The 57,671-nt window shown below is 41.0% G+C and carries 48 protein-coding genes and 1 tRNA gene (1 of these 49 cut by a window edge); 29 read left to right on the top strand and 20 right to left on the bottom strand.

The features are described from left to right. The 4 genes in view from U3A58_RS05265 to U3A58_RS05250 are tightly spaced (at most 6 nt apart) and all read left to right on the top strand, a layout consistent with a single transcriptional unit that may run on beyond the window. Nucleotides 1-242: the 3' portion of an NAD(P)/FAD-dependent oxidoreductase gene (locus U3A58_RS05265; protein ID WP_323822348.1), read on the top strand. Its footprint begins 1,111 nt before the window's first position; 242 of the gene's 1,353 nt are visible here — the last part of the coding sequence; the start codon falls outside the window, past its left edge; the stop codon is at nt 240-242. After that, entirely contained in the window at nt 239-1,783 is a 1,545-nt protein-coding gene (locus U3A58_RS05260) for a 4Fe-4S binding protein (protein ID WP_323822347.1), read from the top strand. The genes U3A58_RS05265 and U3A58_RS05260 overlap by 4 nt, the downstream gene beginning before the upstream one ends. Continuing rightward, nucleotides 1,784-3,250 (top strand): cellulose synthase family protein, encoded by a 1,467-nt coding sequence (locus tag U3A58_RS05255; RefSeq protein WP_323822346.1) that lies wholly within the window; start codon nt 1,784-1,786, stop codon nt 3,248-3,250. A 6-nt stretch (nt 3,251-3,256) separates the two neighbouring features. Beyond that, a complete protein-coding gene (locus tag U3A58_RS05250; RefSeq protein WP_323822345.1) occupies nt 3,257-3,949 on the top strand; it encodes a glycosyltransferase family 2 protein in 693 nt (230 codons plus the stop codon). 29 nt (nt 3,950-3,978) lie between these two features. Here the strand turns inward: U3A58_RS05250 and U3A58_RS05245 are convergent, their stop codons facing one another. Next, nucleotides 3,979-5,019, bottom strand: coding sequence for a Fic family protein (locus U3A58_RS05245; RefSeq protein WP_323822344.1), 1,041 nt, complete (start codon nt 5,017-5,019; stop codon nt 3,979-3,981). Nucleotides 5,020-5,418: 399 nt separating this feature from the next. On the opposite strand from U3A58_RS05245, the gene U3A58_RS05240 reads away from it, so the two are divergent. From U3A58_RS05240 to U3A58_RS05215, 6 genes are read left to right on the top strand one after another with little or no spacing between them, the layout of a single operon-like run. Further along, entirely contained in the window at nt 5,419-5,562 is a 144-nt protein-coding gene (locus U3A58_RS05240) for a hypothetical protein (protein ID WP_323822343.1), read from the top strand. Nucleotides 5,563-5,566: 4 nt separating this feature from the next. Beyond that, on the top strand, nt 5,567-6,445 hold the full coding sequence (locus U3A58_RS05235) for a hypothetical protein (protein ID WP_323822342.1): 879 nt from the start codon (nt 5,567-5,569) through the stop codon (nt 6,443-6,445). Further along, entirely contained in the window at nt 6,442-7,776 is a 1,335-nt protein-coding gene (locus U3A58_RS05230; RefSeq protein ID WP_323822341.1) for an MptA/MptB family glycosyltransferase, read from the top strand. The genes U3A58_RS05235 and U3A58_RS05230 overlap by 4 nt, the downstream gene beginning before the upstream one ends. Continuing rightward, entirely contained in the window at nt 7,773-8,501 is a 729-nt protein-coding gene (locus tag U3A58_RS05225; RefSeq protein WP_323822340.1) for a hypothetical protein, read from the top strand. The genes U3A58_RS05230 and U3A58_RS05225 overlap by 4 nt, the downstream gene beginning before the upstream one ends. A 49-nt stretch (nt 8,502-8,550) precedes the next feature. Further along, nucleotides 8,551-9,300 carry a DUF6503 family protein gene (locus tag U3A58_RS05220; RefSeq protein WP_323822339.1) on the top strand — a complete coding sequence of 250 codons (750 nt, stop codon included), beginning with the start codon at nt 8,551-8,553 and terminating at the stop codon, nt 9,298-9,300. 6 nt (nt 9,301-9,306) lie between these two features. After that, nucleotides 9,307-10,524: a bifunctional alpha/beta hydrolase/OsmC family protein gene (locus U3A58_RS05215; RefSeq protein WP_323822338.1), complete on the top strand. Its 1,218-nt coding sequence runs from the start codon at nt 9,307-9,309 to the stop codon at nt 10,522-10,524. Between the two features lie 38 nt (nt 10,525-10,562). Here U3A58_RS05215 and U3A58_RS05210 read toward each other — a convergent pair whose 3' ends face one another. Next, on the bottom strand, nt 10,563-10,820 hold the full coding sequence (locus tag U3A58_RS05210) for a hypothetical protein (RefSeq protein ID WP_323822337.1): 258 nt from the start codon (nt 10,818-10,820) through the stop codon (nt 10,563-10,565). Between the two features lie 11 nt (nt 10,821-10,831). Here U3A58_RS05210 and U3A58_RS05205 point away from each other — a divergent pair, with 11 nt between their 5' ends. The 4 genes from U3A58_RS05205 (at nt 10,832) to U3A58_RS05190 (ending at nt 14,496) form a co-directional block, all read left to right on the top strand. Further along, a complete protein-coding gene (locus tag U3A58_RS05205) occupies nt 10,832-11,872 on the top strand; it encodes a glycoside hydrolase family 113 (RefSeq protein ID WP_323822336.1) in 1,041 nt (346 codons plus the stop codon). Nucleotides 11,873-12,172: 300 nt separating this feature from the next. After that, nucleotides 12,173-12,316, top strand: coding sequence for a hypothetical protein (locus U3A58_RS05200; protein ID WP_323822335.1), 144 nt, complete (start codon nt 12,173-12,175; stop codon nt 12,314-12,316). A gap of 4 nt (nt 12,317-12,320) precedes the next feature. Then, a complete protein-coding gene (locus U3A58_RS05195) occupies nt 12,321-13,733 on the top strand; it encodes a Gfo/Idh/MocA family protein (RefSeq protein WP_323822334.1) in 1,413 nt (470 codons plus the stop codon). Between the two features lie 127 nt (nt 13,734-13,860). After that, a complete protein-coding gene (locus U3A58_RS05190) occupies nt 13,861-14,496 on the top strand; it encodes a GNAT family N-acetyltransferase (RefSeq protein WP_323822333.1) in 636 nt (211 codons plus the stop codon). Nucleotides 14,497-14,840: 344 nt separating this feature from the next. On the opposite strand, the gene U3A58_RS05185 is transcribed toward U3A58_RS05190, so the two are convergent. Next, nucleotides 14,841-15,014, bottom strand: a complete 174-nt coding sequence (locus U3A58_RS05185) for a hypothetical protein (protein ID WP_323822332.1) — start codon at nt 15,012-15,014, stop codon at nt 14,841-14,843. A 670-nt stretch (nt 15,015-15,684) separates the two neighbouring features. Here U3A58_RS05185 and U3A58_RS05180 point away from each other — a divergent pair. Continuing rightward, nucleotides 15,685-16,482, top strand: coding sequence for a hypothetical protein (locus tag U3A58_RS05180; RefSeq protein WP_323822331.1), 798 nt, complete (start codon nt 15,685-15,687; stop codon nt 16,480-16,482). 200 nt (nt 16,483-16,682) lie between these two features. On the opposite strand, the gene U3A58_RS05175 is transcribed toward U3A58_RS05180, so the two are convergent. The 4 genes from U3A58_RS05175 to U3A58_RS05160 all read right to left on the bottom strand — a co-directional run bounded on the left by U3A58_RS05175 (nt 16,683) and on the right by U3A58_RS05160 (nt 22,197). Then, nucleotides 16,683-17,687 carry a DHH family phosphoesterase gene (locus U3A58_RS05175; protein WP_323822330.1) on the bottom strand — a complete coding sequence of 335 codons (1,005 nt, stop codon included), beginning with the start codon at nt 17,685-17,687 and terminating at the stop codon, nt 16,683-16,685. A gap of 179 nt (nt 17,688-17,866) precedes the next feature. Next, on the bottom strand, nt 17,867-19,393 hold the full coding sequence (locus tag U3A58_RS05170; protein WP_323822329.1) for a glycosyltransferase family 39 protein: 1,527 nt from the start codon (nt 19,391-19,393) through the stop codon (nt 17,867-17,869). An 88-nt stretch (nt 19,394-19,481) separates the two neighbouring features. Next, on the bottom strand, nt 19,482-20,825 hold the full coding sequence (locus tag U3A58_RS05165; protein WP_323822328.1) for a sensor histidine kinase: 1,344 nt from the start codon (nt 20,823-20,825) through the stop codon (nt 19,482-19,484). Further along, a complete protein-coding gene (locus tag U3A58_RS05160) occupies nt 20,815-22,197 on the bottom strand; it encodes a sigma-54-dependent transcriptional regulator (RefSeq protein ID WP_323822327.1) in 1,383 nt (460 codons plus the stop codon). Before U3A58_RS05160 ends, U3A58_RS05165 begins: the two co-directional genes overlap by 11 nt. A gap of 182 nt (nt 22,198-22,379) precedes the next feature. Here U3A58_RS05160 and U3A58_RS05155 point away from each other — a divergent pair, with 182 nt between their 5' ends. Beyond that, a complete protein-coding gene (locus tag U3A58_RS05155) occupies nt 22,380-22,805 on the top strand; it encodes an FKBP-type peptidyl-prolyl cis-trans isomerase (RefSeq protein WP_323822326.1) in 426 nt (141 codons plus the stop codon). A gap of 123 nt (nt 22,806-22,928) precedes the next feature. Here the strand turns inward: U3A58_RS05155 and U3A58_RS05150 are convergent, their stop codons facing one another. The 4 genes from U3A58_RS05150 to rsfS all read right to left on the bottom strand — a co-directional run bounded on the left by U3A58_RS05150 (nt 22,929) and on the right by rsfS (nt 27,074). Further along, nucleotides 22,929-23,759, bottom strand: a complete 831-nt coding sequence (locus U3A58_RS05150) for a hypothetical protein (protein WP_323822325.1) — start codon at nt 23,757-23,759, stop codon at nt 22,929-22,931. Then, nucleotides 23,756-24,532, bottom strand: a complete 777-nt coding sequence (locus U3A58_RS05145; RefSeq protein WP_323822324.1) for a UDP-2,3-diacylglucosamine diphosphatase — start codon at nt 24,530-24,532, stop codon at nt 23,756-23,758. The genes U3A58_RS05150 and U3A58_RS05145 overlap by 4 nt, the downstream gene beginning before the upstream one ends. Before the next feature lie 60 nt (nt 24,533-24,592). Continuing rightward, entirely contained in the window at nt 24,593-26,662 is a 2,070-nt protein-coding gene (gene ftsH / locus U3A58_RS05140) for an ATP-dependent zinc metalloprotease FtsH (RefSeq protein WP_323822323.1), read from the bottom strand. Nucleotides 26,663-26,726: 64 nt separating this feature from the next. Further along, on the bottom strand, nt 26,727-27,074 hold the full coding sequence (gene rsfS / locus U3A58_RS05135; protein ID WP_323822357.1) for a ribosome silencing factor: 348 nt from the start codon (nt 27,072-27,074) through the stop codon (nt 26,727-26,729). A gap of 63 nt (nt 27,075-27,137) precedes the next feature. On the opposite strand from rsfS, the gene U3A58_RS05130 reads away from it, so the two are divergent. Both U3A58_RS05130 and ahcY read left to right on the top strand, forming a co-directional pair. Continuing rightward, entirely contained in the window at nt 27,138-27,896 is a 759-nt protein-coding gene (locus U3A58_RS05130) for a biotin--[acetyl-CoA-carboxylase] ligase (protein ID WP_323822322.1), read from the top strand. Between the two features lie 83 nt (nt 27,897-27,979). Then, nucleotides 27,980-29,299 (top strand): adenosylhomocysteinase, encoded by a 1,320-nt coding sequence (ahcY, locus tag U3A58_RS05125; RefSeq protein WP_323822321.1) that lies wholly within the window; start codon nt 27,980-27,982, stop codon nt 29,297-29,299. A gap of 52 nt (nt 29,300-29,351) precedes the next feature. Here the strand turns inward: ahcY and U3A58_RS05120 are convergent, their stop codons facing one another. Further along, nucleotides 29,352-30,167, bottom strand: coding sequence for a hypothetical protein (locus tag U3A58_RS05120; protein ID WP_323822320.1), 816 nt, complete (start codon nt 30,165-30,167; stop codon nt 29,352-29,354). Between the two features lie 98 nt (nt 30,168-30,265). On the opposite strand from U3A58_RS05120, the gene U3A58_RS05115 reads away from it, so the two are divergent. Beyond that, on the top strand, nt 30,266-31,138 hold the full coding sequence (locus U3A58_RS05115; protein WP_323822319.1) for an SDR family oxidoreductase: 873 nt from the start codon (nt 30,266-30,268) through the stop codon (nt 31,136-31,138). A 75-nt stretch (nt 31,139-31,213) separates the two neighbouring features. On the opposite strand, the gene U3A58_RS05110 is transcribed toward U3A58_RS05115, so the two are convergent. The 3 genes from U3A58_RS05110 to U3A58_RS05100 form a co-directional block, all read right to left on the bottom strand. After that, entirely contained in the window at nt 31,214-32,281 is a 1,068-nt protein-coding gene (locus U3A58_RS05110) for a PAS domain-containing protein (RefSeq protein ID WP_323822318.1), read from the bottom strand. A 564-nt stretch (nt 32,282-32,845) separates the two neighbouring features. Continuing rightward, nucleotides 32,846-33,937 (bottom strand): glycoside hydrolase family 18 protein, encoded by a 1,092-nt coding sequence (locus tag U3A58_RS05105; protein WP_323822317.1) that lies wholly within the window; start codon nt 33,935-33,937, stop codon nt 32,846-32,848. A 278-nt stretch (nt 33,938-34,215) separates the two neighbouring features. Beyond that, complete coding sequence (locus tag U3A58_RS05100; RefSeq protein WP_323822316.1) at nt 34,216-34,446, bottom strand: hypothetical protein; 231 nt, start codon at nt 34,444-34,446, stop codon at nt 34,216-34,218. 692 nt (nt 34,447-35,138) lie between these two features. Here U3A58_RS05100 and U3A58_RS05095 point away from each other — a divergent pair. Together U3A58_RS05095 and U3A58_RS05090 are read left to right on the top strand one after the other, a co-directional pair. Further along, complete coding sequence (locus tag U3A58_RS05095; protein ID WP_323822315.1) at nt 35,139-36,044, top strand: pepsin/retropepsin-like aspartic protease family protein; 906 nt, start codon at nt 35,139-35,141, stop codon at nt 36,042-36,044. A gap of 580 nt (nt 36,045-36,624) precedes the next feature. Then, a complete protein-coding gene (locus tag U3A58_RS05090) occupies nt 36,625-40,614 on the top strand; it encodes a two-component regulator propeller domain-containing protein (RefSeq protein WP_323822314.1) in 3,990 nt (1,329 codons plus the stop codon). 56 nt (nt 40,615-40,670) lie between these two features. Here the strand turns inward: U3A58_RS05090 and U3A58_RS05085 are convergent, their stop codons facing one another. Then, nucleotides 40,671-42,608, bottom strand: a complete 1,938-nt coding sequence (locus U3A58_RS05085) for a tetratricopeptide repeat-containing sensor histidine kinase (RefSeq protein WP_323822313.1) — start codon at nt 42,606-42,608, stop codon at nt 40,671-40,673. An 857-nt stretch (nt 42,609-43,465) separates the two neighbouring features. Between U3A58_RS05085 and U3A58_RS05080 the strand changes: the two genes are divergently transcribed. The 3 genes from U3A58_RS05080 (at nt 43,466) to U3A58_RS05070 (ending at nt 47,649) form a co-directional block, all read left to right on the top strand. Then, the gene (locus U3A58_RS05080) at nt 43,466-44,155 is read left to right on the top strand and encodes a head GIN domain-containing protein (RefSeq protein WP_323822312.1); all 690 of its coding nucleotides are present in this window, start codon (nt 43,466-43,468) and stop codon (nt 44,153-44,155) included. Nucleotides 44,156-44,274: 119 nt separating this feature from the next. Beyond that, complete coding sequence (locus U3A58_RS05075) at nt 44,275-46,701, top strand: ABC transporter permease (RefSeq protein ID WP_323822311.1); 2,427 nt, start codon at nt 44,275-44,277, stop codon at nt 46,699-46,701. A gap of 252 nt (nt 46,702-46,953) precedes the next feature. Further along, a complete protein-coding gene (locus tag U3A58_RS05070; protein WP_323822310.1) occupies nt 46,954-47,649 on the top strand; it encodes a head GIN domain-containing protein in 696 nt (231 codons plus the stop codon). 168 nt (nt 47,650-47,817) lie between these two features. Here the strand turns inward: U3A58_RS05070 and U3A58_RS05065 are convergent, their stop codons facing one another. Continuing rightward, nucleotides 47,818-48,804 carry a bestrophin family protein gene (locus U3A58_RS05065; RefSeq protein WP_323822309.1) on the bottom strand — a complete coding sequence of 329 codons (987 nt, stop codon included), beginning with the start codon at nt 48,802-48,804 and terminating at the stop codon, nt 47,818-47,820. 387 nt (nt 48,805-49,191) lie between these two features. Here U3A58_RS05065 and U3A58_RS05060 point away from each other — a divergent pair, with 387 nt between their 5' ends. The 3 genes from U3A58_RS05060 (at nt 49,192) to U3A58_RS05050 (ending at nt 52,871) form a co-directional block, all read left to right on the top strand. After that, nucleotides 49,192-50,121, top strand: coding sequence for a DUF4097 family beta strand repeat-containing protein (locus U3A58_RS05060; protein WP_323822308.1), 930 nt, complete (start codon nt 49,192-49,194; stop codon nt 50,119-50,121). 308 nt (nt 50,122-50,429) lie between these two features. Further along, complete coding sequence (locus U3A58_RS05055; RefSeq protein ID WP_323822307.1) at nt 50,430-51,137, top strand: ABC transporter permease; 708 nt, start codon at nt 50,430-50,432, stop codon at nt 51,135-51,137. A 129-nt stretch (nt 51,138-51,266) separates the two neighbouring features. Then, entirely contained in the window at nt 51,267-52,871 is a 1,605-nt protein-coding gene (locus U3A58_RS05050; RefSeq protein ID WP_323822306.1) for an FtsX-like permease family protein, read from the top strand. 503 nt (nt 52,872-53,374) lie between these two features. Here the strand turns inward: U3A58_RS05050 and U3A58_RS05045 are convergent. After that, nucleotides 53,375-53,463 (bottom strand) — tRNA-Ser (locus tag U3A58_RS05045). Between the two features lie 305 nt (nt 53,464-53,768). On the opposite strand from U3A58_RS05045, the gene U3A58_RS05040 reads away from it, so the two are divergent. Then, complete coding sequence (locus tag U3A58_RS05040) at nt 53,769-54,023, top strand: hypothetical protein (protein WP_323822305.1); 255 nt, start codon at nt 53,769-53,771, stop codon at nt 54,021-54,023. A 54-nt stretch (nt 54,024-54,077) separates the two neighbouring features. Here U3A58_RS05040 and U3A58_RS05035 read toward each other — a convergent pair whose 3' ends face one another. After that, a complete protein-coding gene (locus tag U3A58_RS05035; protein ID WP_323822304.1) occupies nt 54,078-55,289 on the bottom strand; it encodes an S-adenosylmethionine:tRNA ribosyltransferase-isomerase in 1,212 nt (403 codons plus the stop codon). 71 nt (nt 55,290-55,360) lie between these two features. Here U3A58_RS05035 and U3A58_RS05030 point away from each other — a divergent pair, with 71 nt between their 5' ends. After that, nucleotides 55,361-56,443 carry an o-succinylbenzoate synthase gene (locus tag U3A58_RS05030; protein WP_323822303.1) on the top strand — a complete coding sequence of 361 codons (1,083 nt, stop codon included), beginning with the start codon at nt 55,361-55,363 and terminating at the stop codon, nt 56,441-56,443. Here U3A58_RS05030 and U3A58_RS05025 read toward each other — a convergent pair. Next, complete coding sequence (locus U3A58_RS05025) at nt 56,440-57,579, bottom strand: lactonase family protein (protein ID WP_323822302.1); 1,140 nt, start codon at nt 57,577-57,579, stop codon at nt 56,440-56,442. The two genes, U3A58_RS05030 and U3A58_RS05025, sit on opposite strands and share 4 nt — an antisense overlap. Nucleotides 57,580-57,671: the final 92 nt, after the last annotated feature.

The following is a 57,671-nucleotide window of genomic DNA, read 5'->3' as shown; positions in this document are numbered from 1 at the left end:
GTAAGATTTTGGGAGTGAATAATTTGGGTTTTCGCCTGAGACATGAGTTTTTTGATCAGGCAATTGGTGGGAAATGGGATGGCTCCAAAGTCATTTCAAACCTGAACAAAGCCAATTTTGATCCTGAGTTTTTTGCTCCTTATTACATTGCTATTCAAGAGGCATTTAAAAGTCAATTTGGAGGAGATTTCAAGGTTTCCAAGAAGACATTTATCCAAAAACTATTCGGAGCAAACGTATGAAGGTGATTCAAAGATTAGGTGTTCTGTTGTTTTTGGTAGGCTTGGCAGTCTTTACTGTCATGCCTTTTTTAGGCAATTATACGCTGAATGAAGAATTGGTTTTAGACAATACAAAGGAGATCCATCAGAAGAAGATGGTAGAGATTTTCGCGCCAATGTATGGTGAAACCTACTCTTCCAATTTCTCATTCATTTCCGCTTTCAACGATAATTTCAACGCCTACAATGATGTGCTGAAAGAGGAGACAAAGTGGGATGAGGTGATCTGGGATGATTATAGTTTTCCGATGGCGCAAAGTTCACTCAGCAGCCCCGTTCGCGATACTCCTTGGCTTTTCTTGGGTTTGTCTATAGGTCTGGCGGCATTGGGAGGATTGATGTACAATCTTCCAAAGCATAAGGAAGAACCGGCAGGGATCAAAAACAACGGGATATTCCATTCATCCATGAAGAATCGTGGGTGGATGGGAATGGTCACGGGAGCGTATTTGATACTTTTCTACATCATTTTGTATTGGTTCCCTGCTTACATCGTGAATCAAGTCTGGATGGTGACTCCTCTCAGCATGATTCTCAGTGGCAATCCTGCCAGTCAGTGGTTTCTTTACGGCACGATTTATACGCTTGCAATCATTGTAATGGGTGTGCGGATGTTTCGTAAATACCGAGGCAATAAGTATCAGCAGCTGCGCACGGCTTCGGTGATGTTTTTTCAGACGGCATTTGCATTTTTGATTCCTGAAATTCTGGTTTTGCTGAATAAGCCATATTTTGATTTCAAAAATATCTGGCCGCTGGATTATGATTTCTTCTACGATTATCAAATTGATACCTTCTTAAGTGGTGGTGGAGTAGGTATGTTCATGCTGATTTGGGGTATTTTACTGATCATTATTGGTGTCCCGATTTTCACTTATTTCTTTGGGAAAAGATGGTACTGCTCTTGGGTTTGCGGCTGTGGAGGTTTGGCGGAGACGTTGGGAGATCCGTATCGCCAACTTTCTGACAAGTCTTTGAAAGCATGGAAATATGAGCGTGTAATCGTACACAGCGTGTTAGTGCTGGCAGTAGTGATGACTGCGGTGACCATTGCCAATTACTTTTCCGGCTTTGCGCTTTTGGGGAATGTCACGAACCAATTACATTCGTTTTATGGTTTTGCGATTGGGTCGGTATTCGCAGGAGTGGTCGGTACTGGCTTTTATCCATTTATGGGCAACCGAGTTTGGTGCAGATTCGGCTGTCCGTTGGCTGCATATCTTGGCATTGTGCAGCGTTTCAAATCAAGATTTAGAATCACTACAAACGGCGGCCAGTGCATTTCCTGTGGCAATTGCTCCACGTATTGCGAAATGGGAATCGACGTCCGATGGTATGCTCAGCGGGGACAGGAAATCGTCAGAGCTAGCTGTGTGGGTTGTGGAGTCTGCTCAGCAGTTTGTCCGCGAGGAGTGCTGAAATTGGAAAATGGTCCTGACAAAAACCGAATCAATGAAATGCCAATAATTATTGGAAATGACTCCATCAAGATAAATGCGTAAATGATTTTCTTATATCTTTTGATTGGGATTTATACCCTCGGAATGCTGTTTATTTTCATATACAGTCTTGCTCAAGGGCATTTGCTATTGAATTTTCTTGGTGCGAAAAAAGCCTTGGGACAAGTACCTCATGTTTCACCTGAAGTTTGGCCAAAAGTAACTGTGCAGCTACCAATCTATAACGAACTTTACGTCGTGGATCGCTTAATAGAAGCCGTTTCCCAGATGAATTATCCTTCAGAATTACTCGAAATTCAGGTGTTGGATGACAGTACGGATCAGACAGCCGAGTTGATCCAAAAGAAAATTCAGGAGTTTCCGGATATAAATTTCAAATACATTCATCGTGCTGACAGGTCAGGCTTTAAAGCAGGAGCCTTGAAAGAAGGCTTGGCAAAAGCCAGCGGAGAGTTCATCGCGATTTTCGATGCGGACTTTGTACCTGATCCTGATTTTCTGTTGAAAACGATTCCTTATTTCTCTTCAGCAAAAGTCGGAATGGTCCAAACCCGCTGGACACATTTGAACAAAAACTACTCGCTGTTGACTCGCTTGCAGGCATTTGCGCTGGATGCGCATTTTTTGATCGAGCAGATTGGGAGAAATAGCCAACACGCATTTATCAATTTCAATGGGACTGGCGGTATTTGGCGAAAGTCATGTATAGTCGATGCGGGAGATTGGCAAGATGATACGCTGACAGAGGATCTGGATTTGAGCTATCGTGCCCAGCGCAAAGGCTGGGAGTTTATCTATAGACCGGAAATCGAATCTCCTGCGGAGCTTCCTCCCATAATGTCGGCGGTGAAGTCACAGCAATTTCGCTGGACAAAAGGAGGTGCAGAATGTGCGGTAAAGCATGCCAAAGCGGTCTTGGGAGAGAATCTACCTATTTCTACTAAATTTCACGCGATGGCCCATCTGTTCAATAGCAGTATTTTTATAGCCATTTTGTTGGTTAGTTTGAGTAGCATAGGAGTTTGGTGGGCAGGGACGCAAGGCATGATTTCATCCAATCTATTCCAAGTTGCAGGACTGTTTATGATCGGTTTTGTGATCATAGCATGCGTCTATTTAGTCGCGTATTTTTATGAAAAACGAAGTTTCTGGAAAAGCTTGATCCAAGCAGTTTACATGCTGCCTATATTTCTTTCTGTTTCCATGGGCTTGGCATTACACAATGCCCAAGCCGTATGGGAAGGGTTTTCAGGAAAAAAATCACCCTTCATCCGCACACCAAAATTCAATCTGGAAAGTGGTTCTGGTCTAGCAACAAATCGTTACATCAAATTCAGAATTCCAGCTACCACATGGATGGAAGGGATATTGATGCTGGTTTTTTCGGGCATGGTTGGACTTCAGGTTTATTGGGAAACATTCGAGATGTTGCCTTTTCACCTCATGCTTGCGATTGGGTATGGGTTAGTTTTCTTTTCTTCATTCAAAGCCTACAGTTTAAGTAAATAGTTTCTGATGCATAAGCCGCCAATTATTGATGTAATCATTCCTGCCTACAATGAGGAGAAGTCCATTCCAAAGGTAATTGGAGACATTCCATCTCTTGTCAGAAACGTGGTAGTTGCAAATAACAACTCCTCTGATAGCACTGGAAAAGTAGCAAAAGCAGCTGGCGCAAAAGTGGTTTTCGAACCTCAGAAAGGCTATGGAAAAGCATGCTTGACGGCGATGGACTGGATCAAAAAGCAAGAAACCCAACCCGATATTGTGGTCTTTCTGGATGGAGATTACAGTGATTACCCGGAAGAATTGTTGGACTTGATTCAGCCTATTTTGGATGATAAAGCTGAACTCGTGATAGGGTCAAGAGCACTTGGAAAGCGGGAATCAGGCTCGATGACGTTTCCGCAGGTATTTGGGAATTGGCTGGCAACTACGATGATGAAATACATGCAAGGTGCCAAATTCTCGGATTTGGGACCTTTTCGTGCGATTTTTTGGTCGAAGTTGCTTGACTTAAATATGATCGATCAGAACTTCGGTTGGACGATAGAGATGCAGATCAAAGCGCATAAGGCCGGATTCCGTTATACGGAAGTACCTGTAAATTACCGTAAACGAATAGGTGTATCGAAAGTCAGCGGAACCGTGAAAGGAGTTTTCGGAGCTGGGTATAAGATTATCTATACGATTTTTAGATATTGGTGAGATTGGATTTTAGGAGACAGTACCGCTAGTTATTCTGACGTATAACTTGTTCCTCTTCCACTTCCTTGCTTTTCAATCAGCCTCTTGTTAACTAAGTCTGCCAAAATCCGCTTAACGGTAGGAGATGGAATGGATAACCGTTCAGCTATTTCACCAGATTGAATACCAGGACGATGTTGAATAATGGCGACTATTGAGTTTTCTCTTGCCGAAAGTTGTGATGCTAAGCCACTGTTCATCAATTTAGTCATCAACTGAGTCTGGATTCTGGTTATGGCATTCAGAAAGAATTGTATCCAAACCGTAATATTTTCATTTGGTCGCAGTGCTTGACAACTCCTAAGCACTTGATAATATTCTGCTTTGTGGCTTTCTATTTCGTGCTCAAAGCTCACATATTGTATCCATTTATATCCATTTTTCAGCATTAATAGCGTTGAAATGAGTCTGCTCAATCTGCCATTGCCGTCTTGAAACGGATGAACACTCAAAAAATCGTAAACAAAAGAAGCAATTATAATTAAAGAATGGACTTCTTTTTCTGAATTGTACCAATCCACCAATCGGCGCATGGCATCTTCTGTAACAAATCCCGCTTCAGTTGTCTGAAATATAATTTGCCTTGTTCCGTCTGAAAAATTGGCTTCAACTGCATTGCTATGTGCTTTGTAGTTTCCTTTGTGCCACTCATCTTTGGTGCTATATTTCATCAATGTGTTGTGTATACTTTTGATGTTATTTTCTGTAATAGCAATACTTGAAAAAGACTCCGATATTAAATCCAATGCATCAAAATACCCTACAACTTCCTGCGAATCTCTGTCCGTCAGTTTTGTTATACCAGTCTTTTTCAGGAGAATATCAATTTCTTCATTAGTCATCTTATTTCCTTCAATTCGGTTAGAAGCCCCTACACTTCTCACAGTCGCAATGCTCTTTAATTCTTTAAGGGTTTGGCCCTCTTTTCGCTCAATGGAAGTCCATTGAGAATCAAACCTGTCTATTTCGCTGATGAGATTAATCAGTTTCCAATCAATGTCCAGGGTAAAATCATATACTTTATTATCCATTGCTTCACTGTATTTGATACGATTTGATACGTAAATATACGATTATGATTTGAAAAAATATTATAAAAATGATACGATTAGATGCGATGGTGATACTTTAAATTGTTTTAACCCGCATTATGCATTAGCAAATCTACTACGGCTTCAAACCGCTTCAAAATCAGTCGCTATGCTTCACTTTTCGCTCTCACCGTAGCGGTGCTACGACTCGATCTCCAAAGTGACTGATTTTCTTGCAGTTTGAACCCTCGTTACGAATCCTAATGCATAGTCCGGGTTTAACTATAATTTGGCCTTGTAAGAAGTAAACGAAACGTATTTTTAATAAATCATTATTCCCCGTCTAATCAAGAAGGGGCGATGGGAGTGCTTAGATTAGATTTTAGTAATTTTAGACCTATGAAATCGAGCATGTCGCTGGCGTCACACAGAGGGATGATTATCTACCATGCGAAATTCTCCCGATCCGCCGCGGCGGACGGGACAGGCTATCTCGTTACCTTCGTCGCGGGACAGGTTATGACCGTTAAAAGACAATTATAATCATATGAAAAATTTATTCATTCTTGGATTGGTTTTGCTCTTCATCTCTTCCTGCAATTCCACAGGCAGAAAAGCCATCAACGAGAAGCAATTCGCCTCGCATTGGTATCAGGACAGAGCTGAGATCAATATCTTTGACCTAAAGCAAATGCGCTACGGCGAAGAGCGGGAAGGTGAGGCAGTGATGATTTTTGTGACGGAGGATCTTTCGAAGAGAAAGCAAGTCAAACTCGATGAACCTGCTGCTGCCGGAAAAGACGCAATGAAGGTGTTGAAACTGAATATGACTCGTGATTTTGTGACGGGGGTATATCCTTACCACACCATGCTGTCGGTGTTTACGCCAGTTTATTCTGATCTGAATTCCCCTAAAATCACAGCATCTGTCACCGAATGGTGCGGCCAGTCTTTTACCCAGCTGAATTCAAAAAACAACAAGTATCTAGTCAAATTATTTTCGTATTTCGAGTCGGAAGGCGATCAGGAATTGTCTATCAGCGCCATGGCTGAGGATGAGATTTTCAACCTGATCAGACTAAACCCTGACTTGGTACCAACAGGCCATAAGAAATTGATCCCAAGTTTGATTTTTAATCGCTTCTCCCACATTCCTCTTGATGCTGAAAGCGCCGTGATTTCCAAGCGAAAAACTGGTGCGAATCAGGCTGAAGTTGAGGTGATCTATGAGGAAATAGGAAGAAAATTACTCATCAACTATGTAGATGCTTTTCCATATGAAATCATGTCTTGGCAAGAAACGCAAACCAAGGAAGACGGCACCGAAGAGGTGACTTCAGCAGTTCGTAAAAGTGTGCAAATGCTGGACTATTGGAGGAAAAACGGACTTCATAATGAGTCGATTCGCAAAAGCTTAGGGCTTTGAGCAAGCAGTTCAAGCGGCTCCTAAAGCCGCTAATCTGGCTGCTGCTGGCAGTTGGTTTTTTTTATTTGGCTTACTTTATTCCAAGAGAAGATTTCTGGCTGACCTTCACCCTTTACGCTTCACTTTTCGGAGGGATGCTGGGTGTTTATTTTTTGAGCAATCAGCCATCATGGATTTGGCTGTTCATTGGAGGGTTGCTGATTCGAATTTCTCTTTTAGTAGCTGTTCCCAAATGGTCGGATGATTATCCCCGTTTTCTGTGGGATGGAGAGCTGGTGAAAATGAGTGAAAATCCCTATTTGGGAACACCTGAAGATTGGCTTCAGAATCATCCCGAAAGTTCGAATTTCTATCTGGAAAAACTTTTGGAAGGAATGAATTCCCCTCAATATTTTTCAGTATATCCGCCCTTGAACCAGGCGATATTCTTCCTTGCTGCTTGGGGCGCAAACCTTCATCCTCAAACAGGAATTCTGATATTGCGAATAATCTTGATTTTGGGTGAAATTGGCGTTTTCTGCCTTTTGCTCAAGCTTTTTGATTATTGTCAGCTTTCTTCCAAAAGGCTGATATTCTATTGGTTGAATCCTTTGGTGATAATGGAAATCACTGGAAATCTTCATTTTGAGGGTTTAGTGTTACTTCTTTTGCTGGCTTCCTTATATACGCTAAGTAGGAGCAAAAACGCACTTTCAGGAGCGTTCTGGGGACTTTCGATCGGTATGAAACTGCTGCCCTTGATGCTGATTCCTACCTTCTTTTCATTTGCCAAAACCAGAATATCCAGCCCATTCTGGATAGGATCCGGCATTGCTGTTTTAGCTAGCTTTGGCTGGCTTTTGATTGATGATTCCTGGTTTCATTTCTTCCAAAGTCTGAAGCTCTATCAGGGAAAATTTGAATTCAATGCCTCGGTTTATTACCTGCTTCGGGAAGTTGGTTTTTGGGTGAAAGGTTACAATATCATCGGGGAGCTAACTCCGATTTTAAATGGGCTCACCCTGGTTGGGATTCTATATTTTTCATGGAAAAGAAAGCCTCAAAATCTCTTGCAACTTGTAGATCTATGGGTATTGGTTTATTTGATTTATCTCGTTTTGCAGCCTGTAGTTCATCCTTGGTATTTGATTCCGGCCTTTGGATTAAGCTTATTCACCGACAAAAAAGCCTTTCTTGTTTGGACTGCTGCAGTGATATTTTCGTACCAAGCCTATAGCGACCCTAATTATCAAGAAAGTCCAATTTTCCTTTTTATAGAATATTCAATGCTCATCCTAGTTATTTACGGGGACTATTTCAGAACAGACACAAAATCGCCTTTACCCACATGAATTATAGAACTCTGCTAACTTTTGCTTTTTCTCTTTTCATTTTCGCATGTACTCCCAGTCCAGAAAAGCAGGCGCAGGAACTCGTCGAAAAGTCAATCAAAGCCCATGAACTATCCAAGAAATGGGGTAATGTTACAGGTATCAAATTCAGGAAATGTACACGCTTGCTTGATGAAAATGGAGCGATAGAAAATGAATTTGAGCAGTGGGTGGAGTTCCGCCTAAAACCTTATTTCGAAGCTAAATTGACCTGGACAAAGGATAGTGTGCTGCATGTGTCCAATTTCAACGGAAGCAGGATGAGCTATCAAATGGGGGAGAATTCTATTGAGAATGAAGGGTTTTTGAAGGCTAAACGAGCTGAAATCAATGCTGCTTTCTTAGCTTTTGCTCAGCCATGGAAGCTGACCGATGAGCATGCACGCTTAGCTTATGAAGGTCAGAAGACGCTTGATGATGGGAAGTCCGTTGAGTCTTCTAGAGTGGATTTTGGGGCAGATTCAGTTGTATCGTGGGTTTACTTTGATCCAATTTCCTCAAAAATCGTTTCCAATGAGCAGCACGCCAAGGATCATAAAAGTCTGATTGAAACTACTTCGTATGATGAGTCAACTGGTTTGGTACTGGCAAAAGAACGTAAGAGTTTTAGAATTAATGAGGCAGGAAAGAAAGGGTTTTTGCAGGCGGAATATTTGTATTCTGATTATGAATTAACTTTTGAATAACTAGAGACTTATTTCCATTAATATTTGAATAATTAAAAAACTTAGAATTATGAGATTACAATACCTCTTAGTATTCCTATTTGGTTTCACAGTATTCACTTCTTGCAACTCGCGCACAGAAGCTGAGAAAATAATTGACAAAGCTATTGAAGCGCATGGAGGAGATAATTATAGGACTTCGAAAGTTGAATTTGACTTTAGAGACATTCACTACACCATTTTCAAGACACCCGACAGATTTGAATACATCCGAGAGTTTTCAAATCCCACTGGAAATGTGCTGGATGTGCTGAACAATGCCGGCTTTGTGCGCACTGTGAATGGGGTGAAAATCGATACGCTTTCGGAAGAATGGATAGGTAAATATTCCCGCTCGGTCAATTCTGTAGCCTATTTTGCTTTTCTTCCTTATGGGCTTAATGATCCCTCTGTATTCAAAACGTACATGGGCGAAACAGAAATTAACGGGGAAAGATACAACTTAATCAAAGTGACTTTTGCTGAGGAGGGTGGCGGAGAGGATTTTGACGATGAGTTTTTGTACTGGATAGGTATCGAGGATTCATTTGTGGATTACATGGCGTACAGCTACCATACGGATGGTGGCGGAGTGAGAATGCGGGAAGTCAGCGGGGTTCAGGAAGTCGGCGGAATTCGATTTCAAAACTACCTAAACCTCAAGCCAGAAGATGAGTCGGTGCCGGTAGATAAAATGCAGGAGCTTTACGAATCCGGTGATTTAGAGTTACTTTCAGAGATAAATTTGAAGAATATTGCCGTTGAATCGTTGAAGAAATAACCCAACATGAACCCAAAACGACTGACATTCACTAATAGAAATGACCTGGAACTGGCTGCGCACTTGTACTTGCCAGTTGATCAGGAACCGCATTTTTTTGCGATTTTTGCACATTGTTTCACCTGCTCTAAAAACTTCTCGGCAGTCACCCGAATTTGTACAGCGCTTTCACAAAATGGAATTGCAGCTTTAAGCTTTGATTTCACGGGGCTTGGGATGAGTGAAGGCGAATTTACAGAGTCAACTTTTACCAGTAATGTGAGTGATTTGCTGGATGCCGCCGATTTTCTAGCCCAAGAATATCAAGCTCCCAAAATGCTCATCGGTCATTCGCTGGGCGGTGCTGCGGTGTTATATGCAGCAGCTGAGATGAGTGAAGTAGAAGCTATAGTTACGATTGCTGCGCCCGCATTTCCGGGACATGTCCGTAATTTATTTATGAACAGCCTCGAAGAAATAGAGGAAAGCGGCAGTGCGACAGTGAAAATTGGCGGTCGTCCGTTTCATATCAGCAAGAGTTTTGTCGATGATTTGGTACAAAAACCCCTGCATACTTTTTTGAAAAAGTTAAGGAAATCTCTCCTTATCATGCATTCTCCTCAGGATGAAATCGTGGACATCAGCAATGCTGCCGAGATTTACAACGCTGCTTTTCACCCAAAAAGCTTCATCTCACTGGATGGAGCGAATCATTTGGTTTCAAATCCCAAGGATAGTGAATACATCGCAGAGTTGATAGGAAGCTGGAGCAAGCGGTATGTGTTGGTGCAGGAGGAAAATCAAGTTAATGATACACGTGGAAATCAGGTTTTCGTACGGCTGTCTGGACAGAAGTACACCACCGAGGTGATGACTCCGAATCATCAGTTGATCGCTGATGAGCCGGCTGAAGTAGGAGGAGATGACATGGGGCCCAATCCGTATGACTTGCTGATGGCTTCTTTGGGAAGCTGCACTGCTATGACGCTAAAAATGTATGCAGAGCGAAAAAAATGGCCTTTGGAACAAGTCTCAGTTTTTCTCAATCATGAAAGTGTTCACATGGCTGATAGTACTCATCCAGAAGAAAAGTCTGCAAAAGTCAGTCAGTTTACCCGAATCATAGAAATCGAAGGCGAACTGGACTCAGAGCAAAGAAAGAAACTATTAGAAATTTCCAATAAATGCCCGGTGCATCGTACGCTTCAGGAGGAGATCATTATTCATACCATGTTGGCGAAATAATACCGAACATATCGCAAGCGTCACACACAGGGGGATGATTATATCCCAGCATACACCGCAACAGCAGATATGCTTGTTCTTAGGGCGCGTAAGGCTGTCGCAGCAGCGATCCATGCGGCTGGCCTGCGGGGTGAAGCTTTGCTGGCGTCTTGACTTTTTGGTTCTTTTGCGTCTAGGCAAAAGAACAGAGAAATCAAGCATGACCCAAAGCGACACACACTGGGATGATTATCTACCATGCGAGATTCCATCCCGTTTCCTTCGTCACGGGACAGGTTATGACCTTTGAAAATCAAAATATAAACAGATGAAAAAAAACTGGTCGAGAAATTATTTATTGAGTTCTGTTCTGGTACTTCTAGGGCTATGTTTATGGGCTATTTTTCCTTTGCAAGAAGACTTAATTACCGTTGCCAAAAAATGGAAAGGTGTATGCTGGGTAGGAAGTCGTTCTCCGCTTTTGGGACCAGAATTAGAGGCATTGAAATCAACAGGAGCGGATGCGCTTTCTCAAACTCCATTTGGCTGGCAAAGTGAAAAGAATACTCCTGAGATCCGCTGGGACACCCATAATGAAAACAAATGGTGGGGAGAATCATCCGCTGGAATCAAAGCAACATTTGATTCATCTGCACGGCATGGTATCATGAATATGCTCAAGCCACACCTTTGGGTTCGTGGGAGCTGGCCGGGAGAAATAGAGATGAAGAGCGAGGAGGATTGGAAGAGTTGGTTTGAGAATTACGAGGGATTTATCCTCGATTATGCTAAAATGGCTGAAGAACACCAAATCCCGATGCTATGCGTGGGTACTGAGTTGGAATTGACCTCGAAACGAGAAGAGGATTGGCGGAAAGTGATTGCATCAGTTCGGAAAGTCTATTCAGGTAAGCTGATTTATGCCGCCAATTTCACTGAATTTGAGCATGTCAAGTTTTGGGACGTACTGGACTACATTGGTATTCAGGCGTATTTCCCACTTTCTACCAAAACCAATCCTGATCTAGCTGAGCTCAAATCTGGCTGGAAAAAGAGTTTGCCAAAAATCGAAAAGGTGGTTCGAGCCTATCAAAAGCCTGTAATGTTCACGGAGATTGGCTATTGCAACACAGTGGACGCAGCTAAAGAACCTTGGGTTTGGCCAAGTGAACGTAAGGAAGCTGAACTATCTGAAGAAATGCAGGCGCTTTGTTATGAGGCTTTTTTTGAAACAGCTTGGCAAAAGAACTGGATGGCTGGCGTGTTTTTCTGGAAATGGTATCCAGACGGGAAGCATCGTGAACCAGATTTTACCCCGCAGGGAAAAATGGCACAGCAGGTGATGCAGAACTATTTTTTGGCTGACTGATGATCAGTAGATTATTTGATCTATGTCATATTTTGGGAAAGGCATAAGCCATACCTTCGCACCGAAGAATCCAAACAGTCCTTCCTTTAAAGTTTGCTGAATAGTGCAAATCACCCTAAGTTTTATGCCTACTATCTAATGGAAGAATCGTAATCCTTGCTTATCACATTAGAATTAGGTAGTCCCAAATACTACTTGGAGTTGACCGAAAGTTGAAAAGCTTTCGGTTTTTTTATTTGTAAGGTGTCTGCACTTCCTTTATTTTTTTTTTAATTAGCTAAGTCAATAGAGCAAAGCAGTATGAAATCGAGCATGACTCAAGCGTCACAGAGTGAGATGATTATTATTCAAGCGAGATACTCCCGATCCGCCGCGGCGGACGGGACAGGCTATCCCGTTTCCTTCGTCACTGCACAGGTTATGACCTTTAAAAATCAATTATAATCATATGAAAAATAACCAAAGAAGAGAGTTTCTGAAATCTACCAGTTTGCTAGGTTTGGGACTTTTCGGAGCGGGCAGTACCCTCGCCAATGAATTCGAGTCACTTCCTCTACAAGCTAAAAGAGGCATTAATCGAATCCAATCTTTTAATATGAGTGGTTTTGCTGCTCCCAAAATTGATACTGTCCGGGTTGGGATAGTAGGACTTGGTATGAGAGGTCCTGGGGCTGTTGACCGATTGAGTAAAATAGAAAATGTGGAGATTAAGGCGCTTTGTGATTTGCTTCCAGAAAGAGTGGAAAAAGCGAAAGCCCAACTAAAGGACACACCACATAAACCAGATGGTTATTCTGGAAATGCCTATGCTTTCAAAGAGATGATGGATCGGGATGATTTGGACTTGATCTATATCGCTACACCTTGGGAATGGCATACTCCAATGGCAGTTTATGCGATGGAAGCAGGAAAGCATGCCGCCTGTGAGGTGCCTATTGCCCGCACAGTGGACGAGTGTTGGCAATTGGTGGAGACTTCGGAGCGTACCAAAAAGCATTGTATGCAGTTGGAAAATTGCTGCTACGATTTCTTCGAGTTGATGACCTTGAAAATGGCCCGCGAAGGTTATTTCGGTGAGGTGCTACATGTAGAAGGTGCATATATCCATGATTTGCTTGCTTTAAATTTCAAGAAAGATGGTGGTTACCAAGATATGTGGAGGCTAAAAGAAAATTATCGTGATGGTAATTTGTATGCTACACACGGACTTGGGCCTATTTGTCAGATTTTGAATATTAATAGAGGTGACCAGATGGATTTCCTGACATCTACCTCTACCAATGATTTTGCTATGCATGCTGAAGCTAAGAAATTGGCTGAGCAGGATAACTTCTTTGCTTCCTATGCCCAGAAAAATTTCCGTGGAAATATGAATACATCCTTAGTCAAAACCAAGCTTGGCAAGACTATCATGATTCAACATGACGTGTCTTCACCCAGGCCTTATTCCAGACTGCATGTAGTCAGTGGAACTGAAGGATATGCACAGAAATATCCTGAACCTAGAGTATCCAAAGGTCATGGCTGGTTGAAAGACGAGGAATTCAAGGATCTAGAAACGAAGTACACCCCAGAGATAATTCAGAAAGTGGGAGAGCTTGCCAAGAAAGTGGGAGGCCATGGTGGCATGGACTTTATGATGGATTGGAGATTGATCGATTGCTTGAGAAATGGACTCCCACTCGATCAGGATGTGTATGATGCGGCACTTTGGAGCTGTGTATCTCCACTTAGTGAATGGTCTGTAGCCAATAGATCCAATTCTATTGACGTACCTGATTTTACGGGCGGAAACTGGAAAACCAATGCTCCGGTAAATATCACGCTCTCGGGTGGAGGAACAACTGGTGTGAGAGTTTGATTTGCTTTTAGAAGCAGGTAGCTTTGCCAAATAAACCAATAACCCACACCCTACAATTCTGAAACCTCAAATCAAGCCTCTTTCCTTCGACTCAAACCTCTTCCACTATCCCGTTGGTAAAATCCATGTGGATGGGGATTGGGACGAAAATGCCTTTTTGGAGCAATCAAAAGAATATCAATTAGTTTACATTTTCTCGGAAAACCCCTTGACGGTGACTGATGGGGCAATTCAGCTGGTAGATACTAAAATCACCTATCAGAAATTGGTTTCAGTATCTGATGAAATGCCTTCAGGTATAGTCCCTTACAGAGCTGAGATGTGTGAAGGCCTACTGAAACTGGCATTGGATAGCGGGGAGTATTCCAGATTTAAAATAGACACCCGATTGGGACAGTCTGAGTTTGAAAAACTTTATAAACTTTGGATTAAGAAGGCATTGGATGCTAACTCTATATTGGAAGCGCAACCACTCCAAGGAATGGTTACTTATTGCTTGGAGGGGAATAGTGCCAGCATTGGCCTAATTGCCGTTGCCCAAGGAAGCCGCGGCCTAGGCTGGGGCAAAAAGCTGATGAAAGCAGCAGAAGTAAAAGCATTCTTATTTGGGGCAAAAACCATTACCGTAAGCACCCAAGAAGCCAATTCACCTGCCTGCAAATTGTACGATTCACTTGAATACAAACTCTTTGAAAAAATGTATGTATATCATTGGTGGAAATCGAGCATGACTCAAAGCGACACACTGCCGGATGATTTATAATCCATGCGAGATTCTCCCGATCCGCCGCGGCGGACGGGACAGGCTATCCCGTTTCCTTCGTCACGGGACAGGTTATGACCTTTGAAAAACAATTATAAACAGATGAAATACCCATGACGAGTGGACGACACACAGGGGGATGATTATATCCCAGCATACACCGCAACAGCAGATATGCTTGTTCTTAGGGCGCGCTGGGAGGACGAAGCACGAGGGTGCGGTTGGTATGCGGGCGGAGGACAAGCCGTTAAAAATTCTTTCGGTGAAAGAATTTAGACTTGGGCCAGTTTGCAGGGGAGGCGTCTTGACCCCTCCCACGATCCGGGCTCTTCGCTGAAATAATCCTAAAAAAAATGCATAATAAAGGGTTTGCCCGTTAGATTGGCACAATCCGTCCGATTCACCGTCGTAGCATGTACACGCAATAAAAGCTCATTATCCTTGGGGACTGGACGTTCGGTGTTCTCAACTTTAATTACTTCAGGACTTCCGTAAGATCTTCGGATTGCAGCTTTCATATGCGATGAGTTTTTTTGCAAGTCGATTAACCGCCGTGTAGGTTAGCCAAGCTCACCAACCGAGGGGAAATAGGACATAGTTTAGTGATATTTTAAGTAAATTTATTCTATTCCGTGTTTTCCTGCATCTGTAGAAGCGGGATAAGGGGACTGGCAACCTTGCTGTACATTGTATTTTTCAAAAGTGTGTCTTTAACTGTCCACTCTAAGATCGTAATTCATACGCAAATTTTTGATGCTATTTTCTAATTGTCAAAAATTGAAAGTACCAATGATGCCGTGCAAGTTTAAAATAATTTATGCGGCGATTATTTATTTAGATGAACGTAAACGCAATTGCATCTTTTGGTTCGGGGGATGGATTTCCTCATTTCAGGGCAATAAGACACACATTAATCAATATATACAATCACATTTTAGCTCAGCAAGGCCTTGAGTTGCAGATAAATCTATAGGAACTAAAATTAGCTGCATGATCAGAAACGCTTAAAATTAGTTCTTAATAAGGCTCTGGGGCTTTTTAGAGGTAAGTTATCAGGAAATCAAAAGCAGTATTGTTTAAATTGCACTCTTAGATGAATAACTTTGAGTTCGAAATTCATTCTGGGTAGCGATGGAATGGCGTTTGAGGCCTTTATAGTGTAAATCACATACAACAAAACTGAGAATTATGAATGTAAGAATATTAAGTACAGCTGCTGTGGCATTATTGATAGCGGTAAGCTGCCAACCGAAAAAAACAGAAAATGAAGAGGTAGTGGACATGGAGTCAACTTCTCCTGAATCTATTACTATTGAAAAATTTGAGGATTCTCCAGCTTATTCTAGTTCCACTCTGACATTAAGCAAGCCAAGCAATACAAGCATAGCGAAAGCTGGCGAAATAGATTTTGCATTTGAAGTGGAGAATTATGAATTAGGAGGACAAACTGAAAAAAATGGTGTGGCATCTACGCTTGCCAATTCAGGCAATGGTCAGCATATCCACTTTATTTTGGATAATGACCCCTATTCAGCGCACTATGAGCCTACTTTCAAAAAGGAAGTAACGGAAGGAACACATTATTTAATTGCTTTTCTAAGTAGATCATACCATGAATCAGTGAAAAACAACCAATCGTTTATTGCTAAGAAAATTGTGGTAGGTAATGCCGGAGATGATATGAATGTGGATTTGGATCAGCCTACTATGATCTATAGCCGACCAAAGGGTGAATATAGTGGAGCGGATACTGAGAACTTAATGCTTGATTTCTTCTTATTGAATACTACCCTTACTGAAACAGGAAATAAAGTAAGAGCAACTATAAACGGTCAGGAGTTTATGATCACCGAGTGGGCTCCATACATCATCAAAGGTCTCCCAAAGGGCGAAGCCACTATTAAATTAGAATTGTTGGATGCGAGTGGAAATTTGATCCCGGGTGGATTCAATGAGGTAAGCAGAACAGTAACTCTGAAAGACTAAAAAGAGAGCAAAAAACCATCTAATCTAAAACTCCGTGTGATTCAAGTCGCACGGAGTTTTTTGTGATTTTTTTACCACTGTGGCCACGGAGGAGGCGGTATAACCTACGAGGTCTTTCTTTTACCTTGAAGGTTTTATGGATGAATTATATTCTGTGTAGTTTGATTTCAAAGACCAGGAATACCAAAGCTTTAATAAAATCACTGAACAGGAAAGAACTCTGGAACAAGAGCTTTGAGTTTATCCATGGTTTCCGGCATGAAGAGTGCACTCATTCCCCCGGATGCATTTGCATGTCCACCTCCATCGAAATGCTTTGCCGCCAAGCCATTTACCGGGTGATCTTTTCCCTTTGAGCGAAAAGAAATCTTAATAATGCTATCCCGCTCCGAAAGCACAATAGCCACTTTCATTCCTTTGATGGATAAAGCAAGATTGGCTAGACTATCTGTATCACCTTTCTGGTATTGATACTTTGCCAACTCCTCCTTAGTCAGTGAAATAATAGCGACAGCGTTTTCAGCCAAAATCTCCATTTTCTCACTCATCGCAAATCCTTGCAGGCGAAGACGACTCACTGTGTTCGTGTCATTCAGCAATTCATGGATCAGGTGATGTTTAACACCTGCAGCAAGCAATTTGGCGAGTACCTCGTGGGTTTTGGGTTTTACAGAATTGAACCGAAAGCTTCCCGTATCAGTGAGGATACCTAGGTATAAGGGAGTTCCTATCTTTTCATCCAATAAAGCACCGTTTCCAGATTGCTCTATCAATTCCACAATCAACTCAGCTGTGGAAGATGCTGAGATTTCGGAGACCGTAATGGATGTGAAATTCTGCGGGTCAAGATGATGGTCGATCATGATTTTGGGGCAGGTGGCCGACTCCAGCAAGTACTGCATTTCTTTGCCTACCCGATCAGTAGAATTATAATCCAGACAAAAGATCAAATCTGCTTCAATAAATGCTTCGGTTACTTTCTCAGACTCCTTATCCATCACGGAGATGGGCGACAGATCCAGGAATTCCAAAAAATCAGGTGCTTTATCAGGATGGCAAATGAGCGCTTTTTTCCCAAGTTTTTCTATAAAATGCAATAGACCCAGAGAAGAGCCTATAGAGTCGCCATCGGCAGATTTATGAGCGGTAATTAGAATATTTGATGCTGCTTGAATTGCAGCTTCTATTTGTTTGTAGGTATTCATGAAGGGGTTTTATTGGAAAATGGAGCTTGAGCCAAAAAAGGACTTAGCGGGTGATAGGTTCTTCTGCTCGCAAAGGAACAAAAGAGAAAAGGTAAAAACGGTGATATTGGATTTTATTTCCTGGTCTCTGGTCTGGGAGACATAGACCAGGGTTCAGCAAGCTTTTATTAGGTAAACCTTCACTCCCTCAGCTCCGCTCTTTTCTCTTCAATCTCACTTTCTAAAATGGCATTAATATCGGTTTTGGAGCCGAGTAGTAAATGGATGATTGTTCCATACTCCCTTGCATTGGGGTCAGTGATGATTCCTATTTCTTCAGACTTTTCGAAAAATGAAATTTCCCGATCACTGATCCCATCTGACGCTTCACGCACCAGAATCACATTTTTGATTTCCCGACTTAGGTCTATCCAATTGACATAGTCTGCATTCAAAGTGACAGCCTGCAATCCTTTAGTTTGGGTGTAAAAGTTGATCGCTCCGGCTTGACCGTAGTTGTCACAGATGATGATGGTGTATTCATCGGCAGGAGCTTTGGAATACGCGAGATCCACTTTCTCCGACAGCTCTTTCCAGCCCAGCATATCCGCAAAATCCTGTGGCAAATCGTGTATCACCCCGTCTTCCCAGCGGTTTTCCATGAAGTCTGGATGACGACTTTGGACTTCCTTGAGGTATTCCGGATCTCCAACCGGAAATGTCATCGGGGCAGCGAGGATAAATAAACCTACCGGAATAATCATCGCAGCTGATTTGACATACTTGCCCCAACTTTTGGAAAGTAAATGTGAAAGATATATTGCTCCAAATACAAAGTGAATAGGGTAGAGGCCTATTGCATAGTAGTCCTTTGCCCGGAAATAGGTAAAGAATGTCAACGTGAAAATTATGGACCAAAAGAAAACTTGAAACTTGTGGAATTGAGGATATTTGAAGTATGAAATCAATGCCATAAGCAGTACGAAAATGGATCCGAGAAAGAAGAAGAATTGAGCGGTGAGGAAATCGAAGCGATTTACATGTACCAACTGATGTTGACTTAGCATTCGCATGTGCCAGAGCACAGGAAAGTCGTTTTGTATTTGCCAGATCAGATTTGGTAAGGTTATCAAAAAGGCCAGCCCAAAAGCGGCGTACAAATGTGGATTTTTGAAAATATTCCGCTCTGAAGTCAGCAGCAGAGCAGGCAATAATCCTAAGACTTGGAATGCGATGTTGTATTTATTCATAAAGCCAATACCTACTCCAACACCTAACCAATACAGCCATTTGTTTTTGCCGGAATGGATATGGCAGAGCAAAGAGTAGTACGCAAATGTCCAAGCCAATATATCAAATGAATTTGGTTGAAAAAGGATATTCAGCCGAGCTAAGGCCGAAAATGTCAGGCAAATTGCAGCCAAGGATTGTGCGTATAAATTTCCGCCAAGTTTTTCTATCGATTTCCAAACCAGAGTAATTGTAAGTGCCCCAAATAGTGCAGGAAAGAACTTGACCCAAAATTCAGAATTGCCAAGCTGGTAAATCAAATAGGAGAACCAGGAAGTAACAGGTGGCACTGAGATATAACCCCAAGCCAGATGATGTGCCTGTTCGAGGTGGAGGTATTCATCTCTATGCAGGTCGTAGCCAGAGTCAACAAGCAAGTATTGCAGGACGAATTTGATGAGTATGAATCCGAGTAAATATAGGTTCCGTCGACTCATTGGGATTTTTAAAGCTGGGGTATGGTTTTGAAGTGTGTTATTAATAAGTAGTAAGTGGTCTGTGTCACGGACCACTTACCAAATAAGGTTACCCATTAAATATCAACTTAAACGTGGTTCCTTCGCCCTGTGTGGAGCGAACCTGTATATTCCCTTTGTGCCGACGCATGATCTGTTTGGAAAGACTCAAGCCAATTCCCGAGCCTTTGGATTTGGTAGTGAAGAATGGGATGAAAATCTTTGAAAGTGCCTCCTCGTCGATTCCTTTTCCAGTGTCCGACACTTCTAGAATGATCTTGCCTGCCTCGTCAATAAATGCCCTAAGAATGATTCGCTTTACATCTGAGTCTTCTACTGCCTGAATTGCATTTTGGGTAAGGTTAATCAGCACCTGCTCAATCTGAGTTTGATCTCCGAAAAGAATCAGTTCTTTTGGATTGATTTCTTTGATCAGTTCAATCTGATTGGCTTCAAGTTGGTTTTGAAGTAATATTTCCAATTGGTGGAATAGTTTTGCGATAGCAATACTGCTGAATTTTGGTGCAGGAATATGAGCTAAACTTCTAAAGTCAGAAACGAAGCTGATTAGTCCTTGACTACGCTTTTCAATGGTACTGATTCCTAAAAGATAATCTTCCATTTCTGAAGGAGTTATTTGCTCCACATTATCTATTTTGCTTTCCATCTCTCCCTGGATTGTTCCTGCCAAAGAGGAAATCGGTGCAATAGAATTCATGATCTCATGAGTCAAGATTTTGACTAGGTTTTGCCAAGCTTCCATTTCTTTTTCCTCCAGTTCGGACTGTATATTCTGAAGAGACACCAATTTGAACTTCTCACCTCGCATCAGCAATTCAATCACATAAACCGAAATCTGCATAATTCCGTCTGGATGCGCTATTTTAATCAATTCACTTCCACCAGTCCTCAGGTTATTGATGGCTAGGTGTAACTCCTTGTTTATACCTTCTATTTCTCCGATGTTTTTCAATTCTTCCACATCGAGAATTCTCTTGGCCGCAGTGTTCACAATCTGAATTCCGCCATTTTCCCCAAATGTGATCAGGCCTATGCTCAGGTGCTTAAAAACGGATCTGAAATACTGATAATTGGCTTCTTTCTCAGCTTGATCTTCTTTTAGCTTTGCGAGAATCGCATTGAATTCTATGTGAAGGTCATCAGTCTCTGTCCCGTCAAATTTGACCGGATAGAGTTGTGAGTATTTATCCTGCTTGATGTTATCCAGGAAGACGCGCACTTTTTTGAAGGAACCTTCGGAATATCGGAGCAAATAAATGATCTGAATAACTACCAAAACGAGAAAAAGGGAGATCATAAAGACTCCCCAACTATCGATGATAGCATAGGCAAGAAGAAAGAGAGAAGCACCCAAAAAGGCGATTCTCCCGAGTAAACCGACTTTATAGTCCATATTTTTCCAGCCTTCTGTATAGGGATGCTCTGGTCAGGCCAAGCTCCTTAGCTGCTTTTGAGATGTTACCTCCGTTTTTGTCAATAGCTCTCTGAATGGTGGTGCGCTCCATATCATCGAGATTGAGTGTCACGGAAGCTGGGGCTTTGTCCGAAGCAGGCTTAGCAGAGAGAAAGAAGAAATCCCTAGAATCTAACACTTCACCTTCTGCCATGATGATGGCTCGCTCGATGGCATGCTGAAGTTCACGGATATTACCCGGCCATCCATAATGCTGTAAAAGGTCCATTCCAGCGGGGGTAAATCCAGTGAAGTTTTTACGGTATTTCTGACTATAGCTTTTGAGAAAATGGTTTGCCAAAACGGGGATGTCATCTTGTCTTTCACGAAGTGGAGGAAGGAAAATTTCTACAGTATTGATTCGGTATAATAAATCCTGGCGGAAAGTATTTTCTGAAGTGCTTTCGTGTATAGGCATGTTCGTAGCACAAATCAGGCGGATGTCAACAGGAATCGCCTTGTTGGTGCCTATACGGGTAACTTCCCTTCGTTGTAGCACTGTCAGTAGTTTTGATTGAAGTGGAAGGGATAGGTTGCCTATTTCATCCAAAAACAAAGAGCCTTTATCAGCTATTTCAAATCTACCTGAGCGATCATCTTTAGCATCTGTAAATGCACCTTTCTTATGACCAAAAAGCTCCGATTCGAATAATGTTTCGGTGATTGCACCCATATCCACACCGACGAAAATTTCATCTTTTCGAAGTGAGCGATCGTGAATAGCACGCGCGATAAGTTCTTTTCCTGTTCCATTTTCTCCTAAAATCAACACGTTTGCATCCGTCTGAGCCACTTTGTCTATGATAGAGAAGATGTTTTTCATGGAAGCACTTTGACCGATGATGTCGGTATAGGGCTTTTTCATGTCGATCTGCATCTGCTTTTGCTTTTTCTGCAGCTTATCGACTTCATTGTAACTCTCCTTTAGCCTGATCGCAGCAGAAAGCGTCGCGATCAATTTCTCATTTTGCCAAGGCTTGAGAATGAAATCTGTCGCGCCTTCTTTTAGTGCCTGAACGGCCATTTCTACGTCACCAAATGCAGTGATCAGGATTACGACAGCTTTTGGGTCTATCTCTTTGATTTGCTTCAGCCAGTGAAAACCCTCCTTACCTGAGGTGGTGTCTTCGCGGAAATTCATATCCAAAAGGATGACATCGTAGTTATTGTTATTGACCAAAAAAGGAATTCTACGTGGATCTTTTTCGATCATAACTTCTTTAGCATGCTTTTTCAGAAGCATTTTGGCGGCAAAGAGTAAGTCTTCATTATCATCGATGATAAGAATCTTGCCTAAATCTTGAGTTTCCATGGTTAATTGTTTGGTATTCTAAAGGGGAAAATGATGCCAATCCGAATATAAGCTCATATTCTGGGTTTTAGAGAGAAAAGTGTTCATAAGTGTACGGTATTATATTGAAATCGGACATAATGAATAAGATTTTCTACCCTAAGAGATTTTTGTACCTTTGTACTTTACTAAAACAAAAGACTATGCAAGCTAAAAAAGGAGATGAAGTCCAAGTTCATTATACCGGTAAATTAGAAGATGGAAGCGTATTTGACTCTTCAGCAAATCGCGAGCCGCTAGGATTTACTTTAGGCGATGGAAATATGATTAAAGGCTTTGATACGGCTGTTGACGGTATGAAGTTAGGCGACAAGGTGACGGTGACTATCCCTGCCACCGAAGCCTACGGCGAGCGCAGAGATGATATGGTGATAGAGGTACCTATCGCACAAGTTCCTGCTGATATCAAGCCTGAGGTTGGACTTCCTTTGACTCTTCAGGGAGGAAACGGACAGCCTATGCCAGTAACTGTAGTAGGTGTCGATGCCGAAAAAATTACCTTGGATGCTAACCATCAGTTGGCAGGTAAAGACCTGATCTTTGATATCGAGTTGGTGAAAGTCAACTAAACTAATTCATTTGAATTTATAAAATCCGAAAAGGCTGTTTCAGTGATGAAATAGCCTTTTTTTTGCGTAAATCGACCTGGCGACTTTAATACTGGACAGGCTAGCGAAAAACAGTAGGGAAAGTTACTTCCAGGACGTTAGCCAAGATGGGGTGGCGTAGAGGCTTACTTTGTCTTTGGATACAATGGCAAATCTTTCTCGGCCGATTTGAAGATAAGTCGCTTCTGCATCGGCCAACGGAACAAGAGAGCTTACTTGGTTGGTGGATAAGGATAGCGCCTTTAGATAGCCTTCTTCTAGCCATAGCAGATGCTCCTTGTAATAACACATTCTGGTAATGCCTGCTTGAGCTACTTTTCGCATCAGATTACCCTGATTGTCAAATATGAATACGCCTGTTTCAGGCACATTCATAAAAAGGCGATTTTTGAATTCTCTGATTTCTGCAACTTCCAACTTATCAGTGTTAAGGATTAAATTCAGCGGTTGGGATTGAATGACCAGATTTCTTTGGTAGTCTATTGATTTGAGGCTTAAGTCAGATTCGTCCCATACCCATAGCACATTGTTATTGCCCAAAGTGGCTGCTTTGGCAAGATTGACATCGGAAAATATGAAGCTGTCTTCTGCCAACGTTTTCAGGAATCGATCGAGAATTCTATACTGCTGTAGATCTGCCGAAAAGCTAAAAACATTCACTGTCCATGCGGCTTCCAACTGTGTTAATCTTCCTTGGCGGGCAGGAGAAAATAAGTTGAGTTGCTTACCGTCAGCACTGAAAAGATAAATGTCACCAGAAGTATTACTAGCAAATAATTGATCCTTGGTGTCGAACGAAATCAGATCTAGATTTTCAATTGTTATTTCAGCAAGAGGAACGCCTAATTTTTCCAAACTCTGTGCAGCTGCAGATAGAGGAAGAAGTACAATGATGAGTAGTCCTAGTGATCTCATCCTGTGAAAGTAACGAGCTTAGCTTCCAAACCGTCAAATCTAAGGAAAGTGTTTTGAGTGACCCATTCGCCAAGATTGAAATAGGTAGCATTTGAACCTACTTCCAACTCTAGGGGTACGTGTCTATGCCCGAAAATATACAAATCGTGATGCTGCTTTTTTTCCAGTTCCTTGCAATAAAGCCAAAGCCACTCGTCGTCTCCCAGAAAGTGATTTTCATCTTTATGGCTATTGGTTATTCGGCTATGGCCTGACCAGGCTTTGGCAAGTTTCATCCCCAGATCTGGGTGAACCCAGCGAAATAGCCATTGTGCTGCGGGATTGGTGAAGACTTTTTTGAGAAACTTATAAGAATTGTCACCGGGTCCAAGTCCATCGCCATGGCCTACCAAAATAGATTTCCCTTCCACTTTTAGCTCTATAGGATGTGTGTAAACGGGTATTCCCAGCTCTAAGGTGAAATAATCCTTCATCCAGAGATCATGATTTCCTGTGAAAAAAATAATAGGAATTCCACGTTCTCTAAGTTGGTGGATCTTTGATATAAATGGAATAAAACCTTTAGGAATTACTTGCCTATACTCAAACCAAAAATCGAAGATGTCTCCTACCAGAAAGATGGCTGCCGCATCACCAGAGATGGAATCCAGCCAACGAATGATTCTTTTTTCCCTGACTTTACTTTCTGCTTCATTTGGTGCTCCCAGATGAAAGTCAGAGGCGAAGTAGATCCTTTTTCCTTTCAGCGGAAAATCCAACGGAGTTGATTGCATAACTAAAGATAAACGTGCGGATACAAAATCAAAAAAGCCCCGATAATTTCGGGGCTTATATTATATGATTCGATTATCAGAATTTGGCTCCGGTATTGGATCTGCAAGAGGGTCTGAAGATTCAGGTTTACTCTCTTCCTCCTTGGATATCAAATCCGGTTCTTTCAGCGCATCTTTTTTATTTGTAAATGCCTGATAAGTAGTTTCCTTATCGAAAGGTCTTTTGCCTATCAATCGCTCCAAATCTGCTTGGAATAGAATTTCTTTTTCCAAAAGCTCTTTAGCTAAGATTTCCAATTCTTTGATTCGGTGTGTAAGTAGTTCTTTCGTTCTGTCATAGGCTGACTGAATCAGTTTTCTAACTTCCTCATCGATGACTTCTGCGGTAGTTTCAGAATAAGGCTTGGTCATTTTGTACCCATCCCCTTTGGAATCGTAAAAGGAGACATTCCCAATTTTATCATTCATGCCGTACACGGACACGATGGAATAAGCCAGTTTAGTTACACGCTCCAAATCGCTCAATGCACCTGTTGAGATTTTCTTAAAGATAATTTCTTCAGCAGCACGACCTCCTAATGTCATACACATTTCATCCATCAACTGCTCCGTTTGGTACAGGAACTGTTCTTTTGGAAGGTACTGAGCATAGCCTAGCGCAGCCACACCACGAGGAACGATACTTACTTTGACCAATGGGTCGGCGTGCTCTAAGAACCAACCTGCTACTGCGTGACCTGCTTCGTGGAAGGCAACGATTTTTTTCTCTTCAGGGGAAATGATCTTATTTTTCTTTTCCAAGCCACCAATTACTCGATCTACAGCATCTTGGAAATCCTGCATATCTACAGCATTTTTATTTCTTCTAGCTGCTATCAATGCCGCCTCATTACATACGTTTGCGATTTCAGCACCGGCAAAGCCTGGAGTTTGGGCAGCGCATTTTTTAGGATCCACGTCATCAGCCGTTTTGATTGGCTTTAGGTGTACTTTGAAAATAGCTTCTCTTCCTACGATATCTGGTTTGTCTATGGAAATCTGTCTGTCGAATCTTCCAGGTCTTAGCAAAGCGCTATCCAATACATCAGGCCTGTTAGTGGCAGCGACTACGATTACTCCGGTGTCAGTACCAAAACCATCCATTTCTACCAGTAAGGAATTGAGCGTATTTTCTCTTTCGTCATTAGAACCCGGCATTTGGCCTTTGCCCCTGGATCTACCGATCGCATCGATCTCATCGATAAAGATGATACAAGGTGCTTTCTCTTTGGCTTGCTTAAAAAGATCACGAACTCTGGCAGCACCTACACCTACAAACATCTCTACGAAATCAGAACCTGATAGGGTAAAGAATGGGACGCCAGCCTCACCTGCTACAGCCTTTGCAAGCAAAGTTTTACCAGTACCTGGAGGGCCTACTAGCAAGGCACCCTTAGGTATTTTACCACCTAGCTTGGTGAATTTGCCGGGGTTTTGAAGGAATTCTACAATTTCCTGAACTTCCTCCTTTGCTTCGTCGAGTCCTGCCACATTGTCAAAAGTGATTTTGACTTTGTTTTCAGCATCAAAGAGCTGAGCTTTTGATTTACCCACATTGAATATTTGTCCACCTGGTCCTGAAGGTCCTGACATTCGGCGCATCATAAACCAGAAAAGCACAAACAACAAAATCAAGAAACCAAAACTCCCAAAGTAGCTACTCCAGTTTTCTTCTGTTGCCACAGATAATTCTATCCGATCAGCTTGCGGTACTTGTTCTTTTAGGGCGTCAAAATCATTCGCGAATTTTTCTATAGACGCTACCTGAAATGAATAGTGTGGTCCTTGAGGGTCGAAAAAAGTAGAATTGGCCTCCAATTCTGTTTTGTATTTGTCTGTGGATAATGCTGTAGATTTCAGGGTAATGTCCACACGCTCCATGTTTTTGACCATGGTCACTTTAGACAGATCTCCAGCCAAATACATGTCCTCAAATCTCTTCTGAGTAATATCAACTACGGCGTTTCTGTTTTGAATCCAGGTAAGTCCAAGCAGGACTGCTACTGCAGCTATAATCAGCCAAAGCTGGAAATTGGGCTTTTGAGGTGCCTTTGGGGTGAATTTTTTGTTTTTATTCTTAGTGTCGCTCATTTCTTATAACGGTAATTTCATAAACTTAAGGTAAACGGAGAGTCAAGCTGAAAGTTCTTGGTATTTACCCTATTCGGGTGACTTTAGCATCTCCCCAAAGGTCTTCTAATCCATAAAACGCTCTCTTATCTTTAAGGAAAATATGTGCCACAACGTTCACATAATCTACTAATATCCATTGGTGGCTACTTTTACCTTCACTTTTCCATGGATTTTCCTGGCCGATTTTTATCACTTCCTCTTCAATAGAATCTGCGATAGCGTCTAGCTGTGAATCAGAATTGCCTGAGCAAATAACAAAAAAATCTGTCACAGTGTTTTTTATGTTTCTTAGATCCATCAATACAATGTCTGAAGCTTTTTTTTCCTCCATTCCTTTGATGATTACTTTGCTCAGCTCTTCTGCTGTCATATTATTCATTTAATTTTGCAATGTCGCGGATATAAATATCCTTTTTAGACGAATTCAAAATTTATGTATAAAATTCTTGCCAATACGATTTTTTTAGGGAAAGATGTGCATTTCCTGCCAGAGTGTCATTCCACGAATGACATTGCCCTGAATTTGGTCAGACACAATCAGGCAGCGGAAGGAAGCATCATTATTTGCCAGCATCAGACCCACGGAAAGGGGCAGCGTGGTAATGTATGGCAGTCTGATGCTGGTCAAAACCTCACGTTTTCGCTGGTGTTGAAGCCTGATTTTATGGATATTTCCGAGCAGTTTTATTTGAATATGGCCGTTTCGAATAGCATAAGACGATTGCTCCAAGAATATGTCCCTCATTTGGAAGTGAAGTGGCCCAACGATTTGATAGTTCCCGAATTTGGCAAAATCGGAGGTATTTTGATCGAAAATACGTTTTCTGGCAAGGAATGGGAGTATGCTATTGTGGGGATAGGACTGAATATTAATCAACGTGGATTTGATTCTCCAAATGCTGCCTCCATTCGTTCAATTGCCGGCAGTCAATTCAATTTGGAAGAAATGTTTCGCCTTTTAATCACCCAACTAGAGCAGGGGTACATTCAATTGAAAAAAGGCAAATGGAAAGAAATCAAGGGGGAATACTTGATGCACTTATATAGAATGGAAAGTTGGGCAAATTATTTATCAAATGGAGAACAATTCTCAGGAAAAATAGTTGGAATAACTGCAGATGGAAAATTGGAAGTGGAATCAGAGAATGGAGAAATTTCCATTTTTGGACTTAAAGAGATTTCCTTTATCTAGGTGGGGGCAATTTTAGATTCCAGGTTTTATAGGGTACCTTTGCGCAAGTTTTTAGTGAAATTATTACGTTAACTATAAATATTATGTCAGAAATTAAATCTGAGAAGTTCGTTCAATACAAGGTAAAAGACATTTCCTTGGCAGACTGGGGTAGAAAAGAAATCAAATTGGCAGAAGCTGAAATGCCGGGTTTGATGGCTCTAAGAGAGGAGTACGGTGCTTCACAGCCTTTGAAGGGTGCGCGAATCGCAGGATGTCTTCACATGACTATTCAGACGGCAGTTTTGATTGAGACTTTAGTTGCTCTTGGAGCAGAAGTTACTTGGTCATCTTGTAATATTTTTTCTACTCAGGATCATGCTGCCGCAGCTATTGCTGCTACTGGGGTTTCTGTTTACGCTTGGAAAGGATTGAACGAGAAGGATTTTGATTGGTGCATCGAGCAGACTTTGTTTTTCGGAGAAGATCGTCAGCCATTAAATATGATATTGGATGATGGCGGTGACTTGACTAACATGGTTTTGGATCAGTACCCAGAGCTAGTTGCCGGTATCAAAGGACTTTCGGAAGAGACTACCACGGGTGTCCATAGATTGTATGAAAGGATGAAGAATGGTACACTTCCTATGCCTGCCATCAACGTGAATGACTCGGTGACCAAGTCCAAGTTTGACAACAAATACGGTTGCAAAGAGTCATTAGTAGATGCAATCAGAAGAGCCACTGACGTGATGATGGCTGGCAAAGTAGCCGTAGTAGGTGGATATGGTGACGTAGGAAAAGGTTCAGCTGCTTCTCTCAGAGGTGCAGGTGCAAGGGTAATTGTCACTGAAATCGATCCAATCTGTGCGCTGCAAGCGGCAATGGATGGCTTTGCGGTGAAGAAAATGGTGGATGCTGTGAAGGAAGCTGATATCGTAGTGACCGCGACGGGTAATAAAAATATCATCACTGAGGTGCATTTCAGATCAATGAGAGATAAAACTATCGTTTGCAACATCGGTCACTTCGATAATGAAATTGATATGGCTTGGATTAACGGAACTTATGGTAATACTAAAATTGAGATCAAACCTCAGGTCGATCTATATAATGTAGATGGAAATGAGATCATCGTCCTAGCTGAAGGACGTTTGGTAAACCTTGGCTGTGCGACTGGTCATCCATCTTTCGTGATGTCCAATTCTTTCACAAACCAAGTATTGGCACAACTAGAACTTTGGAAAAATACTGACGAATACAAGCCAGGTGTATATGTGTTGCCTAAGCATTTGGACGAAAAAGTAGCAGCTTTGCACCTTGCGAAATTGAGTGTTGACCTAGAAGTTCTCTCTCAGGATCAAGCTGAATACATTGGAGTAACTGTAGAAGGCCCATTTAAGCCTGACTATTACAGATATTAATAGACTGAAAAAGCAAAATGTAGCCCTGGTGAGAATCGGGGCTTTTTTGTGCCTAGTCACTAGGGTTTAATAATAATTTTCTCCCATCAGGTAAAATCGAGTTGACGGCCACTTTACAATCCGCTAGCAGCGGTTCATAAGTCGTCGTATAGTTAACTTCAGAATTTCCACCGCGTGATACAAACCAGTTTTCCTTCCCCGTGTTTGGGAGAATTTCGTTTTGCTGATAGCAAGAAATAATATGCTTGACAGGACTGTCAATCGTAATTTCAAAATCTCTTCCTACCGCATTTACGCCTTTGATCCTTCCTAAGGAAGTGAAGCTAGTCAAAGTATTATTGATGTAGGCTTTGGTATGAATGAATTTCCCGGAGAATTTGGTGCGTAATTCATTTTCTGTTTTCTCTATTATTTTAGTAAAATCTTCAGAAACTTGGTTGGGACTATTACTGGCGAAAGTCCTGATTCCTGTTATTGCATTAGATTCGAAACTATAGTCTTCGTATTCCATCGTCCATTTCTTAGTTGGACTCTGGACTATAGTGTCAAATTTTATAATCAATTTCCCCCTTCTAGCATACGCACCTGACTGGACGCAGGCAGATGCTCCCCGGAAATGTAAAGTGACCTGCTTGGAATCTTGGTCAAGGATGATTTCTGGACAACTTGGTAAACCAACTGTGTCTATTAGGTGATATTCTTCCCAGGAGATCATTGCAAAATACAGGCTTTCACCCCAATCTTTTGAAATACTGAACAACGAAACCGCTTCTGTCGGCGAGTCTGTATGAATTACTTTGTCTTCATCTTCCACACAACTCATCAAAATTGGTAATAGCATGATGAGTATGAAAATTAATTTTCTCATGAAGTAGCGATTGAAAATTTTAGTGTTGGTTTGGTATTCGTCCTTCAATTACCAAGCCGAAATAACTATCTTCGGAATAGACGATAAACCACAAGTTTATGATTTTAGCAGAAGGCATGCTTAAACCTGGAGCATTGAAAGGGAAAAACATTCTAGTAACCGGCGGAGGCACAGGGCTTGGACGATCAATGGGAACCTATTTTTTGGAATTGGGAGCCAATTTGGTGATCACCTCTCGCAAGCTCGATGTATTGGAGGAAACAGCGAAAGCAATGATGACTGCTAAAGGTGGGAAGGTAATTCCGCTGGCCTGTGATGTACGTGAGATTGATCAGGTGGAAGCCATGTGGAAAGATGCTACAGATCAGTTGGGACAAATTCATGTGGTATTAAATAATGCTGCAGGGAATTTTATTAGCCCTACAGAGCGACTTTCTACCAATGCATTTAATACTGTTTTGGATATTGTGCTGAAAGGCACCTCACAGGTGACTCTCACAGCCGGAAAAGATTGGATTGCAAAAAAGCAACCTGGTACTTTTCTCAATATTGTGACTACTTATGCCTGGACAGGATCAGGGTATGTGGTTCCTTCTGCTGCAGCAAAAGCAGGGGTTTTGGCTATGACGCGTTCATTGGCTGTGGAATGGGCAAAATATGGAATTCGATCCAATGCAATTGCACCGGGGCCGTTTCCTACCGAAGGAGCCTGGAGCCGATTGTTGCCGGGCGATCTAAGGAAGAAATTTGATCCAGCTAAAAAAGTACCTGTGGGCAGAGTAGGAGAGCATCAGGAGCTAGCTAATCTGGCTGCTTACCTTGTCTCGGATTATTCCTCCTATGTCAATGGAGAAGTGATGACTATTGATGGGGGGGAGTGGCTCAAAGGTGCTGGGGAGTTTAATAACCTGGACCAGATACCGGAGGAGATGTGGGACATGATGGAAGCTTCAAGAGGAAAAAAAGCATGAGCCCCAAAGTAATTTGGGGCTATTTGAAAGCTAAATGGAAGATCAGGAATCTTTGAGATCCAGAAGTTTTAAGTTTTATAAACTTTCCGTATTAGGGGCACTAGACATATCATCTTCGATAGATTTGTTTTTTTGCACGGATTCCTTGATGCTTTTCTTCAAGGATTGATCCAGTTGCTTGGTTTCCTTTTTGATCAGCTGCACTAGTCGTTTGGACTCGTTATTTTGAGGTTCACTATCAAGGATCTCTAAAATCCCCAGGATATTAGCCACTCTTGCCCTAAGTGTATGGGACTGCTCAAAGGAGAGTTCTTTTAGAAAGTAATGATGTTCTTTTAGCCAAATTTCTTGTTTTTTTCTATCGGAGATATCCAAAATACATCCTAAGATTTTGGTAGGATGACCAGAATTAGACCATTCGATAGTTTTACCAAATCCCAAAGCCCAAATGGTTTGATTGGTTTTTTGATTTATTCTAAATTCCTTTTTAAAAGGGATATTCCCGGTTGTTTTAAAATGACTGCCCAAGTCACTTAATAAATTCGGAAAATCTTCTGGATGAATATGTTTCTGCCAAGAAATTGGAGTTGTACCGGCTAATTCATCCTGTGTGTAGCCCAGCATTTGCCCTAATCCTTGACTAATTTTATCACCTCTATTGGTTAGATCAAATTCCCAAAAACCGATTAATTTATCCTCAAGAATACTGTCGATAATTTCTTTCCCTTCATTGGTAGAGCTGTCAAACAAATCTCCTAATCCTAAATTATAAGGCATTTTTTGGCTGATAGGATGGCCTATTCCCAAGCAGGTGCCAAAATCCTCCGAAATGAAAAAGAATTCCCATTTTGTGTCCTCCACGTCGCCTTCAGGGTGCACTATCTTTTGAAGGTTAACAGTGAAGGATTGATGAGAATTTCTCCAGGCTTTTATACGCTGGTTTTCATATTTACTCCAATTGGATGCGACAAAGCAGTCTGCAAAATAGATTGGCTTCTCTTTATTATCAAAAAAAGTCGGAATGGGTCCTATGCCAGAGTCAGAGGTGATGACTCGTCCAGTGTTGTCAAGGGTGACCTGAAGAAAATAATCGGAAACTACCCCTAGGTGACTCAGAGCCTGAATAGCATCGTAATTGTTCATGAACCAAATCTAGGAGTTATTAAGCTAAAACTATTCAAAACACATAAAATTTTATTTAAAATACATAATTTTATATTTAAAAATATTAAACCTCTGTCAATTGTATTGTGGGCGACGGCAAAATGAAAGATGAAATCGAGCATATCACAAGTGACATACAAGAAGATAATTATCCGCTATGTGAGACAGGCTATCTGAACCATTAAAATTCAATTATAAACACATGAAAAATACTCTTTTTCTAAAAACAGGGTGAGATCTCGGGGTTTCAAGATCAAATCAGAGGAGAAATTATGCTAATTGAATTTTTAGCTTTAAGGAAGCATGATACTAAACAAGCCAGATGAACTTAGTTTTAACTCAACAGAAGATATTTCAGTCAAAATCTCTTCGCAAGTCTTGTCATCGCTATAATTTATTCCTTAGTGGCAGGATTGTTTAAGATTTTAATATCCACGAAATATGAAACTTTAAAGGCTATTAAATCAGCTATAGTCCGGCTCTGTATTTGGAACTATAATTCATAGGCTTTGCTATCACATGAGGTCAACAAGGGCTATGACCTTAGTTGTTTACCTCCTTGTAAATTGCGTCTAGCAAACTGCCTTTCTCCTTGGTATCATTTCCTAATTCCCAGAACATAATACCGCCTAACCCTTTTTCCATGGTGTATCTGGTTTTTAGTGCCACCGAAACCGTATCGTCGTAGGATACAAACAAGCTGTCTGAGGCATGATACAGAAAAGGTGCTTGGGCTTTCTCATCCCAAAAGCGTCTTAAACTACTGTCAGGCTCATATTTTTCCCGAATCTGGTGATAGGCCATCCAGCCAATATGAAGACCACTGCTCAATTGGTACAGCCCATTATTTGCCGGTGGTACGCCTTTCCAAACTCTACCATAGAATGCGCTTCCGATTACGATCTGCTTAGGATTCACACCCTCTTGGATCAGGAAGTCCACAATTTTTTCAGCCGATCGCGGATCTGGATCAAGATTGTCACCGCTCTGATACAAACTATCCAGATGTGCCTGAAAGGGAGTGCCTTTGATATCGCTACTCTTCACATCCCCTAATGGCGTATGATGTCCTGTATAGATGGATACCCCGGACACTTGGTCATAGGTCATCACATTGGTATAATCGGCATATTTCATCACCTCATTTAGTTCGATGTGATCGTAGTAGCGCTTCCAGCCAGCAGAGGCGAAGGTCAAGATTTTTGGAGAGTCAAAGCTATCCAGCATCTCTCGTAAACCTTTCATCAGGGCAGTGAAATTCTTTGTGTCCTCTTCGCGAGCCATGGTGCCGGCACCTGAAATCCCTGGATATTCCCAGTCCATATCCATGCCATCAAGTTCGTATTTTGAGATGAAATCAGATGCACTTTGGATGAATTTTGTCCGGCTTTCTTCAGTTAGTGCCATATCTGAAAATCCATTTGCACCCCAACCACCGCAGGCGATCATGACTTTCAGATCGGGATTACGCTCTTTTTGCTTAACCAGGGACTTCAGCTTGGAGCCAGCAGTTTCCTCATTTCTGAATTTCATTTCCCCATCGATCACATTAGTGAAGGAGTAGATGATATGAGTCAGCTTTTCTACGGGGATTTTTTCAGGCTGATAATCACGCTCCGCCACGTAATAGGCCATAATCACTGGTTCAGCAGTGGATATAGTTACATGGGGTTCTTCGGAATGATTACTTGCGGGGGTACAACTCAGTATAAAAATCAGTAGGGATAGAAAGTAGAGAGAGGTGGATTTTAAGGTCAAAGCGGTTTCATTTTAGACTTATTAAATACTTCTTTAAGAAGTAGCAATTAATTAAATTAAAATATTTTTTAATAGGAAGGTGGTTAATTTTTTAAATTCTTGTAAACCTGGGTATTGATAATACAAGGCAGTCATTGGTCTGTATTATGCAGAGTTTACACCGCTATTTTTTTGACTTCACCTTGGATCGAGCAGGCGGACTTCACAGTATTTACGATCGTCCCAAAATTTTCGATATTCTTTTGAAGCAACTGAACATTCAGAGTGTAAATCAGCAACTCATAATTTATTCCATCCATCCTTGGCGGTTTTTCGAGACGGGTTGCCGTGACTATTACTTCTGCGCGTGTGTATTCAAAATTCATCAAAGATGAGAAGCGTTCCACATTTTTTAGTATACAAGCCGAAATTGAACCTAAAAATAATTCGGCCGGATTGGGTAGGAGTTCCGCTGAATCAGGAGTTATCCAGATTCAATTTGGGATTCTTTGATTGATATGGAGGCTTTGTCTTTTGAAGAGGAGCTCGCTTTGCTTGAGTAGATCATAAGTTTATTGGTTTCATTGGTGGGCTGATAGCTAACTTATTTCAATTCCCCACTCTGTGAAGCTATCCTTTCTTTTTAATTTGAAGGTAGCATTTTTCAGAGTTTTATCTCAAATACCCATCTAAGGTTTAGACTTGAATTATTCCAAGTGTTGTTTAAAATTCCAGATCAAAATTGGAAGGTTTGGTAAGATTTGATGAGGGACTCTCTTGCTATTGCATGAGAGAATAAATTCTATGCATAGGCCTTCGGTATATCCTTGTGTAAGTTGACTAACCATAGCCAGAGTTGATAAAGTCATGAAATCGAGCATGACTCATGCGTCACACAGTAGGATGATTATTAATCATGCGAGAGTCCATGTGGCCTTTAAAAAACAATTATAAACACATGAAACAATAGCTAAAGAATCGAATATTCATTATCACTAAAACATCCAAGACAATAGCTAATTCCAGTTAGTACTAGTTCCTACATATTTATCATGACTTCAGGAGGACGGATTTTTTCAATTCTTAAATGCTTTACATTATGACAATTTTTAGATTATGCTTTTTCTTGCTCTTGATCGGAATCAAAACCTCTATTGCTTCAAATTCCAAAATTCCTTTTGAAATTGCCGGTAAAATGATTCTGTTAAAAGCTACTGTAGGCGGTGAAACGGGAAATTTCATTCTTGATACGGGGGTTTCCGACCTGCTTCTAAATTCAAAGTATTTTAAGGGTAAACCTGGGTCTAAGGTTTTCTATGGAATAAATGGAGAAATTGGACAATTGGCTGTAAGCCATGTTACCCTGCAGATCGATGAAAACCAATGGAACAATGTGTATGCAGAAGTAATCCCGATGCAAGCTCTTGAAGATTCGAAAGGTTTTCCAATCCATGGTTTGATAGGAACGACGGTCTTTCGCCAATACCTGCTATTAATTGACTTTGATAGATTGGAGATAGAACTGCAGTCCTACGAAAAAAACGGCGAGAGCACAGGAATACTGATAGGTGGTTTGCCTAATGAAATTTTGCCTTTTAAATATAAAGGTGGAACTCCACTCGTGACTGTCTATGCAGGTGAGAAGGAACTAAAACTGACCATAGACACGGGTGCCGAAATCAATCTTTTTGCGGACAAACTTCTGTCCGAACTGGGAAGCCAGCTAGAGCAAATGCGACAAAGAAGTGTTGGAGGGCTTGGTCAAGTTGTCAATGTGACAACAGTTGGAATACTAAAAGGACTGCGAATGGAATCGTTGTTTCTGGCGGATATGAATACCGCGTTTTCTAGTTTGACCCATTATAATATCTACGCCGGTGGCCCTGAAGCAGATGGTATTTTGGGGTATGAATTTTTAAGTCAGTTTCGGGTCGCTTTCAATTTTAAAAAGAGGGAAATATATCTCTGGAAAAGGGAGCCTGTTCTTTTGGCTGTGGAGAAATAGCAAAGGAATTCTTGGCATAACTATGTTCTAGTCATTTTTATTTGAAAGTCTCTGATTTGTTCCCGCAGAATGACACAGAAAATGACCCTGTTTTCCGAACCAGCTATTAAACCAGGTAATACACTTGCATCTCTGATTGTGAAGTTCCACTTCATAAAAGGTTTCTTAGGGATGGGAACAAATTAAATAGCCCCATTGCATGTAAAGGAACCAAAGCTAAAGTAAATGGAACAATAGCTAAGGTTGCTCCTAGGGATCATTTATATCTTAGTTTCTCATAAACATAGATAGATTCAATAATAACTGAAAGCTATTGCCGTCTATCCGGCAATAGTTTTTTTTATATGCGTGAATGATTCATTAAAGTTTTATGACTGATAAGAAGTAGTTGTTGTGTTTAAAAATGTATTCAATGGTATTGAGTTACCTTGAAATCACGTTAAATTACTGTTAGATTTTTTTTCATTATATGAAGCGTTCAAAGTTTTTGCTCTTTTTTTTAGGGTTAGTTATTTTACCATTTTTTGGCAATAGTCAGGAGGTAACTATTACTAAAATTCCCTTTCCTTTGGATCATTTTATGACCAATATAGTAGGGATGTGCCAAGATGAAATGGGGTTTATTTGGCTTGCTGACAACTACAATGGACTGATCCGATACGATGGTACCAATAAGGTAAATTTTAAATCCAACCCCAACGATTCCAATTCCCTTTTCACCAATCGATTGGAGACGGTTATTTCCGGCAATGATGGCGTCATTTGGATAGGTAGTTTTGAGGAGGGGTTAGACCGTTTTGATCTTGCAACAGAAACATTCACCCATTTCCATCATGACCCTGCGGATCCTTCTAGTTTATCAAGTAATAGTATCACTTCTCTATTAGAGGATAAATCAGGGACTTTGTGGGTGGGGACAATTTCGGGTTTGGACACGCTTAATCGGGCGACTGGGACCTTTGTATCCATAGTCGATCAGTCAGCAGCTGGTCAATTACTTAGCAAAGCCGCCATAAGAACCATTTATGAAGATCAAGAAGGTATTATTTGGGTAGGCTGTGGGAATTTCTTTGGCGATAATCCAAAATCACCGAATGATGGCTTAATACAGATTAATATAAAAAGCGGGGAAATCAATCACTTTGTGCATAATCCAAAAGATCCAACTTCATTGATAGACAATCGAATTAGGGCAATTTTCGAAGATTCTCATGGGAATTTTTGGGTAGGAAGTGCTGGAGATGGATTGCATTTGATGGATAGAGCTACTGGTTCTTTTCGCAGGTTTGAGTATGATCCGGCAAATCCAGAGCGACTAAGCCGTCCTCCGGTCAATCTTCAAGCTGAGTTTGCCGTAGATCATATCACATTTATTAATGAGGATGTGGAGGGATTTCTTTGGATAGGCACGTATGCGGGAGGAATCAATCGCTATAATCCAGAAAATCAGCGTGTAGAATTTTTTGGTAAATCAACCAATCCAGCCTATAATCTAGACAAAAATGATTTTTGGACCATGTTGAAGACTGAGGACAACCTACTATGGCTAGCAGGCTGGGAGCCAAAAACAGAAAACCAAGTGCTCTATCAACTGGCTACTTTTCCCAATCAATTGGACTACATCACCCTAAACAGAAGACCAATTACTTTCGAAGAAGACTTGGAGGAAGGTGTTTGGATTGGGACAGAGCGCGGCTTAGTAGGATATCAATTAAATGGGAAAAACGAGAGTTTTTTTGCCTTTGTCCAAAATAGGATTGGAGAAAATTATATTACCGATTTGAGCTTTGACAGTCCAGATTATTTATGGGTAGCCACTTTGAGAGGGCTGTATCATTTTGATAGATTGTCGAGAAGCGTTGTCCATTATTTACCTGATGAGAGAAATTCAAACAGCCTCTCTTCTAATGCAGTGGTCAAAGTATATCCGGATTTACTTGGCAAAGTCTGGATCGGAACTGCTGAGGGACTGGATGTGCTTAACACCCAGACTGGGCAGTTTACCCATTTCATCCATGTGGCTATTGATTCTAACAGTTTGGTTTCCAATGTAATCACAGCAATTCATAAAGATACAAATGGAAATATGTGGATCGGAACGGATAAGGGGCTTAGCTTTTACGACCAATCAATTGGGATTTTCCAGAGTAAGTTGATTCAAAATAGTGCAGCGGTCAATAATATTTTTGAGGATAGCAGAAAACGACTTTGGGTAAGTGCGTATCGTTCTGGTCTCTTTTTTTCAGATGACCAGGGAAAAAGTTTTTCTCTTTATTCTGATTCTACGGGGTTGATTACGGATGGCATTTTTGTCAAAGGAATAGTGGAAGATCAAAATGGATTAATATGGTTGAATACAGATATTGGATTTATTCAATTGAATACAGATACTGGTAATGCGGTATTGTTTGGCAATAGCTGGAAGAAGACTAAGGAGAATAGTTATAATTCCTTACAGACTTATATATCTAGTCGCCGTGAAATATTTGCAGGAGATCCCAATGGCTTTTATCATTTTTCTACTCTGGATTTACAAAAGGATTATTTAGACGCACCCCGAATATATTGGAGAAAATTCTTCCTGGGCAATCGAGAGGTCATTCCAAGAAATAACAAATTTCTACCGCTACCTCTTTCTCAAACCGAAAAAATTACACTTCCCTACCACCAAAATTCCTTTGCATTTGAAGTTGGTGATATTGATTTCGTGACTGCACAAAATGAAAAGAATATCCTTTACAAACTTGAAGACTATGATTGGAAGTGGGGGAAAGTCAATTCTAATAATATGATCATATACTACAATTTGCCTCCAGGCGACTATGTCCTACGAGTGAAATCAGCTAATCGCTTTGGTGTTTTGGGGGAGAAAGCGATTTCAATTCAAATTTTGCAGCCATGGTATTTCCACTGGTGGGCTTTGATTCTTTTTACATTACTTTTTGTAGCAATTTTGTACACAATCTATGATTTTTTACTTGACAGAAAGCTGGAACAAGCCGAAGTAAATCGGCTCCAGGAATTGAACTTGGTGAAATCACGTTTTTATACCAATCTGACCCACGAGTTTCGAACTCCATTGACTGTAATTTCCGGCATAGCAGATCAGGTTCTTGAGAACCCTCAGCAGTGGCTGAAAGAGGGTCTCCCAATGATCAAGCGAAATAGCCTTCTGATGCAGGGTTTAATAAATCAAATGCTGGATTTGGCAAAACTGGATTCAGGAGCTATGCCGGTCAAAATGGTTCAGAATAATATCATCAGCTATATAACTTACCTCGCGGATTCATTCCATTCTTTTGCCGAATCCAAAGACATTCGCCTGCATCTGCTGACCAATAGTGATGAATTGATTATGGATTTTGACCCTGAAAAAACTGCATCAATTTTTTCAAATTTGGTAGGTAATGCCATCAAGTTTACGCCGATAGGTGGGGATGTTTATATTCATATTGATCTTGCAGATTCTCAATCAGGCGAAAAGTTTTTAAATCTGAAAATTAGAGATAATGGGAAGGGGATTTCTAACGCTACTTTGCCCTATATTTTTGACCGTTTCTATCAAGTAGATAATTCTTCTAGGGGGCAAAACGAAGGAACTGGAATTGGTTTGTCACTGACCAAAGAACTGGTAACTCTTTTAGGAGGATGTATTTCGGTGAATAGCCAGGAAGGAAAAGGAACGGAATTCTTAGTAACGCTTCCTGTCCGCCATGAGGCTCCTATGGGAATTCCTAAAGAATGGACTCCCCAAACCCACTTAATTGAAGAAAATAATGGAGTGTCTTCAATCTTGCCATTTTCGACTTCTGCGGGAGAACTTCCACTTGCGTTGCTAATAGATGATAATGAAGATGTTTTGAAGTACTTGGTAAGTTGCCTACAAAGTCAATATGGAATTCAAATGGCAAGAAATGGTATCGAAGGTATAAAAATGGCCATTGAGCTGATTCCTGATATCATCATCAGTGATGTGGTGATGCCAGAAAAAAATGGATACGAAGTGGTGGAAATTCTTAAAAATGATGAACGAACAAGTCATATTCCCATAATTTTGTTGACAGCCAAAGCAGGATTTGCTTCCAGACTGGAAGGTTTGGAACGCGGTGCCGACGCTTACTTAGCCAAACCCTTTGATAAGAAAGAACTGTATCTTCGTTTACGAAAATTGATTGAGCTTAGACAACACTTAAACAAAAGGTATGATAAACTTGACCCCATAGAATCTCCCAATTCAGAAACTGAAACGCAGGAAGATGTTTTCCTAAAAAAACTCAGGTTGATCGTAGAGACCAATATAGATGATGATGAATTTGGTATTACCAAGCTTTGTAGGGAAATGGGGATAAGCAGAACCCAAATGCCTCGGAAACTCAAGGCCTTGACTGCCAAGTCAACGTCACAAATCATCCGTACCATCCGAATGCAGCATGCAAAGAAACTACTTCAAAATCCAGAATTGCATATATCCGAAATTGGATATGCTGTAGGCTATGGCAATCCCAGTCATTTTACGCAAGAATTTTCCAAAGAATTTGGCGTAGCGCCAAGTCATTTCCGGAAGAAATAAAACATCTAATTTCCAATAGGCCACATGTTGGCATTCTAATATTTTCTAGTATTTCTTTAAAGATCCACTCGAAAAGTCGTACTTTTCCCAGCCTCACTACTTACACTGATAGTGGCGCCTATGCTGTCTGCAAAGTCTTTGCAGAGCATCAATCCGATTGCGGTTCCTTGTTCGCCGTTAGTACCTGCTGATGAGTACTGCTTTTTGTTGAAAAGGCTATCTATCTGAGCCTGGCTCATGCCAATGCCACTGTCTCTAATCAGGAAGGACTTGGGATACTGAAAATCCATTTCTACGGTGATGACTCCGCCGTCTGGGGTGAACTTGATGGAGTTGGAAAGGATATTTCGAATGATAAAATTAAGTCTTTCCCGATCGGTTGTGATTGTCAACTCAGCAGGGATATGATTTTCTAGTTGCAGGTGTTTCTGATCAAGTTGCTTGGCAAATAAACTTTGGTTTTCTGAAATGAGCGCTGACAGGGCTATCTCAGTGTTTTCCACCTGCTCCGAACTCATTTGTGTTCTGGCCCACTTGAGCAGGTTGGAGAGAAGTATGGAGGAGGTTCTCGTATTACTGGCAATATTGGAGAGAATAAAATCCATCTCCTCCTGACTGAGTTCACCTGCTTGCCAGAGATCAAGGGAGTTGTTGAGCGAGGCAAAAGGAGTGCGCAGATCGTGGGAGATGATGGAGAAAAGCTTATCGCGGAATTTGTTCGCTTTCTTCAGGGCAAGGTTGGTGCTTTCCAAGTCCGTTGCTTGCTGCTGTATCTGCTGATTTTGAGATTGTACTTTCGCATTAAATCGCTCAAGTTCGCTATGAGCTGTACGGAGTTTTTGGTTAATTACCCGTTGATGCCAAGCCAGAGCAAGCAAGAGTATTCCCACTATTATCGCTAAGATTAGCAGTTCATTTTTTCGCTGAATTACCAATTCTGAAAGCTCTCCAACTTTGATGAGCTGTTGATTTTCCAGTTCCTTCTTTTCGCTTTCGTATTGGACGCCCAACTCTTCACGGATTTTCTGTCTGGTTTTATTGAAAACGGAATCATTGCTGGCTTGCTTCACCTGTAAGTATTCATAGGCATTTTTAAAGTCCTGAGATAAAGCTGAGAGGTTAGCCATTCTACTTGCAGCTAATGCGATCTGATAGTAAGAGTCTGTGTCTTCAGCAATCTCATAAGCCTGCCTTGCATATTCCATGGCAGTAGATATGGAATTATTATCTCTGTAATAATCTGACATCGTTCCAAGAGAAGATAGCCTTCCTTCGGTATCATTTAAGTCCTCCGCATATTCCAATGACTTTGTCAGCATTTGGATTCCTTTTGTCTTCTCTCCTGATTTATAATACACCTCACCGAGTTGAAGAAGGGTATTGATAAGCCCACGCTTGTCCAGTAGTTTTTCTTTGATAATTTTAGATTTCTCTAAATAATCCTTTGTCTTTTTGAAGTCATCGTCCCCCTCAAATGACAACCATCTATCTAGGTGATAGCTTCCTAGATTATTATAAAGGAGGCTCATGGCTCGCTCGTGATTAAGTTTTTGAGCTAATTTTAGGGATTCACTATACTGTATAGCTGCTTTTTCAGGATTATTTAGTCTATAATAGATATTGCCAAGGTTCATCGTGGACTCTATCATTCCCACGCTGTCCTGGATAGCTTCTCTGATATCCAGCGCCTCGAAATGCGTACTTAATGCCTGCTCAAAATCGGCTTTGATAAGATAAGAAACGCCTATAATATTCAGAGAATTGGCTTCCATCTTTTGGTTACCTGATTTTTGGGAGATTTTCTTTGCTTCACTGGCAAATAGAATAGCCGAGTCCTGATCAAAAGTATAGTACAGCTTGCTAAGATTATATAGACTGGAAGCCTTGATAGAATCATTGTCTGTCTGCTCCGAAATCATTTTCAGACTATCTATTTGGGAATGCTGTACCGGTAATGAAAAAGTTAAAATCCAAACCAATAAGTATGGAATCATAAAGCAGTTTTAGATGAGTATTTAATTCTTGGGTAGTGATCAGGATGATTAGGTAAATATGCGTTTGATTGCTTATAAATCAAAAGACTGAGCACTCCCTTCATGTAAAAATTCCACTAAATTTTGTAAGATAAAATCGAGCATGTCGTAGGCGACACACAGAGGATTGATTATCAACCTGCGAGATTCTCCCGATCCGCCGCGGCGGATCGGGACAGGCTATCCCGTTTCCTTCGTCTCGGGACAGGTTATGGCCTTTGAAAAACAATTACAATCACATGAAATACCCATGATCCCGTACCTTCGGGAACACACAGGGGGATGATTATATTCCAGCATACACCGCAACAGCAGATATGCTTTTTCTTAGGGCGCGTAAGGCTGTTGCAGCAGCGAGCCAGGCGGCTGGCCTGCGGGGTGAAGCTTTGCTGGCGTATTGACTTTCCCACCCGCAATCTGGCCTCTCCCTAAAAATGTCCACCGGACATTTTATTCACGCTCCATCCCCATTGCGTCAAGGCAAAAGAACAAAAGAAATTGAACATGACGCAAGCGATACTTAAGAGAACGATTATTAAATCCTTTAGGTGTTTTTTCGAATTCCGCAGACGTTTAACTAAGAAATCTAAATTATAATCATATGAATTTACCCGATTACTGTGGTAATGATTTTTACTGAGTGCTTTTTGGAGAAAATAAGCAAAGCTCTCAGCTTTTAAAAATGTTCGCCTGCGCACAAAACTCCTCTTGCTCGGACAGTTCAACTCAGTGAAATACTGTTAATTATGCTTTGAGAGCACCATTTGCCATTGGCACAATCTCTGAAAAGTATGCATTAGAACAAAACGAAATCCATTATGAATATCTCAAAGATAACCTCACTAGTCCTATTTCTATTTTTCTTAGGGCTCTCAGCGCAAGCTCAAACAGAAACCCGAACTCCTGGGGATTTCACTGCAATAGAATCTGGCGGAAGCTGGAATGTGTACATCACCATTGGTTCTAAAGATGAAGTTAGGCTAGAGTCCAAAGGTTTTGATCTGAAGAAAGTTATCACCGAAGTGAGAAATGGAAAGCTTGAGATCAAACTGGAAAAAGGGAATCATCGAAATGTCAATTTTGATGCTTACGTAACTGTGCGGGAATTAGAAAGTATAGGTTCTGGTGGTTCTGGAAATATGACTCTGGAATCAAATATTAACTCCGACAAATTTAATATTGGACAATCTGGAAGCGGAAATGTAAGGGTGATGATGCTCAACGTCGGGTCATTGAATGTAGGAATGAGCGGCTCTGGACATATGTATGTAGAAGGAGGAAGTGCAGATACTGCTAATATTGGCCAGTCTGGCTCAGGAGATTTCGACGGATTGGAATTGATGGCTAAGTCAGTAAAAATCGGTAAATCCGGTTCGGGTAACACATCTATTGGCGCAAGCGAAAACCTCACCGTGGGATCGTCTGGATCTGGGAATGTGTACTACAAAGGCAATCCGGAAAACAAAAAAATAGCAAGCTCCGGCTCAAGTAAGGTGATAAGAAAGTAGCAAGTATTAGGTATCAAAACTGAAGAATCAAGTGATTAGAGCCAAGAATCAAGATTTTGACTTCACCACTTTATTACCCTACAACTATACCACTCTATAATTTTTCAATCCGTCAAATCATGCTCAAAAACTACTTTAAAATACTCCTGCGAAATACACGAAAAAACCCACTCTACATGTTTATCAACGTGTTTGGACTAGCGGTGGGAATGGCTGTTAGTATTTTGATATTCCTATTTGTACAGCATGAGCTGAGCTACGATAAGTACCATGCAAATTCCGATCGGATATACAGAGTTTCCCGAGCTTGGTTCAATCCAGACGGGGAGATCAGCTTGCACCTAGGACATGCCGCTCCACCTTTTGGGCCTTTGATCCAATCTGATTTTAGCGAAGACGTAGAAGCAGTAGGGAGATTTTTCCACTATGATCCTTTGGTGAAATATGAGGATAATGCATTTGAAGAGGAGAACTTTTACTTCGTTGACCCAGAGGTTTTTGACATTTTCTCATTTAAGATGATTGAGGGCGAGTCTAGGGAAGCACTGGCTAATTCAGACGGACTGATCATCACCGAATCCATGTCCCATAAGTATTTCGGGGAAGAGAATCCCATAGGCAAGGAATTGGATTTATACATCGCTGGGCAAGAGGCTACTTTTCAGGTTCGCGGACTAATGGAAGATATGCCTGATAATTCTCATTTCCATGCCGAATTTCTAGCTTCCATGGCTCCAGTTATAGATTTTTATGGGGGGCAGGATGCATTTATGAGCAATTATGGAGGCAATAACTTCTCCACCTATGTAATGCTCAATGAAGGAGTAGATTACGAAGCATTTGAAGCAAGACTTCCAGAACTCATAGATAGGCACATGGGCGAATATCAGTCGGGAATACCTGCCTCAAAAGGTACAAAGCTCTTTATGTGGCCGATGACAGATGTGCATTTGTATTCAAATCTGGACTCTGAGATGGAGGCTAATGGCAATATTGATTATGTCTATGTCTATTTGGCTGTCGCACTATTTATATTGCTTATTGCCTGTATCAACTTTATGAATTTATCCACTGCCAGATCCTCTATGAGATCTATGGAAGTTGGCTTGCGCAAAGTCATGGGTGCAGATAAGAGTAGGCTCATTAGACAATTCATGGGGGAATCATTTATGATGACGACGATTTCGATGATTTTCGCTCTGATTTTGGTCTATCTGTTTTTACCTACATTTTCCAATTTCACTGGAAAAGAATTTAGTCTAAACTTCATACAAAATCCTGAATATGTGCTGGGATTAGTCACCTTGGTACTGATCGTAGGTTTAGTATCGGGAAGCTATCCTGCATTATTCCTTTCAGGTTTTTCACCTGCCAAAGTACTCAAGGGGGCTTTCAAAGCTGGGAAAGGACATGAGAAGTTCCGCTCCGTTTTGGTTGTTGGACAATTTGCGATTTCTGTAGTGCTGATCGTAGCAGTGTTGGTGGTTGTTCGTCAACTGGATTTCATGCAGAGCAAGGATTTAGGATTCGAGAAAGAAGATATCGTCGTGCTTCCTTCCAGCCCAGCCATTCAAGAAAATTTCCTGCTCATCAAGGACAGATTGGAAAGACATCAAGGGATCAATGCCGTCAGCGTTTCCAGTCGAGTACCATCTGGCAGACTCTTGGATTCTCAGGGAAGTACGGCCGAAGTCAGTGGGGAGATGACACAGCTTGATGTGCGAATTGCAGATGTTCATGTGGCCCATAATTTTCTAAGTACCTATGGAATTCCTATAGTTGCAGGTAGAGATTTTGATTACAAGCTGGCAAGTGATTCTACAGAGGCTTTTATTCTAAATGAAGCTGCCATCAGAGAGATCGGCTGGACAAGTCCAGAAGAGGCGATAGGTAAAAAATTCCATTATGGAGGGAAAAGGGGCTTTGTAACTGGAGTGATGAAAAACTTTCATTTTGAATCATTACATCAGCCGATAGTACCCATTGTTTTTATGATTTCTCAGGGTAGAAATAATCGGATCAGCTTAAAGATCAACGCTGACAATAAGGAACAAACATTGGCGTATTTGCAGGAGGAATGGGCAGCGCTTAGGCCTGATTTTCCATTTGAGCCCTTATTTGTAGATGAGGGATTCAACAGACAATATGAAGCAGAAGAGCGGGTGAAAACCATTTTCACCTTCTTCTCTGGATTGGCTGTGATCATCTCTATTCTGGGATTATTTGGTCTAACTACATTTGCGACGCAGCAGCGAACCCGTGAAATAGGCATCAGAAAGGTGATGGGAGCGGAAACCGCAAATATTCTGTTTTTGTTGGGTAAGGATTTTCTGAAGTTGGTCCTGATTGGGTTCATTATCGCTATACCCATTTCCTGGTTTGGGATGTCTAGCTGGCTTGAGGACTTCGCTTATAAAATCGACATCAGTTGGACAGTATTCTTATGGGCGGGATTGATCGCTGGAGTAATAGCAGGTATTACTGTGATGTCACAGTCTCTGAAAGCTGCTTGGGCCGATCCTGTGAAAAGTATAAAGACAGAGTAGTTTAGAAACAAGAAACAAGAAACAAGAACCAAGAGTAGAGAGCCGAAAGTCGAGAACGCAGATTAGAGAGGGAAGAATCCAGATGCAGGATCTGAGAGTTGAGGAGCAGCTGTAACCTTTTCAGAGAAAACTGCATCTGATAAGGGAGAGCTTAATTATCCTTCAAAAGTTAATGCCTCAGGGTCTTTTCAACTTGATGACTAAGTAATTTTCCATTTTTAAAATCTTACAATCTATAAACACTGTGTAAAAATGAAAATCTATACAAAATTAGTTACTGCAGTATTCTTGCTTTTTGTAATGAATGCCTGCGTCCATGCGCAATCTTCCGAAACAAGAACTCCCGGACATTTCACTAAAGTACACTCCGGCGGTAGCTGGGAAGTTATACTCAAAGAAGGGAGTAAAGAAGAAGTCAGGATCGAAGCAAAAGGCGTGGACCTGAGCAAAGTCAAAACGGAGATTGATGGAGACGTGCTAAATGTAGGCTTGGTGAGAGGAAGTTATAATAATGTCAAATTGAAATTCTTCATCACCTACAAGGAGCTTGAAGGCGTGAAATGCTCAGGTTCTGGTACATTAGAGGTGACTTCCCCGGTGAGATCAGAAGCATTTTATGCTGGACTTTCGGGTTCTGGCGACATCATAATGGATAAGCTGGAAGCACAGGAGTTGTCAGTTTCTATTTCTGGTTCTGCTGATCTTAAGATCAAAGGTGGCTCCGTGGATCAAGCTGAAATCAAGCAGTCTGGATCCGGTGATTTTCATGGAGAAAATCTAGCAATAGGCGAATTGGAAGTAAGCAAGTCAGGTTCTGGAGATACCCATGTAGGTGATTTGGGAAAGGTATCTGTGAGTGCTTCAGGGTCTGGAGATGTGATTTACGCTGGTTCTCCACAATTAGGTAATATCAGGACTTCGGGATCAAGTAGTATCAGAAGGCGGTAAACCAAAATAAGTTGAATCAAATCCCATAAGTAGCGATGTTTATGGGATTTTTTTTCTTAAAGTATTCATGTAGTTCCCGCAGACCTGACTGCCGCTAGGCAGGTTGACACCGAAACGGACGCGGATTTCTGCAGATGATTTTAAATCAAGATAATTACTTTTAATCCCCTACATCAAAAATCCATTTTCGACAGCATAAGGTTTTGGGATATTTTCTTCTTCCAGCATTTCTAGCAGATCAATTTCAATGGCTCTTGAAATAGATGAAATTGGCACATCGTTATAACCACCTTCAAATGGATTCTCTGAATAATCTCCTATTCTATCCACTACGAAAAATGTCCAGATAATAATCGCGGAAAATGGGATGGTCAACCAGTAATGCAAGGCTCGCGACTGCTCAAAGATATCCAATAAACCGAAGGGAATCAACCCACAAAATATATAGGTGATCCATAAACCTGTGGATGCATATTGCCTTGGAAATGGGAAGTTTTTGATTCTTTCGCTCATTCCTTGATGGGTATATAGGTTGCCGAGCAACTGATGAAGCCAAACATGCTTGTAATCACTGAGATACCCCTGCTCTTTTAAGTCTCCAATTTCCTTGCATTGGATTTTAAGTAGTTGCGAAGGAATATTAGAAAGGTTTTTCAAATTCGATAGTTCCTCTTCAGAGAGGTATTTTTCGATTTCATCAAAGATGCCATCGTTATATTCTTTGATGAAATTTGGGATGAAATTCAGCTTATTTACCGGTAGGTTATGTTCCCAAGTTTTTTCAATTCTCATCACATGCTTGAGTGCCAAAAGCCAGGCGAGGTGTCTGTGGATTATGTTTCGCTTGCTTTCAAAGGGCATCTCTTTACTTGGTAGGCTGAGAATTCCCGTTGCAAATGTTCTGCTTTCATTGACTATTGATCCCCAGATTTTTCGGGCTTCCCAAGTTCGATCATAGGAACTGTTGTTTTTGAAACCTAAAAAGAAGGCTACGGCTACGCCAATTACAGATATTGGTTGCCAGGGTAGTGAAAAGGGAATGGAAGTGAGCTCGTATAATACGATGATGACAAAGGAATACAGTACACCATAAATCAATGAATATTTGGACCAGCGAATTGTCATCCAAAAACTGTAATAGCGTTTTACGTACATAAAAATATTTTTTTGCAATTAAACTACATAAAATTGTTAAAAATCCACTGCTTAAAGTGCTGGTTATGTTCTAAAAAGTATAAGATTCTTACAAATCGGTTTGTGTTTTTGCATCCAAAAGTTTGATGTCTTGAAACTTTAAGCTGTATTCATCTGTAGATAAATTAAGTCTCCAGAACTTGAACCAAACACGTTTCAGATCAAGACACAGCTCACTAGTTCAAGCCAGCAGACTTGAATCAATTTGCCCGAGAACGAACAAAACTGTCCGAGATAGACGGCTGATAACTCAAAAATGTCTATTTCCAGCGAAATCATTAACTTTTTGTAGTGGCATACTAATGGGAATAGACTTACTGTCAACTGTAAATTTTTATCCCAACGCTCATGAAACTCTTAAAATTTCCCTCAACTTTCTTACTGCTAGTTTTCGTTTTGCAATCCTCTGTTTTTGCAACTGACTTTAAAGCAGATCCTTATCTCACCAAGAAGTTTAGACTTAATGGTGAAGGTAACCTTAAGGTAGAAACTTCAGGCTCTTCCATAGCCGTTACTGGCGCAAGTGGAAGCCAAGTAATCGTCGATATGTATGTGAAGCTGAATGGACGGGAAATCGAAATGGAGGATGCGGAGGTAGAGCGGGAATTGGATAATTATAACCTGGACATTAGCCAATCGGGAAACACCATTTCTGTAAGTGTGAAAAAGAAAAATAATAGTGGTCGAAGTAAATTGAGTCTTTCATTTAGGATTCAAGTACCAACGGAAATGTCTTCTAGATTCCAATCCAGCGGTGGATCGATTTCAGTGGATGCACTGAACGGAGAGCAGGAAATAGCGACAAGCGGGGGAAGTATCCAAGTTTTAAATAGCAGAGGCTATGTAAATACACACAGTTCCGGGGGCTCCTTTAAACTTGAAAACTTCGAGGGGAACGTTGATGTGCAAACCAGTGGAGGTTCTATAAAAGTCAACCAGCTCACAGGTGATTTGAAAGTGAATACTTCAGGTGGTAGCGTGAATTTATCAGAAATCAATGGTAGCATTTTGGCAACTACGAGTGGAGGATCTATCAGAGCTCAGCTTTCAAATGTGGAGAAAGAACTTACCATGAAGAGCAGTGGAGGAAGCATCACGGCGGTAGTTCCAGAGGGATTGGGGCTGGATCTTGATCTTAGTGGAGGTAGGGTGAATTCCAAACTTTCCAATTTCAGCGGAGAAGTGAAAAAGGATAGAATTCTGGGTAAAATCAATGGAGGAGGAATTCCTGTAACTATGCAAAGCTCAGGCGGAAGTATAAATCTGGAATTTGATTGAAATAGCAGGTCTAGAAGTCAGCAGTTATTTACAAGTATCAAGACAGAAGATATTAGACATTAGCACCAAGATCCTAGAATCAAGAGAGAGTAAAAGATTGACTTAGTGTAAATTTTGGAGGCCAGTTCATTAGAGAGCTATAGGATGTCAAAAGAGGCGCTCATGAATCCGCTGAATAGCTTGAGAGTGATTGATAAGGTTATTAAATAGTACGTGGTCGTGGTAAGAAGTGAGAATTAAGAGGCAAGAAGCAAGAGAAACAGATCAAATGGGAGAAACCTGAGTTTCCAATTTAAAGTCTTAAAAAAATGATTTCAAATTACATAAAGATCGCCTGGAGAAATCTAATAAGGAACAAATCCTTTAGCCTGATCAATATTCTAGGGTTGGCAGTGAGTATGTCCATCTGCTTACTCATCATCATGATTGTGATGGACCAGTATAGTTATGACACCTACCATAGCAAAAAGGATCGGATATATAGAGTTCATACCACTCGCTATCAGGAAAATCAAGGAGAAACTGCAAGTTCGGCTTTGCCTTTGGCTGAAAAGCTAATAAGAGAATATCCAATGATTGAGGTGGCTGCCGGCATCAATAAGGAAATCGGTGGGGACATCATCTATGATGAGAAATTTGCATCAGGAGGAGGCTATTTCGCTGATGAAAATCTCTTTAAAATACTGGATTTTTCATTCAAAGAGGGTAATCCTAACACTGCATTGATTGAGCCTTATTCATTGGTGATTACCTCAGATTTGGCAGAGATACTTTTTGCAAATGAATCAGCCCTGGGCAAGATCGTCGGTTTCCATGACAAGGATATCAAAGCGACTGATATCGAGGAAGGCAACATCGAAACGGATTTCGGCTATTTTACCATTACAGGGGTGCTTAATCCAACTCCCGGCAAGACACACCTGCCTTTTAAACTGCTGGCATCTTTGAGTACCATGAAATCGCTTCCTGAAGGCTCGGTATTTGGCAACGGTGAGGATGACTGGGATAATGTCTAAACCAATTACACTTATGTTTTATTGAGGGAGGGTCAAAGCAAAAGCGACTTTCAGACCAATTTGGATAAAATTTCAGAGGAAATATACGGATCCAAATATGCAAACAAACACTCCTTTAAAGCTGTGGCTTTGAAAGATATAACGCCAATTGGTATAATTGGAAATACAACTCACGTGGCTATTCCAAAAGTTGTGCTTATGATTTTAGGGATTCTTTGCCTGATTGTGATGTTCTCGGCCTGCCTGAATTATACCAATATGTCGGTGGCTCGGGCACTTACCCGTATCAGGGAGGTAGGAATCAGAAAGGTGTCGGGGGCGAATAAGAGACAGGTTTTTGTGCAGTTTATCACCGAGGCGGTCCTGATTTCCCTATGCTCACTGGTCCTGGCAATCCTTCTTCTTCAGGTACTCGAAAAGGGCGTGGAAGGAATGACCTTTAATCAGTATCTAAAAATTTCCTTCAAACAAAATTTACTAGGTGTGTTGATTTTCATTGGATTCAGTATCGTGGTTGGTGTCGTGGCCGGCTTCCTTCCCGCTTCTTATGTCTCCAAGTTGAATCCTATTAATTTGTTCAATAAGCTGAGTGGAGTCAGGATGTTCAAAAGCATGAGAATCCGCAATATTCTGTTGGTGATTCAGTTTTCCATCTCTTTGATTTTTATCATTTCGGTGGTGCTAATCCAGTCTCAGTCTAAGCACATTCTAAATTTTGATTATGGATTTGAAAAGGAAAATATTGTCACTGTCAAGCTCTTTAAATCTGAAAACTATTTAAGGTTTGCGCAGGCAGTTGCATCCAATCCATCAGTGACAAAGGTAGGAGCGACTTCTTTGATTCCAGCCAGTGGTTGGAATTTTGGGACGGAAGTAGTGAATCCGGATTTTCCCTTGGATAGTATTTCCAGCAATTTTTTTGATATTAATTCATCAGCAATTGAAGTGCTTAACTTGGAAATTCTGGCCGGAAATAACCTACCCGAGGAAGGCAGTGAAAATCTCATATTGATCAACGAAGAATCTGTTAAAAACTTCAATTTAGGAAGCATTGAGGAAGCAATAGGAAAGCAATTGGGCCTGAATAATGGAGGTGAATTCCAAAATCTTCAAGTAGCTGGCATGGTCAAAGACTTTCAGTTCCTTTCTCCTGATCGGGAGATTCAAAGTTTGGTTTTACGAAACAGGGAAAGTGCATTAGGTTTTGCCTTGGTAAAAATATCCAATGGAAATCAAGCACAAACATTGGCAGCTCTTGAAGCTTCGTGGAAAGAGGTAAATCCAAATTCAAAGTTTTCTTACAAATACCTGGATGAAGAATTGTTGTTTATCCATCAGGTACTGGGTGATGTGACTTCCGTCATCGGATTAATTTCATTTTTAGCGGTTTTTGTTTCCTGCCTCGGCCTATTGGGCATGGCAACTTATACTGCCCAAACCAGAATCAAAGAAATCGGAATCCGAAAAACACTGGGTTCCAGCATTTCGCAGATTATATTTTTATTGTCCAAAACGTTTTTGTCGTTGTTAGGAATTGCCATTTTGGTAGCTGTCCCTTCGGCTTATTTCATCAATAATCTATGGCTTAATTTCTTTGCATCACGTGTCAGCATAGGTATAGTCCCGATTGGGATTGGAGTGGGAGCGATATTGTTGATCAGCTTAGTCATAGTCTTTACGCAGGCTTACAGAGCGGCAACCGTGAATCCTATTGAGAGCTTGAGGAACGAGTAAGAAAACTGTTGCTTAGAAAGTAGTTTCTAGTGATTATTGAAGGTCAAGAAGCAAGAGATATGAGAGGACACCTCACGTACAAAACCCAGATTTCGGTTGGGTTATTTGCTTTGTTGATGACAACTTCGCTTTATTGATGATTTTGACAGTTGGGTCCAAACCTGTGAGAGCTGCAATTGCAATCAAGTAAATAGTTTGAAAGAATCCAGACCATTAATAGTCTGTGATTGAGTTTTTATCCAGTAATGCATTCAGCTTTTAAAGTCCCTAGTTCCTTAGTAAAGGAAGTATCAAAGGCTTCAACAAATTCTAGGAAGGAAGAATAGGAGTCTATTAACATGGTTGATTAAAAAATTTACCAAATTTTTTTTTGGAAAAGGAACTAGACCTGCGAATTAAATCTGCTTGAAAAAAATCTTAAAAATGAATCCAGATTAAAATTTGTGACTGATGTAAAAAACCCCTGTAAACCACTCGTAAACAGGGGTTTATGAACTTATCTGTAGAGAGTGGGGGATTCGAACCCCCGGTACGCGTTGAGGCGTACGACAGTTTAGCAAACTGCTGGTTTAAGCCACTCACCCAACTCTCTAAATATTTTTATTTGGCTTAGTTTTTTCGTTTTACAAAAATATAAACCTTGTCTTTTTAAGGGTTTCTGCCTCTTTTTTCTCCGACATCCATTTTGTAAATCGATGCAAATATAAGTCAATTGATCAGATTTAAACAAATCATTGACAGATAGGAATTCTATGATCAAATCTTTTTGTCTAATAGTCTGAAAATCAAATCAAATAATTTGACAGTTAGCTTCTAGAAATATTAAAAATACCCTACATAGGGTATAAATATTTCATAAGCCCTGGCTAAATTTGATTTCCATTCAAAGCCAACTTTATGATAATCCAAACAGCTACTGCAAATTTCATGATTGAGAAATGTGACCCAAACAATGGATGCGTTATTATCCGATCTAATTCTGAAGAAGAGCTCTTTCGTTTTTTTGGGTCTTTAGAAATCTCTGTGACCAATGATCTATATTATGCATACGAGGCTCGAGCTTGTAAGCAAGAATTAACAAATGCTATGATCCTGATGGTGAAAGAAATCGACTACTCTGAGTTCTCTGAATTTAGCCTTCAGATGGCTTAAGGTGAATTTTACAGTGACTTCTTAGGCAAATTTAGATTTTTTGAAAATGGAAGATTAGCGGATCCAGAGTAGGCTGCTATCTCCGTAACTCAAGAAGCGATAATCATTTGCCAAGGCTTCTGTATAGACACGCTTCCAATCTTCGCCAAGTATCGTAGCTATCAGAAGAATCAAGGTAGAGCCTGGTTGATGAAAATTTGTTATTAGGCCGTTAATTACCTTAAAATCATATCCTGGAAAAATAAAGATCTCCGTGGTGCCGATGATAGTTTCAAGTCCTTTTTCATGCATAAACTCAAGAATGGCTTCATAGGAATCTTTAGCAGTTGGCAAGCTTTTCCTAGTGTCGTAAGGAAACAACTTTTCAATTCTCAAATCGTCCCCTTTGCCTTCAAGTAACTTTACGCCATACCAATACAAGCTCTCCAAAGTTCGCACAGACGTAGTCCCTACCGTTACAACTTTCCCTAAATTCGATAAGATAAGCTCAATTGTTACTCGGTTGACGTGAATTTGCTCGCTATGCATGGGATGCTCAGTGATCTCGCTGGCTTTGATCGGCTGAAAAGTACCTGCACTCACATGCAGTGTTACTTGTGCTTCTTTGATGCCTTTAGACTTCAACTGCTCGAAAATCTCAGCAGTAAAGTGAAGTCCGGCAGTGGGAGCAGCTACAGCACCTTCTTTTTCCGAGTACACTGTCTGATACCTTGATTTGTCTTCTTCGATAGGCTTGCGGTTCAAATATGGAGGAAGTGGAACCTCACCACTTGCTTCTACCACATCTACAAAAGCGACGTCAGGATTGTCCCAGGAGAATTCCACTTGACGTGTCTCCCGATCAAATAATTTGGCTTGAAGAGTTATCGAACTACCATTGAAAAGAATCAGCCCTTTTAGGATTTCTCCATCTTTCCATTTCTTAGCATTCCCGATCATAGTTTCCCAAATCACTGGATGCTTGGCAAGCATAATCTCTGGGATCACTGTCGTAGGAGAAATTGGCTGAAGGAGAAAAATCTCAATTCTTGCACCTGTTTCCCGCTGAAAAATCAATCGGGCTGGAATTACCTTGGTGTCATTGTACACAAGCAAGGTGTCTGCGGGAAGTAAATCTGGAAGGTTGCTAAAATTCAGATGTAAAATCTGACCATTTTTATAATGTAAAAGTTTCGAGGCATCGCGCTTTGCCAAAGGGTACTTCGCGATTTTTTCTTCGGGTAATGTATATTCGTACTCGCTTAAATCAATTGATGGGATTTGCATAACTAAGTGTAATTCTGCCTGCAAATATAGCCCAAGTCATTTCATGTACCTTTCAAAACTATTCTTAATCCATGTCAGATTTTTCTAAAATTACCTTTGACTACCTAAAGCGAACATTGGTTTTTAAGTTTAATGCAGGTACTTCCAGAGGAGTTTTGAAGACCAAGGAGGTGTTTTGGATCAAAGCTTTTCATGCCGAACAGCACGAAATAACGGGATGGGGAGAAGCTGCTCCCTTGGTGAAATTGAGCTTGGATGATCGTCCCGATTTTGAACAGATACTTCAGCGCACACTTAAGGAAATTTCGAATGTAAATTGGGAGAAACCTGAAGAAGGAGTTTTAAAACAGCTACAAGAACTCGTTCCTTTTGAGTTGCCTAGCATCAGGTTTGGGTTGGAAACAGCGATTCTTGATTTGAGGAATGGCGGTAGAAAGAAGATTCTTGGAGGTGAGTTTTTTGATGGGAAAAGGGCTATTCCTATTAATGGATTGATTTGGATGGGAGAAAAAGGCTTTATGTTGGAGCAGATCAATGAAAAGCTGGAACAAGACTTTGACTGTATCAAAATGAAAATTGGCGCAATTGATTTTCGGCAAGAATTGGATCTGCTTGATTACATCAGAGCTCGCTTTTCCAAAGATCAGATTACGCTACGTGTAGATGCAAACGGCGCATTTTCGAAGAAAGAAGCGCTAAGCAAGCTTCAGCAACTTGCCAACTATGATTTGCATAGCATAGAGCAACCAATTGCAGTAGGGAATTGGAAAGCGATGAAGCAACTTTGCGCAGCTACTCCGCTACCCATCGCACTCGATGAGGAATTGATAGGAGTGAAAAATAAAGCTGAACTTCTTGATGCAATTCAGCCTCAGCATATCATTCTTAAGCCAACTTTACTTGGTGGGATAGTAGAAACCCGAGAATGGATAACACTTGCTGAGGAGCGCAAGATAGGCTGGTGGATGACCTCAGCGCTAGAAAGTAACATTGGATTGAATGCTATTGCCCAACTTGCAGATAGCTTGGATGCTAAGATTCCGCAAGGGCTTGGCACAGGCAAGTTGTACCAAAATAATTTGGAATCTCCCTTGGAAATAGAGCAGGGTGAACTCCATTATAATCCACTTCTCACTTGGGAGCGACCTTCCTAGTCGCTAAGCCTAAATAAATATACAGGACTATGGACGCCCACTTTCCAATCTGTTTGGGTTAGTGTCCCAGTTTCTACATCGCGTTCAAATACAACTACATCATCACTCGCTTGATGCGCTGCAAGCAAAAACTTACCATCCGCAGTCAAATTGAAATTCCTAGGCATAATTCCCCCAGATGAGATCTGCTGGGTGAATTCGTATTTACCGGAAGCCTTTTTGCTGATTACAGAAATTGTATTTGCATCGCCGCGATTGGATACGTAAATATTTTCCCCATCAGAGGAAAGTCGAACTTCGGCTGCACCTATGTCACCTTCAAATCCTTCGGTAACCAGAGAGATTCTTTGTTTTGGAGTGATTTTTCCAGCATCAAAACTGAAGATATCCAGCATAGCAGTCATCTCTTCCACCAGTAGGATTTCTTTGCCATCACCTGAAAATACCAGATGTCTTGGCCCATCGCCTGGAGTGACTGCGAAAGCATTGTTTAATGTCAACGGTTCGGTTGCATTTTGGTCAAAGTCATACACATACACCTGATCTGTGCCAAGATCTGCCACGAGCAAGAATTTACCATCTGGGCTAAATACCGTGCTGTGCACATGTGGAGCGCTTTGCCGTGCTTGATTGATACTGCTTCCTTCATGCTGAATAGTCTGAAGGTGCGTTAATCCTGCGTTCCCAGCAATTTTATAAGCACTAAGACTACCGCCGCTGTAATTCGCTACTGTCAAAAATTCCTCATTTGGAGAAAGGGCGATGTAGCAGGGGTGATCACCAAAGCTGGGCAATTCACTTAATTTGGAAAGAGTTTGATCCTCGGAAGAGCGGCTCAAGCTGATTATATTTCCACCCGGTACATTGTCTATTTCTTCTAAAGTGAAGACCTTGTCTCCAGCAGCATTGGCGACTACAAATGAAGGATTTTGAATACCAGGGAAAATTGTCCGAACTTCAAGTCTATTCTCCGAAGGAGTAAAATCAAGTTGATTAATCCCCTGGCTTAGCTGGTCGGTGTATGTGCCCACCAAAAAAGAGTAAGTAATAGGTGTTTCGGTCATTTCGGTTGTTTTTTCTGTGGTGCAGGCGAAAAATATGGCTAGTAGTGCAGCTAGTAAGAGAGGTTGTTTCATGGCAGAAAGATATTGAAAAATCCGAAATACATATTTTGTGTTTTATCGAGAAATTACTGATGTGGTTAATAAAAAGGAAGTGAATGAGATTA

Source organism: Algoriphagus persicinus (assembly GCF_035156415.1).
GTDB classification, from domain to species: domain Bacteria; phylum Bacteroidota; class Bacteroidia; order Cytophagales; family Cyclobacteriaceae; genus Algoriphagus; species Algoriphagus persicinus.
Note: the sequence above shows the minus strand (reverse complement) of the source record. Positions and strands in the feature narration are given on the sequence as shown.

Excerpts from the sequence above, each read along its gene's own strand:
- U3A58_RS05195 (WP_323822334.1), top strand. The coding sequence starts at position 12,321 with ATGAAAAATAACCAAAGAAGAGAGTTTCTGAAATCTACCAGTTTGCTA.
- U3A58_RS05090 (WP_323822314.1), top strand. The coding sequence starts at position 36,625 with ATGACCAATATAGTAGGGATGTGCCAAGATGAAATGGGGTTTATTTGG.
- ftsH (WP_323822323.1), bottom strand. The coding sequence starts at position 26,662 with ATGAGCGACACTAAGAATAAAAACAAAAAATTCACCCCAAAGGCACCT.
- U3A58_RS05250 (WP_323822345.1), top strand. The coding sequence starts at position 3,257 with ATGCATAAGCCGCCAATTATTGATGTAATCATTCCTGCCTACAATGAG.
- U3A58_RS05175 (WP_323822330.1), bottom strand. The coding sequence starts at position 17,687 with ATGAATACCTACAAACAAATAGAAGCTGCAATTCAAGCAGCATCAAAT.
- U3A58_RS05035 (WP_323822304.1), bottom strand. The coding sequence starts at position 55,289 with ATGCAAATCCCATCAATTGATTTAAGCGAGTACGAATATACATTACCC.
- U3A58_RS05165 (WP_323822328.1), bottom strand. The coding sequence starts at position 20,825 with ATGGACTATAAAGTCGGTTTACTCGGGAGAATCGCCTTTTTGGGTGCT.
- U3A58_RS05085 (WP_323822313.1), bottom strand. The coding sequence starts at position 42,608 with ATGATTCCATACTTATTGGTTTGGATTTTAACTTTTTCATTACCGGTA.
- U3A58_RS05030 (WP_323822303.1), top strand. The coding sequence starts at position 55,361 with ATGTCAGATTTTTCTAAAATTACCTTTGACTACCTAAAGCGAACATTG.
- U3A58_RS05255 (WP_323822346.1), top strand. The coding sequence starts at position 1,784 with ATGATTTTCTTATATCTTTTGATTGGGATTTATACCCTCGGAATGCTG.
- U3A58_RS05245 (WP_323822344.1), bottom strand. The coding sequence starts at position 5,019 with ATGGATAATAAAGTATATGATTTTACCCTGGACATTGATTGGAAACTG.
- U3A58_RS05170 (WP_323822329.1), bottom strand. The coding sequence starts at position 19,393 with ATGAGTCGACGGAACCTATATTTACTCGGATTCATACTCATCAAATTC.
- U3A58_RS05080 (WP_323822312.1), top strand. The coding sequence starts at position 43,466 with ATGAATATCTCAAAGATAACCTCACTAGTCCTATTTCTATTTTTCTTA.
- U3A58_RS05070 (WP_323822310.1), top strand. The coding sequence starts at position 46,954 with ATGAAAATCTATACAAAATTAGTTACTGCAGTATTCTTGCTTTTTGTA.
- ahcY (WP_323822321.1), top strand. The coding sequence starts at position 27,980 with ATGTCAGAAATTAAATCTGAGAAGTTCGTTCAATACAAGGTAAAAGAC.
- U3A58_RS05065 (WP_323822309.1), bottom strand. The coding sequence starts at position 48,804 with ATGTACGTAAAACGCTATTACAGTTTTTGGATGACAATTCGCTGGTCC.
- U3A58_RS05055 (WP_323822307.1), top strand. The coding sequence starts at position 50,430 with ATGATTTCAAATTACATAAAGATCGCCTGGAGAAATCTAATAAGGAAC.
- U3A58_RS05205 (WP_323822336.1), top strand. The coding sequence starts at position 10,832 with ATGAAAAAAAACTGGTCGAGAAATTATTTATTGAGTTCTGTTCTGGTA.
- rsfS (WP_323822357.1), bottom strand. The coding sequence starts at position 27,074 with ATGACAGCAGAAGAGCTGAGCAAAGTAATCATCAAAGGAATGGAGGAA.
- U3A58_RS05155 (WP_323822326.1), top strand. The coding sequence starts at position 22,380 with ATGCAAGCTAAAAAAGGAGATGAAGTCCAAGTTCATTATACCGGTAAA.
- U3A58_RS05240 (WP_323822343.1), top strand. The coding sequence starts at position 5,419 with ATGAAATCGAGCATGTCGCTGGCGTCACACAGAGGGATGATTATCTAC.
- U3A58_RS05115 (WP_323822319.1), top strand. The coding sequence starts at position 30,266 with ATGATTTTAGCAGAAGGCATGCTTAAACCTGGAGCATTGAAAGGGAAA.
- U3A58_RS05040 (WP_323822305.1), top strand. The coding sequence starts at position 53,769 with ATGATAATCCAAACAGCTACTGCAAATTTCATGATTGAGAAATGTGAC.
- U3A58_RS05095 (WP_323822315.1), top strand. The coding sequence starts at position 35,139 with ATGACAATTTTTAGATTATGCTTTTTCTTGCTCTTGATCGGAATCAAA.
- U3A58_RS05220 (WP_323822339.1), top strand. The coding sequence starts at position 8,551 with ATGAGATTACAATACCTCTTAGTATTCCTATTTGGTTTCACAGTATTC.
- U3A58_RS05145 (WP_323822324.1), bottom strand. The coding sequence starts at position 24,532 with ATGCAATCAACTCCGTTGGATTTTCCGCTGAAAGGAAAAAGGATCTAC.
- U3A58_RS05025 (WP_323822302.1), bottom strand. The coding sequence starts at position 57,579 with ATGAAACAACCTCTCTTACTAGCTGCACTACTAGCCATATTTTTCGCC.
- U3A58_RS05225 (WP_323822340.1), top strand. The coding sequence starts at position 7,773 with ATGAATTATAGAACTCTGCTAACTTTTGCTTTTTCTCTTTTCATTTTC.
- U3A58_RS05180 (WP_323822331.1), top strand. The coding sequence starts at position 15,685 with ATGAATGTAAGAATATTAAGTACAGCTGCTGTGGCATTATTGATAGCG.
- U3A58_RS05185 (WP_323822332.1), bottom strand. The coding sequence starts at position 15,014 with ATGAAAGCTGCAATCCGAAGATCTTACGGAAGTCCTGAAGTAATTAAA.
- U3A58_RS05235 (WP_323822342.1), top strand. The coding sequence starts at position 5,567 with ATGAAAAATTTATTCATTCTTGGATTGGTTTTGCTCTTCATCTCTTCC.
- U3A58_RS05150 (WP_323822325.1), bottom strand. The coding sequence starts at position 23,759 with ATGAGATCACTAGGACTACTCATCATTGTACTTCTTCCTCTATCTGCA.
- U3A58_RS05200 (WP_323822335.1), top strand. The coding sequence starts at position 12,173 with ATGAAATCGAGCATGACTCAAGCGTCACAGAGTGAGATGATTATTATT.
- U3A58_RS05130 (WP_323822322.1), top strand. The coding sequence starts at position 27,138 with ATGTATAAAATTCTTGCCAATACGATTTTTTTAGGGAAAGATGTGCAT.
- U3A58_RS05105 (WP_323822317.1), bottom strand. The coding sequence starts at position 33,937 with ATGGCCTATTACGTGGCGGAGCGTGATTATCAGCCTGAAAAAATCCCC.
- U3A58_RS05060 (WP_323822308.1), top strand. The coding sequence starts at position 49,192 with ATGAAACTCTTAAAATTTCCCTCAACTTTCTTACTGCTAGTTTTCGTT.
- U3A58_RS05160 (WP_323822327.1), bottom strand. The coding sequence starts at position 22,197 with ATGGAAACTCAAGATTTAGGCAAGATTCTTATCATCGATGATAATGAA.
- U3A58_RS05260 (WP_323822347.1), top strand. The coding sequence starts at position 239 with ATGAAGGTGATTCAAAGATTAGGTGTTCTGTTGTTTTTGGTAGGCTTG.
- U3A58_RS05075 (WP_323822311.1), top strand. The coding sequence starts at position 44,275 with ATGCTCAAAAACTACTTTAAAATACTCCTGCGAAATACACGAAAAAAC.
- U3A58_RS05110 (WP_323822318.1), bottom strand. The coding sequence starts at position 32,281 with ATGAACAATTACGATGCTATTCAGGCTCTGAGTCACCTAGGGGTAGTT.
- U3A58_RS05120 (WP_323822320.1), bottom strand. The coding sequence starts at position 30,167 with ATGAGAAAATTAATTTTCATACTCATCATGCTATTACCAATTTTGATG.
- U3A58_RS05215 (WP_323822338.1), top strand. The coding sequence starts at position 9,307 with ATGAACCCAAAACGACTGACATTCACTAATAGAAATGACCTGGAACTG.